The 56,905-nt window shown below is 70.4% G+C and carries 48 protein-coding genes, 1 tRNA gene and 3 pseudogenes (1 of these 52 cut by a window edge); 27 read left to right on the forward strand and 25 right to left on the reverse strand.

Annotated features, from left to right (window positions below; genetic code table 11):
- Nucleotides 1–433: acyl-CoA dehydrogenase family protein (locus tag ACCP09_RS36170; protein ID WP_433753391.1), on the forward strand; the 433-nt coding region annotated here is incomplete at its 5' end.
- Complete coding sequence (locus tag ACCP09_RS36175) at nt 430–1,506, forward strand: acyl-CoA dehydrogenase family protein (protein WP_433753393.1); 1,077 nt, start codon at nt 430–432, stop codon at nt 1,504–1,506. The genes ACCP09_RS36170 and ACCP09_RS36175, both read left to right, overlap by 4 nt.
- A 70-nt stretch (nt 1,507–1,576) precedes the next feature.
- On the opposite strand, the gene ACCP09_RS36180 is transcribed toward ACCP09_RS36175, so the two are convergent.
- The 4 genes and pseudogenes from ACCP09_RS36180 to ACCP09_RS36195 all read right to left on the reverse strand — a co-directional run bounded on the left by ACCP09_RS36180 (nt 1,577) and on the right by ACCP09_RS36195 (nt 5,226).
- A complete protein-coding gene (locus ACCP09_RS36180; RefSeq protein WP_433753395.1) occupies nt 1,577–2,350 on the reverse strand; it encodes an enoyl-CoA hydratase in 774 nt (257 codons plus the stop codon).
- Entirely contained in the window at nt 2,347–3,387 is a 1,041-nt protein-coding gene (locus ACCP09_RS36185) for an enoyl-CoA hydratase/isomerase family protein (protein WP_433753397.1), read from the reverse strand. Before ACCP09_RS36185 ends, ACCP09_RS36180 begins: the two co-directional genes overlap by 4 nt.
- Nucleotides 3,384–4,360, reverse strand: a pseudogene (locus ACCP09_RS36190) (acyl-CoA dehydrogenase family protein). Before ACCP09_RS36190 ends, ACCP09_RS36185 begins: the two are co-directional and overlap by 4 nt.
- Nucleotides 4,360–5,226 carry a 3-hydroxybutyryl-CoA dehydrogenase gene (locus ACCP09_RS36195; RefSeq protein WP_433753399.1) on the reverse strand — a complete coding sequence of 289 codons (867 nt, stop codon included), beginning with the start codon at nt 5,224–5,226 and terminating at the stop codon, nt 4,360–4,362. Before ACCP09_RS36195 ends, ACCP09_RS36190 begins: the two are co-directional and overlap by 1 nt.
- A gap of 292 nt (nt 5,227–5,518) precedes the next feature.
- Here ACCP09_RS36195 and ACCP09_RS36200 point away from each other — a divergent pair, with 292 nt between their 5' ends.
- Nucleotides 5,519–5,962: a hypothetical protein gene (locus ACCP09_RS36200; RefSeq protein WP_433753401.1), complete on the forward strand. Its 444-nt coding sequence runs from the start codon at nt 5,519–5,521 to the stop codon at nt 5,960–5,962.
- Nucleotides 5,963–7,219: 1,257 nt separating this feature from the next.
- Here the strand turns inward: ACCP09_RS36200 and ACCP09_RS36205 are convergent.
- From ACCP09_RS36205 to ACCP09_RS36215, 3 genes are all read right to left on the reverse strand, one after another.
- On the reverse strand, nt 7,220–13,075 hold the full coding sequence (locus ACCP09_RS36205; RefSeq protein ID WP_433753403.1) for an AAA family ATPase: 5,856 nt from the start codon (nt 13,073–13,075) through the stop codon (nt 7,220–7,222).
- 120 nt (nt 13,076–13,195) lie between these two features.
- On the reverse strand, nt 13,196–15,628 hold the full coding sequence (locus tag ACCP09_RS36210; protein WP_433753405.1) for a hypothetical protein: 2,433 nt from the start codon (nt 15,626–15,628) through the stop codon (nt 13,196–13,198).
- Nucleotides 15,625–21,684 (reverse strand): DEAD/DEAH box helicase, encoded by a 6,060-nt coding sequence (locus ACCP09_RS36215; protein WP_433753407.1) that lies wholly within the window; start codon nt 21,682–21,684, stop codon nt 15,625–15,627. The genes ACCP09_RS36210 and ACCP09_RS36215 overlap by 4 nt, the downstream gene beginning before the upstream one ends.
- Before the next feature lie 1,075 nt (nt 21,685–22,759).
- Here ACCP09_RS36215 and ACCP09_RS36220 point away from each other — a divergent pair.
- The 4 genes and pseudogenes from ACCP09_RS36220 to ACCP09_RS36235 all read left to right on the forward strand — a co-directional run.
- Nucleotides 22,760–23,023 (forward strand): annotated as a pseudogene (locus ACCP09_RS36220) (hypothetical protein); the annotation flags it as partial.
- Between the two features lie 92 nt (nt 23,024–23,115).
- Nucleotides 23,116–23,811 (forward strand): DUF2397 family protein, encoded by a 696-nt coding sequence (locus ACCP09_RS36225; protein WP_433753409.1) that lies wholly within the window; start codon nt 23,116–23,118, stop codon nt 23,809–23,811.
- Nucleotides 23,812–23,876: 65 nt separating this feature from the next.
- Nucleotides 23,877–24,347, forward strand: a pseudogene (locus tag ACCP09_RS36230) (DUF2398 family protein); the annotation flags it as partial.
- 109 nt (nt 24,348–24,456) lie between these two features.
- The gene (locus ACCP09_RS36235; protein ID WP_433753411.1) at nt 24,457–24,930 is read left to right on the forward strand and encodes a hypothetical protein; all 474 of its coding nucleotides are present in this window, start codon (nt 24,457–24,459) and stop codon (nt 24,928–24,930) included.
- A gap of 183 nt (nt 24,931–25,113) precedes the next feature.
- On the opposite strand, the gene ACCP09_RS36240 is transcribed toward ACCP09_RS36235, so the two are convergent.
- Nucleotides 25,114–25,197: transfer RNA gene (locus tag ACCP09_RS36240), tRNA-Leu, on the reverse strand.
- Between the two features lie 156 nt (nt 25,198–25,353).
- Between ACCP09_RS36240 and ACCP09_RS36245 the strand changes: the two genes are divergently transcribed.
- From ACCP09_RS36245 to ACCP09_RS36265, 5 genes are all read left to right on the forward strand, one after another.
- Nucleotides 25,354–25,779 carry a YkvA family protein gene (locus ACCP09_RS36245; protein ID WP_433753413.1) on the forward strand — a complete coding sequence of 142 codons (426 nt, stop codon included), beginning with the start codon at nt 25,354–25,356 and terminating at the stop codon, nt 25,777–25,779.
- A gap of 22 nt (nt 25,780–25,801) precedes the next feature.
- Nucleotides 25,802–26,686: a DMT family transporter gene (locus ACCP09_RS36250; RefSeq protein WP_433753460.1), complete on the forward strand. Its 885-nt coding sequence runs from the start codon at nt 25,802–25,804 to the stop codon at nt 26,684–26,686.
- A 28-nt stretch (nt 26,687–26,714) separates the two neighbouring features.
- Nucleotides 26,715–27,158, forward strand: a complete 444-nt coding sequence (locus ACCP09_RS36255; protein ID WP_123687566.1) for a hypothetical protein — start codon at nt 26,715–26,717, stop codon at nt 27,156–27,158.
- Nucleotides 27,159–27,641, forward strand: coding sequence for an MSMEG_6728 family protein (locus tag ACCP09_RS36260; RefSeq protein ID WP_378365672.1), 483 nt, complete (start codon nt 27,159–27,161; stop codon nt 27,639–27,641).
- A gap of 598 nt (nt 27,642–28,239) precedes the next feature.
- Nucleotides 28,240–28,845 (forward strand): class I SAM-dependent methyltransferase, encoded by a 606-nt coding sequence (locus tag ACCP09_RS36265; RefSeq protein WP_027930084.1) that lies wholly within the window; start codon nt 28,240–28,242, stop codon nt 28,843–28,845.
- 6 nt (nt 28,846–28,851) lie between these two features.
- On the opposite strand, the gene ACCP09_RS36270 is transcribed toward ACCP09_RS36265, so the two are convergent.
- From ACCP09_RS36270 to ACCP09_RS36285, 4 genes are all read right to left on the reverse strand, one after another.
- A complete protein-coding gene (locus tag ACCP09_RS36270) occupies nt 28,852–29,490 on the reverse strand; it encodes a hypothetical protein (protein ID WP_433753416.1) in 639 nt (212 codons plus the stop codon).
- A 27-nt stretch (nt 29,491–29,517) separates the two neighbouring features.
- A complete protein-coding gene (locus ACCP09_RS36275) occupies nt 29,518–29,889 on the reverse strand; it encodes a hypothetical protein (RefSeq protein WP_027930082.1) in 372 nt (123 codons plus the stop codon).
- 40 nt (nt 29,890–29,929) lie between these two features.
- Complete coding sequence (locus ACCP09_RS36280; protein WP_123687644.1) at nt 29,930–30,298, reverse strand: roadblock/LC7 domain-containing protein; 369 nt, start codon at nt 30,296–30,298, stop codon at nt 29,930–29,932.
- A 408-nt stretch (nt 30,299–30,706) separates the two neighbouring features.
- Nucleotides 30,707–31,636 (reverse strand): AraC family transcriptional regulator, encoded by a 930-nt coding sequence (locus ACCP09_RS36285; RefSeq protein ID WP_123687570.1) that lies wholly within the window; start codon nt 31,634–31,636, stop codon nt 30,707–30,709.
- 139 nt (nt 31,637–31,775) lie between these two features.
- Between ACCP09_RS36285 and ACCP09_RS36290 the strand changes: the two genes are divergently transcribed.
- Nucleotides 31,776–32,999 carry a cytochrome P450 gene (locus ACCP09_RS36290; RefSeq protein WP_433753418.1) on the forward strand — a complete coding sequence of 408 codons (1,224 nt, stop codon included), beginning with the start codon at nt 31,776–31,778 and terminating at the stop codon, nt 32,997–32,999.
- 1 nt (nt 33,000) lies between these two features.
- Nucleotides 33,001–34,005, forward strand: a complete 1,005-nt coding sequence (locus tag ACCP09_RS36295; protein ID WP_378365675.1) for a 2Fe-2S iron-sulfur cluster-binding protein — start codon at nt 33,001–33,003, stop codon at nt 34,003–34,005.
- Here the strand turns inward: ACCP09_RS36295 and ACCP09_RS36300 are convergent.
- Nucleotides 33,989–34,297 (reverse strand): DUF1905 domain-containing protein, encoded by a 309-nt coding sequence (locus ACCP09_RS36300; protein ID WP_433753420.1) that lies wholly within the window; start codon nt 34,295–34,297, stop codon nt 33,989–33,991. The two genes, ACCP09_RS36295 and ACCP09_RS36300, sit on opposite strands and share 17 nt — an antisense overlap.
- Nucleotides 34,298–34,360: 63 nt before the next feature.
- On the opposite strand from ACCP09_RS36300, the gene ACCP09_RS36305 reads away from it, so the two are divergent.
- On the forward strand, nt 34,361–35,107 hold the full coding sequence (locus ACCP09_RS36305) for an alpha/beta fold hydrolase (protein WP_433753422.1): 747 nt from the start codon (nt 34,361–34,363) through the stop codon (nt 35,105–35,107).
- 1 nt (nt 35,108) lies between these two features.
- Here ACCP09_RS36305 and ACCP09_RS36310 read toward each other — a convergent pair whose 3' ends face one another.
- Together ACCP09_RS36310 and ACCP09_RS36315 are read right to left on the reverse strand one after the other, a co-directional pair.
- On the reverse strand, nt 35,109–35,441 hold the full coding sequence (locus ACCP09_RS36310; RefSeq protein ID WP_123687573.1) for a TfoX/Sxy family protein: 333 nt from the start codon (nt 35,439–35,441) through the stop codon (nt 35,109–35,111).
- A gap of 9 nt (nt 35,442–35,450) precedes the next feature.
- A complete protein-coding gene (locus ACCP09_RS36315; protein WP_123687574.1) occupies nt 35,451–36,158 on the reverse strand; it encodes a LysR substrate-binding domain-containing protein in 708 nt (235 codons plus the stop codon).
- 131 nt (nt 36,159–36,289) lie between these two features.
- On the opposite strand from ACCP09_RS36315, the gene ACCP09_RS36320 reads away from it, so the two are divergent.
- Genes ACCP09_RS36320 through ACCP09_RS36330 form a run of 3 tightly spaced genes read left to right on the forward strand, consistent with a single transcriptional unit; the run spans nt 36,290 to nt 37,755 of the window.
- Nucleotides 36,290–36,721: an SRPBCC domain-containing protein gene (locus ACCP09_RS36320; RefSeq protein ID WP_433753425.1), complete on the forward strand. Its 432-nt coding sequence runs from the start codon at nt 36,290–36,292 to the stop codon at nt 36,719–36,721.
- On the forward strand, nt 36,711–37,046 hold the full coding sequence (locus tag ACCP09_RS36325) for an ArsR/SmtB family transcription factor (RefSeq protein ID WP_123687576.1): 336 nt from the start codon (nt 36,711–36,713) through the stop codon (nt 37,044–37,046). Before ACCP09_RS36320 ends, ACCP09_RS36325 begins: the two co-directional genes overlap by 11 nt.
- A 28-nt stretch (nt 37,047–37,074) precedes the next feature.
- Nucleotides 37,075–37,755: a DUF899 domain-containing protein gene (locus ACCP09_RS36330; RefSeq protein WP_027930072.1), complete on the forward strand. Its 681-nt coding sequence runs from the start codon at nt 37,075–37,077 to the stop codon at nt 37,753–37,755.
- 266 nt (nt 37,756–38,021) lie between these two features.
- On the opposite strand, the gene ACCP09_RS36335 is transcribed toward ACCP09_RS36330, so the two are convergent.
- Genes ACCP09_RS36335 through ACCP09_RS36360 form a run of 6 tightly spaced genes read right to left on the reverse strand, consistent with a single transcriptional unit; the run spans nt 38,022 to nt 43,091 of the window.
- On the reverse strand, nt 38,022–38,621 hold the full coding sequence (locus ACCP09_RS36335) for a TMEM175 family protein (protein WP_027930071.1): 600 nt from the start codon (nt 38,619–38,621) through the stop codon (nt 38,022–38,024).
- Nucleotides 38,618–39,583, reverse strand: a complete 966-nt coding sequence (locus tag ACCP09_RS36340) for a LysR family transcriptional regulator (protein WP_433753428.1) — start codon at nt 39,581–39,583, stop codon at nt 38,618–38,620. The genes ACCP09_RS36335 and ACCP09_RS36340 overlap by 4 nt, the downstream gene beginning before the upstream one ends.
- 31 nt (nt 39,584–39,614) lie before the next feature.
- Complete coding sequence (locus tag ACCP09_RS36345; RefSeq protein WP_433753430.1) at nt 39,615–40,484, reverse strand: alpha/beta fold hydrolase; 870 nt, start codon at nt 40,482–40,484, stop codon at nt 39,615–39,617.
- Between the two features lie 2 nt (nt 40,485–40,486).
- Nucleotides 40,487–41,545: an amidohydrolase family protein gene (locus ACCP09_RS36350; RefSeq protein ID WP_433753432.1), complete on the reverse strand. Its 1,059-nt coding sequence runs from the start codon at nt 41,543–41,545 to the stop codon at nt 40,487–40,489.
- Nucleotides 41,542–42,642, reverse strand: a complete 1,101-nt coding sequence (locus ACCP09_RS36355) for an amidohydrolase family protein (protein ID WP_027930068.1) — start codon at nt 42,640–42,642, stop codon at nt 41,542–41,544. The genes ACCP09_RS36350 and ACCP09_RS36355 overlap by 4 nt, the downstream gene beginning before the upstream one ends.
- The gene (locus ACCP09_RS36360; RefSeq protein WP_017982743.1) at nt 42,639–43,091 is read right to left on the reverse strand and encodes a Rieske (2Fe-2S) protein; all 453 of its coding nucleotides are present in this window, start codon (nt 43,089–43,091) and stop codon (nt 42,639–42,641) included. Before ACCP09_RS36360 ends, ACCP09_RS36355 begins: the two co-directional genes overlap by 4 nt.
- Before the next feature lie 278 nt (nt 43,092–43,369).
- Between ACCP09_RS36360 and ACCP09_RS36365 the strand changes: the two genes are divergently transcribed.
- The 4 genes from ACCP09_RS36365 to ACCP09_RS36380 are packed head-to-tail and all read left to right on the forward strand — an operon-like array spanning nt 43,370 to nt 47,010.
- Nucleotides 43,370–44,440, forward strand: coding sequence for an ABC transporter substrate-binding protein (locus tag ACCP09_RS36365; RefSeq protein WP_231961064.1), 1,071 nt, complete (start codon nt 43,370–43,372; stop codon nt 44,438–44,440).
- A 14-nt stretch (nt 44,441–44,454) separates the two neighbouring features.
- Nucleotides 44,455–45,285, forward strand: a complete 831-nt coding sequence (locus tag ACCP09_RS36370) for an ABC transporter ATP-binding protein (RefSeq protein ID WP_027930067.1) — start codon at nt 44,455–44,457, stop codon at nt 45,283–45,285.
- 5 nt (nt 45,286–45,290) lie between these two features.
- Nucleotides 45,291–46,088, forward strand: a complete 798-nt coding sequence (locus tag ACCP09_RS36375; RefSeq protein ID WP_020419838.1) for an ABC transporter permease — start codon at nt 45,291–45,293, stop codon at nt 46,086–46,088.
- Nucleotides 46,081–47,010 (forward strand): PDR/VanB family oxidoreductase, encoded by a 930-nt coding sequence (locus ACCP09_RS36380; RefSeq protein ID WP_433753435.1) that lies wholly within the window; start codon nt 46,081–46,083, stop codon nt 47,008–47,010. Before ACCP09_RS36375 ends, ACCP09_RS36380 begins: the two co-directional genes overlap by 8 nt.
- On the opposite strand, the gene ACCP09_RS36385 is transcribed toward ACCP09_RS36380, so the two are convergent.
- Together ACCP09_RS36385 and ACCP09_RS36390 are read right to left on the reverse strand one after the other, a co-directional pair.
- Entirely contained in the window at nt 46,972–47,217 is a 246-nt protein-coding gene (locus ACCP09_RS36385) for a helix-turn-helix domain-containing protein (protein ID WP_237334686.1), read from the reverse strand. The genes ACCP09_RS36380 and ACCP09_RS36385 overlap by 39 nt on opposite strands.
- On the reverse strand, nt 47,218–47,697 hold the full coding sequence (locus ACCP09_RS36390) for a DUF2975 domain-containing protein (protein ID WP_123687585.1): 480 nt from the start codon (nt 47,695–47,697) through the stop codon (nt 47,218–47,220).
- A gap of 154 nt (nt 47,698–47,851) precedes the next feature.
- On the opposite strand from ACCP09_RS36390, the gene ACCP09_RS36395 reads away from it, so the two are divergent.
- From ACCP09_RS36395 to ACCP09_RS36410, 4 genes are read left to right on the forward strand one after another with little or no spacing between them, the layout of a single operon-like run.
- On the forward strand, nt 47,852–49,213 hold the full coding sequence (locus ACCP09_RS36395; RefSeq protein ID WP_378365685.1) for a GntP family permease: 1,362 nt from the start codon (nt 47,852–47,854) through the stop codon (nt 49,211–49,213).
- 16 nt (nt 49,214–49,229) lie between these two features.
- Entirely contained in the window at nt 49,230–50,435 is a 1,206-nt protein-coding gene (locus tag ACCP09_RS36400) for a CaiB/BaiF CoA transferase family protein (RefSeq protein WP_378331929.1), read from the forward strand.
- Nucleotides 50,428–51,354, forward strand: a complete 927-nt coding sequence (locus ACCP09_RS36405) for a hydroxymethylglutaryl-CoA lyase (protein WP_433753439.1) — start codon at nt 50,428–50,430, stop codon at nt 51,352–51,354. Before ACCP09_RS36400 ends, ACCP09_RS36405 begins: the two co-directional genes overlap by 8 nt.
- Entirely contained in the window at nt 51,351–52,289 is a 939-nt protein-coding gene (locus tag ACCP09_RS36410) for a 2-hydroxyacid dehydrogenase (protein ID WP_433753441.1), read from the forward strand. Before ACCP09_RS36405 ends, ACCP09_RS36410 begins: the two co-directional genes overlap by 4 nt.
- Before the next feature lie 375 nt (nt 52,290–52,664).
- On the opposite strand, the gene ACCP09_RS36415 is transcribed toward ACCP09_RS36410, so the two are convergent.
- Nucleotides 52,665–53,459, reverse strand: coding sequence for an IclR family transcriptional regulator (locus ACCP09_RS36415; RefSeq protein ID WP_027930058.1), 795 nt, complete (start codon nt 53,457–53,459; stop codon nt 52,665–52,667).
- Between the two features lie 23 nt (nt 53,460–53,482).
- A complete protein-coding gene (locus tag ACCP09_RS36420) occupies nt 53,483–54,604 on the reverse strand; it encodes an extracellular catalytic domain type 1 short-chain-length polyhydroxyalkanoate depolymerase (protein WP_433753443.1) in 1,122 nt (373 codons plus the stop codon).
- A gap of 174 nt (nt 54,605–54,778) precedes the next feature.
- Here ACCP09_RS36420 and ACCP09_RS36425 point away from each other — a divergent pair, with 174 nt between their 5' ends.
- Nucleotides 54,779–56,905: the 5' portion of a serine/threonine-protein kinase gene (locus ACCP09_RS36425; protein WP_433753445.1), read on the forward strand. It continues 96 nt past the right edge of the window; only the first 2,127 of its 2,223 coding nucleotides appear in the window; its start codon is at nt 54,779–54,781; the stop codon falls past the right edge of the window.

The following is a 56,905-nucleotide window of genomic DNA, read 5'->3' on the forward strand; positions in this document are numbered from 1 at the left end:
GACCGGCGGCAGGGCCTTCGACCTCGGCGTTCTCGCCGTGGCCGCGCAGCTGCTCGGCGCCGGGCAATGGCTGCTGGACGCCTCGGTCGCCTACGCCAAGCAACGCAGCCAATACGGCAGGCTGATCGGCGAATACCAGGCGATCAAACACCTGCTCGCCGACGTCGCCACCCACCTCGAACTCACCCGGCCCCTCGTGCACGGCGCCGCCGTCACCGGCAGCCCACAGGACATCTCCGCCGCCAAAGTCAAAGCCGGCGACGCCGCCTACCTCGCCGCCCGCACCGCCCTGCAGGTCCACGGCGCCATCGGCTACACCGCCGAACACGACCTCGGCCTCCGACTGACCAAAGTCCGGGCACTGGCCGGCGCCTGGGGCGCCGGGGCGTTCCACCGCGAGCGCATCCTTCGGACGATGGCGGGGCGGCGATGAACGGAACGGATCCGAGGGAAACCGACGAAGCCCGCGCGTTGCGAGAGGTCGTTCGCGCGTTGCTGGCGAAGAGGTCGGGGCCGGCCGAGGTCCGGTCCGCGATGGAGTCGCCACTCGGCTACGACGACAAGCTGTGGTCCACCCTGTGCGAGGACATCGGAGTGGCCGGCCTCGGCATCCCCGAGGAGCACGGCGGCCTGGGAGCCGGGCTTGCCGAGGTCTGCGTGGTGCTCGAGGAACTGGGCCGGACCCTCACCCCGTCGCCCATGCTGGGCTCGGCCGTGCTGTCCGGTCAAGCCATCCTGGCCACCGGGAACGACGACGAGTGCCGGCGATTGTTGCCCGGCATCGCCGCAGGCAGCACGATCGCCGCCCTGGCGTGGTCCGGGGAGGACGGCTCGTGGGCGCCGGACCACCCGGCGTGCCGTGCCCGAGACGGCCGCGTCGACGGCCGGGCGCATTACGTCCTCGACGCCGCCCATGCGGACGTCCTGCTCGTGGTCGCTCGCACCCACGACGGCGTGGGTTTGTTCGAGGTTGCCGTCGATGGGGCGAGCCGGGCCGACGTCACCACGATGGATCCCACCCGTCGGCTGGGGACTGTGGAGATGAACGCGGCACCGGCCCGGCGTCTCGACCTGGGAGATTACGGGCCGGCGCTGAGCCGGGCGCGGGATCTGGTCACGGTCGCGCTGGCGGCCGAACAGGTGGGGGCCGCCGCGCGGGCGTTGGAGCTGACCGTGGAGTACAGCAAGCAGCGCCGCCAGTTCGGCAGGCCCATCGGCGGCTTCCAGGCGCTCAAACACCGGATGGCCGACGTCCATGTCCACGTGGAAGCCGCCCGGTCGGCGCTGTACGGCGCGCTGACCGGAGACGATCTGCCGGTGGACGCGGCGACCGCGAAGGCCGTCTGCTCGGAGGCGTTCGAACACGCGGCCGCGGAGATGATCCAGCTGCACGGCGGCATCGCGATCACCTGGGAGCACGACGCCCACCTGTACTTCAAACGCGCGCACGGCAGCGCACAGCTCTTCGGCCGGCCCGCTGGATTCCCTGACGCCACCAGCGGATAACCGGCCGGAGCGACCGCCGGGCGGCGGGCCTGGCCCGTGGGGACCAGATCCGCCGCCCCGGCGAGTTGCGTCAGCGGTCCTGGAAGGACGGTGGTCGCTTCTCGATGAAGGCGGCCATGCCTTCCTTCTGGTCCTGGGTGGCGAAGGTGGAGTGGAAGACGCGGCGTTCGAACAGGATTCCCTCGGACAGACTGGTCTCGAAGGACCGGTTGACCGCTTCCTTGGCCATCATGGCGGCGGGTTTGGACATGCCCGCGATGGTGCGGGCGACGGACAGCGCTTCATCGAGGAGGGTGTCCGCGGGGACGATGCGGGAGACGAGGCCGGCGCGTTCGGCTTCCTCGGCGTTCATGGTGCGTCCGGTGAGGCACAGGTCCATCGCCTTGGCCTTGCCGGCGGCACGGGTGAGCCGCTGGGAACCGCCCATGCCGGGGATGATGCCGAGGGTGATCTCGGGCTGGCCGAACTTCGCGGTTTCGGCGGCGAGCAGGATGTCGCAGATCATGGCGAGTTCACAGCCGCCGCCGAGGGCGTAGCCGGCGACGGCCGCGATCAGCGGGGTGCGGACCCGGGTCAGGGCGTCCCAGCCGGCGAACCAGTCGGTGGCGTAGACGTGGCTGAAGCTGTGCGGCTGCATCTCCTTGATGTCGGCGCCGGCGGCGAACGCGCGCTCGGAGCCGGTGAGCACGATCGCCCCGATGGTGGGATCGCGGTCGAGTTCGGCTGCGGCGGTGGTGAGTTCGGTCATCATGGCGAGGTTCAGCGCGTTGAGCGCGTGGGGGCGGTCGAGGGTGATGAGGGCGACGCCGTCGTCGCCGCGGTCGACCCGGATGGTGTCGGTCATCGGTTTCCTTGCGTGAGTAGGGAGAGGTCGCCGTGTGCCGGCGGGGCGAAGAACCTGTCGACCAGGGCCGGGGTGACCTCGCCGAGTGTGGCGGGTGACCAGCGCGGGTCGCGGTCCTTGTCGATGATCTGCGCCCGGATGCCCTCGGCCAGGTCCGGCGCGGTCAGGCTCGCGCAGGCGATGCGGTACTCCTGGGTGAGCGCGGCCTCCAGGCTGGGCAGCGCTCGGGCCGTCCGCAGGGCGCGGAGCGTGACCTTGAGCGCGGTCGGGGATTTGGCGCCGATCTCCTTGGCGACGGCGCTGCACCCTGCCTCGTGCAGCCGGTCGAGGATCTCCTCGACCGTGTCGGCGGAGTAGCAGGCGTCGATCCATGCCGCATCGGCGGCCAGGCCGCTGTCCGGGGGTGCCTGCGCGAACATGCGCACGGCTTCGCGCGGCTCCCGCACGGCGAGGGCGGCACGCAGGTCCGCCAACCGGTCGCTGGGCACGAAGAAGTCGGCGAGTCCGCAGTGGATCGCGTCGGCGCCGGACAGGTGGGCGGCGGTGAGCGCGGCGTGCGTGCCCAGCTCGCCGGGGGCGCGGGAGAGGAGGTAGGTGCCGCCGACGTCAGGGGTGAGCCCGATGCCGGTTTCGGGCATGCCGACCCGGGAGCGCTCGGTGACCACCCGCAGGGATCCGTGGGCGGAGACGCCGACCCCGCCGCCCAGCACCAGCCCGTCCATCAGCGCCACGTAGGTTTTGGGGTAGCGGGCGATGTGCGCGTTGAGCCGGTACTCGTCGGCCCAGAAGCCGGGTGATGCGGTGCCGCCGGTGCGGGCGTCGTCGTGGATCGAGCGGATGTCGCCGCCGGCGCACAACCCGCGCTCGCCGGCGCCGTCGATCACGACGGCCCGCACGGTGTCGTCGTACTCCCACCGGGTGAGGGCGGCGTCGATCGCCCGGACCATGGCGTGGGTGAGGGCGTTGAGCGCGCGAGGCCGGTTGAGCGTGATCCAGCCGACGCCGTCCCGGGTCGTGATGAGGACTTCCGGTGTCATCGTGCCAGCAGGGCCCGCGCCATCACGATGCGCTGGATCTGGTTGGTGCCCTCGTAGATCTGCGTGATCTTCGCGTCGCGCATCATGCGTTCCACCGGGAAGTCGCGGGTGTAGCCGGCGCCGCCGAAGAGCTGGACCGCGTCGGTGGTCACCGACATCGCCACGTCGGATGCGTAGGACTTCGCCGCCGAGGCCATGAACCCGGCACGCGCGTCGCCGCGCTCGGTGGCTGCCGCGGAGGCGTACACGAGGTGCCGGGCGGCCTCGATCTTCGTGCCCATGTCCGCCAGCATGAACTGCACGCCCTGGAACTCACCGATCGCGCGACCGAACTGCTTGCGCTCCTTCACATACGCCACCGCCGCGTCCAGCGCGCCCTGCGCGATGCCCAGCGCCTGCGCCCCGATCGTCGGCCGGGTGTGGTCCAGCGTGCGCAGCGCCGTCTTCAGCCCGGTGCCGGGCTCGCCGATGATCCGGTCCGCCGGGATCGTGCAGTTCTCGAAGTAGATCTCCCGCGTCGGCGAACCCTTGATGCCCAGCTTCTTCTCCTTCGGGCCGACCGAGAAGCCCGGGTCGTCCTTGTGCACCACGAACGCCGAAATCCCGTTCGACTTCTTCGGCGCGTCCGGGTCGGTCACCGCCATCNNAGCACCAGCTTCTTCAGCTCGTCCGACGCCGACAGGATGATCGGCTGCGTGCCCAGCTTGTTGACCGCCGGGATCAGCGACGCCGACGCGTCGACCCGCGCGACCTCCTCGATCACGATGCACGCCGCGATCGCGTCCGCACCCTGCCCCTCGTACTCGTCGGGGATGTGCACCGCGTTGAAGCCGGCAGAGTTGAGCGCCTTCAGGGCTTCGTACGGGAAACGCTCGTTCTCATCCACGTCGGCAGCGTGCGGGGCGATCTCCTTCTCCGCCAGCGCACGCACGGCAGCACGCAGCTCCTCGTGCTCCTCGGCCAGCCGGTACATCAGGCGCCCTTCCCGTAGTCGTAGAAGCCACGGCCGGATTTCTTCCCGTACAGGCCCGCGTCGACCATGCGCAGCAGCAGCGGTGGCGCGGCGTAGAGCGGCTCCTTGAACTCCTCATAGAGGGAGTCGGCCACTGCCTTGAGCGTCTCCAGCCCGATCAGGTCGGCCAGACGCAGCGGGCCCATCGGGTGAGCGCAGCCGTGGACCATGCCGTTGTCGATGTCCTCGGCGGCGGCGAACCCGGACTCCAGCATGCGGATGGCGGACAGCAGGTAGGGGACCAGCAGGGCGTTGACCACGAAGCCGGCCCGGTCCTGTGCGCGCACGACCGTCTTGCCCAACGCGCCGGTGGCGAAGGCCGCGGCGCGTTCCGTTGTCTGGTCCGCGGTGAGCAGGGACGGGATCAGCTCGGCCAGCGGCAGTACCGGCACCGGGTTGAAGAAGTGGATGCCGATGACCTGCTCCGGCCGGCTCGTCGCCATGCCCAGTTTCATGATCGGGATCGACGAAGTGTTGGAGGCGAGAACGGCGTCCGGCCGGGTGACGACCTTGTCCAGCCTGGCGAACAGTCCGGTCTTGATGGTCTCGTCCTCGGCGACCGCCTCGATGACGAGGTCCCGGTCGGCGAACTCGTCCAGGTCGATCGTGTAGGACAGGCGAGCACTCGCCGAAGCGCTGTCGGCCGCCGACAGCTTCCCGGCCCGCACCGCGCGGTCCAGCGACTTGCCGATGCGCTCCCGCGCCGCGGCCAGAGCCGCTTCACCGACCTCCGCGACGACCACGTCGAGTCCAGCCCGCGCACACACCTCGGCGATGCCCGACCCCATCAGGCCACCGCCGACCACACCCACCTTCGAGATGTCCATGACCTGGAGATTAGTAGGGCATCAAACTGTTGGACATAGGAGTATCTGCGATCCGTCTCACAGACGGCGCGCCGTCCTCGAAGCGGCGAATGCGGACCTGCGCTGCGGAGTTCAGCTGCCAGGCGGCGTTGGACATCGAGGTCGACCTGGCCTTGTCGCACCCAAGGCTGCCGCGACCGATGGCTGGGGGTGCCGTGCTCCGAGGGCTGGTTCGGACGTCTACTACCGCTGCCTGGCACGCACGCTGACGCCTGGTTCCGAGGCGCTGGCTGAGCACCCCCGGACCGTCAACTTGCCGGAAGGCGACGTGGTTGCTGCGCTCAACACCTGGATCGGCGAGCTGTTCCGGCGGGAGAACGTCGACCGAACCGAAGCGGCGCTCCTGGCCTCGCAGGCGGGGGAGCGGGGGTCGGCGGACCACGAGGTGCTGAAGAAACGAGCGGCGGATGCGGAGACGGTGTTGAAGCGTAACCAGGCCGCGGTGGCCGTGACCGATGCTGAGATACACGCCATGATCGACTCGCTCGGTGACGTGGGAGCGAAGCTGACGGAAGCCGACCTGGGAGCGCTCAATCAGTTGTACGGCGAACTCGGCGTAGGGCTCCTCGACGAACCAAAGGGGCGCACCGTGATTGCTACGGTGTCGCCCCGTGTGGTTAGCGCGTGTCCGAGGGGAACTCGAGCACGGGTTCGTGGCATCCGTGCGTGGGATGCGTGTTCATGCTACGGACCGTAGCCGTATTCGGCGGTGTGGCGCCAGCGGGTTTGGTCCATTTCCTGAACGTATTATCAGGCGCGCGGAAGTTTTGACTTCTTTGCTGCGGGGAATCTGGATCTTTCGGCCTGTCGGGGCATAGCAGAATCGACAAGGCGGATACTAGCAGTCGCTCATAAATATCGCCGAAGAGAGGAACTTGTGTGCCTTAACGGCCGTAGCAATGCTTGAATCTCAGTCCGGTGGAGGGCGTGCAGATGTAGGCATGGTTACGAGCAGGTGGCGCGACTTTCAGTTCCGCTCCGACGCCGAGGAGGTGTCCAGTTTCGAGGCCAGATGCGCGGCATGCTCGTAGTCGCCGGTGGTATCCGCCCACGTCGAAATCCGGGCGTACACATTGCCTCTGGTGTGGAGACAATGCACCTGTTCACTGCGTGAGCCTGAATTTTCAGCGAGAGTTACCGCCTGGTGGGCCGCGTGCGTTGCTTCCGGCCATAGTGCACGATGTGAATACAAGGTCGCGAGGAAGTGGAAAGCTGAAGCACGGACTTGTGCAGTCGCGGCGCCCGCAGGAGCCTCGGGGACTGAATAGAGAATCTGCACGGCCTCCTGCGCTCGCCTTGTTGGATCAGTGCCTCTCCAAGACGTGTGCGCGCGTCCGACAGTAACGGGGAGCCTCCGGTTCTCTCGAGCAGCGCGACGAACGACGCACAGGGAGATGGCCTCGTCCACTTTGCCGACACGGCGGAGGATCTTCACCAGCTGTTGCTGAAGCTCCAGATCGGCTATTGCGTTCCTGCTCTCCCCGGTGACCTCGACAGCCACCCGATCACCACAGCGCCACGCCGAAGAGCCGCTTGGCCAATCGACCGGTCCTTGTGAAGGGCGGCGTTCCGCACATCACGGGGAACCGGTCGACTCACCACGGCCGACTCGCTCGGACCGGACCTGACTCGTGCCAGCTCCAGCCGTGACGTGGACGTGGCCTTGGACGACCGTTCTGAGACATCGGCCAATTCCACAATGGTACGCGACAGAGGCGCTCGCTATTAGTCAGGCCGGCGGCGATGAGCGGAGTTTCGGCCCGCAAACGGTCACCCAAGTGCAAGGTACCTGCTCGTCGGCCTCCGGCGTGTGGGCTGACTCACCCGCTCCTTTGACCAGTTGTCACAGCGTCACCTCGGCGGAAACCGTCTTAACGCAGCAGCTTCAGCTGGCTCCGGTGCCACCGCATGAGTTCGTGCAGTGACACCGGGGGCGCTCCGACACCACACTCTGTTAAATTCGTTGGCTCCAGCATCGCCGGAGAACCGGCTCCGGCAGGTGCAGGCCATCATCACCGACTGCGAAGACCTGCAGCAGCACGAGGCAGTCGACCAACGCAGCCGTGTCTTCCGGCACAACCATCTCGGCCGCCGCAACAACCTCCGGCAGCAGTAGCCCGCGGGGGCCTGCCAGGTCTGAGATAGCGTCGTACGCCTGCCCCAGTGCTGGATCGGCCAGAAGGCCCGATTTCTCGACGAAGTCCGCCGCACCCGCCGGTGCCGCGAGTCTGCTCTCGATCGCCTTGATGGCCCGGCTCTCGCTGTTGCCCTTTCGGACTAGGGCGGCGGCCTCCTCGACCAGTACCGGCCAGCCACCGGTGACCGTGAGTAGGAGCTCTTGGCGCTCGTCTCTCGTGAACATCTCGCCGTCAAGCGCCCACACGCGCAGAGATGCTCTGCTGAAGCGGCGCAGCGACACCATCCCCACGGAGGTGTCATGCTCCGACGTTGCCTGGGCCTCCAGCCATAGAGGCAGCTGCGCCGGCCCAGCGACGATCACCGCCGAACGGGTGACCCCGCCCTTTTCCGGCCACCGGTTCCTCGCGTCGGTCAATGCCTCAGAACAAGCGTCCGCCCGTGGCTCAAGGGTGAAGAGATCCGTCATGACCACTCGTCGGGTTCCTGGTACCCCCTCGACGAGCTGGTCGTGGAACTGCGAACGACGTGTGATGACGGGAACTGTGAACTGTCCGGTGGCGCCGGTCGCCGCCCGGATCGCTTTGGCGACGGCGTCGATACCGGTTGCCATCGAGCCGAGCACGACCCTGACCTGGTTCGTGCGATCGCCGACGATGTCGTCCACCTGGCCGGCCGTCAACGGCGAACGCCGCCCGTCCGGCAGGGCGAGACGGGTCTCGAGAGCGATGAACTCTTCGGGGATCGACAGGGTGTCCGCCCCGGCCAGCTGCGTTTCGACGTCATCTTGGGTGCCGATCATCCTGAGCACGTTCGGGCTGCGGAGGTGCCAGCCCCGAGCGTCGTTGTTCGGCGCCAGCACTCCCAGGCCGACCATTTCGTGCAGGTAAGCGCGGAAACCTTCCACGTCGAGCTTGCGGAAGCCGGCAGCCCACCAATCGAGGCACTCGTCGCGCAGCTGCCGATCCGAGAGACGTGAATCAAGACCGTGCTCGTGAGCGTGCTGAGCGAGGACGTTGGCGATCACGTTGTAGCGCGGGTCGAGGTGCAATGTGTCGTGGAACGCGTCGCGGATGTCCGCTTTGAGATCGGCGTGCTGCTCCACCACCTCGACGTCGTTCTGCGTGATGACGTACGGCAGGCCGCCCTCGCCACGCCGCTGCTGCATGGTCTCCACCAGCCTGTTGCCGAACATCTGGAGCAGGAATGGCTGGTAGGAGCAGAATCCGAGGACACGGTTGACGAGGTCCACGTCGGCGAATGCGAACCCGAGCGCGCCGAGGGGCCGCGTCAGCAGGTCCGAAGCGAACTGAGGACGCAGCGGCCCGATGACCGTGGGCCGCTGGGCGAGGTGGCTGAACGGCCCGTTTCGGGCGCTCTTCGCCCAGCGCTGCACCGAATGCAGGCCGGCGAACACCACCTTCACCGCGCTTTCGCTTGCTTGGCCGAGGTCCTTCAGCCTGGTGGTCTGGATGAACGTCGGCGCGTCGGCCTCGAAGAAGCGATCGGCTTCATCGAGCAGGATCAAGACCCTTCTCTGCGGGTTCTCCTGGACCCAGCGCAGTAAGTTGGCGCGGACCACCTCGTGGGTGTCCGTACGCTGCGACCCCCGGCTGGAGATTACGCCGCGGTCGACGAGCTCACGCTTAAGGTGTCCCCATACGAGGTCGGCGCCGATCCCGGCGTTCCCGGTGATGCCGAGCGTGTCGAGGCTCAGGTAGATCGAAACGTGCTCCCCGGACGTCCGCTGGCGTTCGAACTTCGCTCCCGCGGCGCGGAGCAACGCGCTCTTGCCCAGCCCCCGGCCACCGTAGACGAGCTGGGTCCCGTCCGGGTCGAGCAAGCTGTCGAGCTCGGTGTTGCGCCCGTAGAACATCTCCTGCGCGACCAATCCTCGCTTGTGACGGAGGTACGGGTTCACCGAGGAGAACGGCAGCAGGACGCTCATGGTGGCATCCATCTGTCGGTTGCCGTGCGCGGCGAGATAAGTGAGCGCGGCGTCGTCGAGCACCACGATCGCTGCCTTCCGGCCGACTGTTCGCACGGCTAGTTCTCGACGGGTTTTCGCGCTCATCGTGCCGAAGTGCGCGATGAGCAGACTGCCCTGTGCGGGATCCTGGTCGGCGTGGCTCAGCAGGAGCTCCGCTCCCGGTTGGCCCCAAGCGAGCAGCACGCGCAAGCGACGGTTGAGCTTGGTGCCGAAAGCGGGCACCAGTGCCTTGCCCACCACGTCGACTTCGGTGATGTCGATGAACCGGCGATCGCGCCACGGCTTGAGGTCGGGTAGTTTGTCGATGCGCCGCGCCTCGATACCCGCCAAGCGCAGCGCCGGGAGGAGCTGCTCGCGTTCGCTGATGTTCCCGCGTTCGCGGGAGCGTGTGATGTCCCGCCACCCGGCGAGCGCCTGGGCGACGACCTCCGGCTCGACGATCCTGGAGAAGTCGAGCACCGGCGTCGAGCTCAAGCTGCCGCGATTGCGCACCACCCCCAGCAGCTTCTCCGTGATGCCGTCGGGAAGAGCTTCGGGGACGGCGGGGAAGAACTGGGTCAAGTCATCGCGCTGCTCGACGTGCGGCGGGGGTTCCCCGATCTCCAGGAAGTAGATGAGTTCTTCGGCGGTGGAGAGCTGCCCGTCCCGGATGAGGCGGGTGACGCGATCCACGGTCTCGCCGTCCGCGGTACCGATCCTGGCGAGGCGGTCCTCGAGCCGCCGTCCCGATTCCGACCGGTAGCGCGGCAGCAGCTCCGCCACCTCCTCGAGGGTGCGGCGCACGGCCAGCAGGTCCCGACCGCCGAGCCGGTTGGACGCGTCTGCGAGGCGGCTGGTCAGCTCGCCGTCCTGCTCGTCGGTGACTTCCCCGTTGAGCCGCGCACGACGCAGCTCCGTGGTCAGCTGACCGTGGAGTTCACCGAACGATTCCCGGCTGACGTGCTCCGCGTTGTGCACGGCAACCGCGTCGCCGGACAGGTCCACTCGCGATCCGTCGAACTCCACGAGGAACCCGTCCTCGGCAGCCTCGATGGCGAAGCGCGCAGCGTCGAAGTTCTGGGCTTTGGTGAGGTCCGTTATCGCCGCACTCCAGCTTCGTCGCGACGCGACGACCAGGTCCTCGATCCCAACGGTGTCCGGGACACTGACCTTCCCCAGAATGTGGTTGACCGACGCCTCGGGCACCTTCAGCAGGTCGACGGACAACGCCAGCGCAGGAGAGGGTTCCCGCGCCGACAACGGGAGTCCTCGCTCCAAGAGGTCGAACGTGGCAGCCATCACCCGGGCGCCACCTCGTGCCGCGGCCGCGACCATCGGGTCGTCGTGCTCGCCGCGTTCGGCGAATGCGGCGAGCACGGCGTCCCGGCGGGCCAGCATCACGGCGCGCATGTCGGAGACCTCGCCGGCACTCCACTCGTCCGGCCGGCTGGTTCGCCCCACGGACACAACGGACTCCGCCCAGCCCGTCAGCGCCTGGAGCGCCTCGCTGGCCAGGTTCTCCAAGTCGCGGAGACCTGCTCCCTCGATCGATCTCCCGCTGTTCCCCTTGAGCTTGCGGTCGAGGACAGCGATCTGTTCCTTGACGAACGTCGGGTCTCCGAGCTTCCGCGCCAAGTCCAGGACCGTGTCGACGGCTTCACGGTCGTCCTTCGCCGCAGTGGTCAGCGGCTTGCCGATCAGGCCGTCCGGCGCCAGCCAACGCTTCGCGATGTCCGTGGCACGCTTGAACCGGAGGGTCCGCGGCCGCAGCACTCCCTTGGCGGTTTCCGCCCGGGCGGAAAGCAGGCGTTCGACCTCGGTGACGTCGTTGAACACCTCCAGCGCTGCCGAACCGGCGAGCACTCCGCGCAGGGCACGCTTGCCGACCTCGGCCGCGACCTCCGAGAGGTTCGGCTCCACTCGAGCGGCCACCTCGGCCAGCAACGCACCCGCCAACGGTGCCCCGGTCACCAACGCGGTGCGAACGAGTGCCGGTACCGCGACGAGGAGGGACGCGGTCTCGGTGAGCGCGACGCCGGCGTCTAGTGCGTCGAGCTCCGAGCGCAACGCGACCGCGCATGCACCGTTCTCACTGCGCACCACGTAAGCCAGGGCAGCGACGCGGAGCACCGGCAACGGGGTGACCGCCGGCTGTGCGGAGCGCTCGATCAGTTCCGCGGCCATTCCGAACCGGGACGCGGAAATGAGGTCGGCGATCGCCTGAGCGGTCCGGAAGTCTTCCGTGTCCGGCGAGCCGGTCCGGCCGTCCAGCACCACGTCGGCCTCCGCCGACGTGGTCACTTCCACGGGCGCCACGAGCGGGGCCGGTTCTACTGGATCGGCCCCGGTGAAGGATTCGGAAGCAGGAACGGCGGGTGCCGCGTCGAATGGGTTGTCCTTTTCCTGCTCGGCCGACGGACGCTCGTCGCCGACCGGCTCCGCCTGCGCCTTGGGTTCCTCCTGGGTTCCGGCTGCCTCGGGGCCCGGTGGCTCCGCGACCACGAGCGCTTGTGCCTGGAGAGCAAGCAGCGCCAGCTCCGGACGGGCCGACGTCAGTTCGTGCACCAGCGCGAGACGCCGCGTGTCGTCGACATCGGAACCCGCCAGCTCGTTCAAGTGGACGAGTACACCGGCGCTGGCTCGGCTCCCGTCGCTCCAGGGCTTCTCCGCCAGCAGATCGGAGATGCTCGTCCGAGCCTGGCGCAGCAGGCTCGCGAGAGCGGGTGACTGCTCCGGGGCCCGCAGCCGCAAAACGGCCAGCAAATCGTCTCGGAGAGACTGATCGCCTGCGTCGGAAGTAGACCGCTTGATGGCTTCGTCGACGGACACAAGGCTTGCGTCGTCCGCGTGTACACCTGCCGTGGCCAGCGCCGCGAGCACGGCTTCGAATGACTGAGCGGCGTGGGTGACGGTGGCGATGTCCTCGGGATTGGGCAGGCGGTGTTCGTGCAACGCGGAGACGAGCCGTTGCGCAGCGGCTAGGGCGTTTCGCAGGTCGACTTCGAGGTCGTCGCGCATGTTGCTTAGCTCTTCGAGCGAGAGCGGTGTGCCGTCTCCAGTGCCTTCGGCGGTGTCACCGGCTTCGTGGCCTGGGGGCTCGGCGGAATCCCCGTGGTCGGCCACGATCACTTTCCTCCCGCCGATCTGGTAGTCGGGTGACATGTCCACTACGTCCTGCGCGGCATGTGCGATGGCGGCGACTTGTTCGTCAGTGACTCCCTCAGGGGAGAACCAGGGTTGCCGAGCACTCCAGAGCCAGCTTCGGGCATCCCGGACGGAGGCGACTCCGTCGGCCCACACAGCGGCTCGGGCGAGCCCTGGCCTCGCTTTCGCGATGGCTTCGCCCGCGGCTTCGGGCTCAGTTCCGAAAGCAGCGCCCAGCAGGTGTTTCCGGATCCCCGCAGTCAGTTGGACGATCGCGTGGCGCTGCGTGTGGCCTTGGTGCCGCCGGAGCAAGGTGGCCACGTCCTGGGACAGCGCGGGCGTGATCTTCCTCGGACGCAACTTGAGGCCGAGCAGGTGCAGCACTTGCTCGCGGTCGTCGAGCGAGATGTCGTTGAGTGCCCAGCCGACCTCGTCGCCGGTCAGCTGCGACACCACGGCCGCCAGTGGATCACCGCAAGCGCTCAGTGCGTCGGAGAGCCGCTGCAGCGCGACGTCCAGAGCTTCATCCTGCCCGGACCGGTAGCCAGGGGGATACCGCACGGGATATGGATCTCGATCATCACCGTGGTGGCAGGAATGCCGATGACGTCGGGTGACCATGGTACCTCCGAATGCGAGAAGAACGGCGGGGTGCAAGCGCGCGGTGCTTCGTCGGGCACCTCAGTGCTTCTTGGGCCGTGCGTAGGTGAAGTGCTCCGGGAGTTCCGCGGGACCGTCGTACCCTCCCGCCGCCCAGTCCTCCCGGTAGGCCTGTCGTGCCTGTTCCGAGGCACGCCTGCCGCTCTTGCGCAGGTCACGCAAGTGCGGTGTGATCGGGCTTCTCCGCACCCACTTCTGATCCAGCCCGGCACGCGTGGAAGGCTTCGACCGCCGCGGCTGGCCTTCCCGCACCGCCGGCTCGTAGCGGACCACCGGGATCACGTAGTCGCCCGGCACCGGTGGGTAAGCCAGATTCCCAGCGGCGTCGACACTACCGTCGGCGGCGCACAGCCGACCCGATGCGACCAGGTCGTCGACGACATCGGCGAGTTCCTGCGGCATCTCCAGGCCTGCTTCGCCCTCGCCGTGCACGAGGGTAGGCAACGCACTGCAGGCGACCACGGCGCATCCGCGCTCATCCAGCAGACCGCGAGTCCGGATGGCGAAAACCACTCGCTGCGCCAAGGTGAGCCGGGCGGATCGGCGTGCTTCCTCGGACCACTGCTCCGGCCCGATAAGCCGGGCCTCCTGCGGCGCGGCGGAAGCTCGGACCGGCTTGGGCTCGATGGGGATGATGTCCCTTGTGAGAGCCCGCAGGTCATAACGGTGATCGATGGTGAAGCCGTCCACCTCAACCGGTTTTTCGAGCAGGGTCGTGTTCACCTGCACCTTGCTGCTGCCGTGAGCCCACCGGCAGGAGAGCAGAAGCCCGGGGAAGAACTCCCAGACTGGCCAGGTCACCTCGCGCAGCCGGGGTGTCGCGAGCAGCTCGACTTCCACGTGCTGCCGCTCGTGGGTGGCGTCGAGGTCCCGGCCGTCGTGATCGAGGATGAGCCGTACCCGGACCCCGGTGTCGATACCAGCCGATCGCATCCGAACGGCCACGCGCTCGGGCACCGGCAACCAGCCTTGTTCCAGGTGCTTGGCCCGCAGCGCGAGCTCCCAGCTGCTCTGGCTGTCGGTGACCACGGGGTCAGCATTGAAATCATCGAAGCTTTCGGGGATCTTCGGCGCCGCATCCGGTGCCGGCTCCTCCTCCGCGCTCGCGTCCGGCCCTTCGGCCGGCCCGAGAACCTGCACGCTACCTCGCCAACCGAGCCCAAGCGCGTCGTCGGGATCGATCCGCGCGAAATCACTGCCCGGGTGCTCGGCGCGCCAGACCCCGCCCCCTTGCCAACGGTCGTCGAGTCGGAGGTGGACCCCGTCTCGCAGCAGTCCGGTTGCCTCGTCGCCGTCCCTCGCCACGTACTGCGTGACAATGGTGTTGAAGTGGCACACCGCGGCCGGGTACTTCAGTTCGTTGAGCCGGTCGCCCGCGTCTTCGATCTCCTCCAACAGCCGGCCGACCGTGGTGTAGCTGACAGTGCGTCCCGAAGCCCAGCGCCCCCGCCGGGACGGCAGCGGGCTGCGGTGCAGCTGGGCTAGCAGCGCATGCATGTCCTCCCCGCCCAGTGGTCCGCGATCGTCGAACCGTGCGGAGTAGGCGCGACGGCTGAAGGCGTAGTCGCCCCACATGTGGAGCAAGGGTTCTCGGGCCGGGTCACTGAGGCCCACCAAAGCGGCGCGAATCGTCCGCATGATCCCGAACAGTGCTGCTTGGCGTTCCTTTGAGCCCGCGCCGTCGCCCAGGAGATTGCCGAACTGCATCGGCAGCGCGGCGCTCATCAGCTGGCTACGACCGCAGGTGAGCAGGTACCGCACGTACAGCGCGCAGTCGTCGAGGTCTGCTTGCGCTCGTGATTCGTACTGGGCTTCGACGATCAGGTGACCTTGGTGGTTCAGGACACGCTGTTGCCGACGCAGCCGCGCGAGTTGCTCCCTGGTACGCGACAATCCGCTGCCGAACGCGTTGAAGTCGACCACCAGACGCTCTCGTAGCACGGGCGGTGACAGTTCGTCGATCTCGCCAGGCCCCACCGCGCCCGCCGGAGCGCCGGACAGCCAATCGGGGAGGGCGCCACCGGGCCCCAGCTCCGGGTGAGCACCTTCCTTGTAGACCACTTCGGCGAACAGCGGGTCCGCACCGGCCACGATGTTCACCATCGCGCCGACGGGAAGTGCGTCGGTTGTGGATCCGACCTTGATCCTCGGGAACCCGAACAGTTCGACCTGGCCGCCGACGTACCCGCCAGCACCCAGGTCGAACCCGAAGTAGGCGGCGTTGAAGGCTACGTTCACGTGCACCGGCGTCGCGCGTGCCTCGACCAACGCCGCCAAGTATCGCTGGAGACGCCCGAAATCGGCGGCGGGTGTCCTTTCGGGACCCAAGATCATCTGCGGCGTGATCAGCGGCTCGTGGACGTACGGTTCCCACGGACCGGTTTCGTCGTCCCGGTCGAGCAGCGGAGCATCGTGCTGATCTGCCGGGCCGGGGGGCGTGTTCGCAATCGTCATACCGGTATGCCTTCGTCCCTCACTGGGTTCACCGGCCGCCATCGACCCTGGTCTTGAACAACACGTCCGATTTCCGCCAGGCGAGCAAGCGCGGCCTCCACTTGCGTCAAGGTGACCAGCGGGTCGACACCGAAGTGGCGCGACGAGGTCAGTGCCGCCGGTAGCCGGACCTGTGTTCGCGTTCGTGGGTTGAAGAACGTGTTCTCACCACGCAACGCGCGGTGGATGTTCCGAGGGTGCACACCCTGTGGTGCCGCGGTCAGCATCCGGAACACTTGCTCCTCGAGGCGACGGCGTCGGTACGCTACGTCCGCGGCACCGTCGCGTCGCTTCCAGGGATCCGAGTTGAGCGCTTCTCCTGTGCGGGGCTCGGTCTCGGTCAAGGGTATTTCCGCGAGTTTCCAGCATGCGGAGCAGCGGTTGCCCGCGTGCGTACAGCAGTCGGCGGGAACTTCGGCGCCGAAGTAGTCGGCCAGCAGCTCGTTGGCGCAGACGGTGTCCTGTTCGAAGAAGCTGTGCAGCAGTTGTACCTCTTCGAGTGCGCGCTCACGGCCTCCGGAGACGACCGCCTCAAACCCGCCTGGGACCGACGACAAGCCGATCACCCGGATTCCTGTGACCAGCCTCCGGCTCGGCGCCGCCGAGACGTCTAGCAGGCCACGGTCGTGGAAGTCGGAAAGCAGCTGCCAGGTCGCTGCAGCGTCCTCGGCCAGCTGCCGGTACCCCGCCACGTGACTGGCTAGCATCGCGTCGAGCCCGATGACGGACAGCTTGCCGCGCCAAAGTGAGTCGACTCCGCTTCTCCGAGCCGGAAGAGCGAGGACAGCCTTGACGACCGCCACCTCCAACGCGTCAGTGTCGGCTGGGACCGTCGGAGTGAAGACCAGCTCGCCGACCTTCACTGCGCAATAGGGCGGGAAATCCCCGAGGTCCTCAACCGCGCCGAGCGTGACGAGAGCGTTCAATGCCCGCAGGACGCCGGCGCGGTAAGACTCACCGGTGTGGCGTCGGCGAGCGTCCGCTTCGCTCAACCTCCCTGCGGCGACGTCCTCTGCGAGAAAACTGTCGGCGAGGAGTGCCGCGTCCACTACTCCACTACTTCTGAGCACAGCCGCCGCCATTCGGCGTAGCAGGGGTGGGGGAAGGTCGGCGCCAGCCATGAACCGGGCTGTCCGAAGCCCACGACTGGTCAAGAGCGCGAGACCGACGTTGGCAGCCACGGGCTCTTCCCCGCTGACGGCGGGCTTGCTCGGACGTCCGGCGGCGTCGCGCCCGGCTCGCCCGATCTGCTGGTATAACGCAGCGATGTCAGTGGGCGCCGAAGTGCAGAAGACGGTTCGCACGTCGTCACGGTCGACACCGAGGCCGAACGCCGACGTCGCAACGATCACCAGCGGCGCGAATCCCTCTTGTCCCTTGCGAGGCGCCTCACTGAACTGCGTCATCACCGAAGCCTTCTCCGCCTCCGTGAGACGACCGTGGAAGCGCAGCACGCGGCCTCCGGCCTCGCCGAGGTAGTCGCGGAGGTGGGCGTGCATTCCCGTAACTTCGCGCACGGTCAAGCAGTAGAAGATGGCATGGCCGTCCAACCGGTCGACCACTTCTTCGGCGAGCAGCGCGGGCCAGGCGGGCTGGGCCCGGTCGATACGGCGCCGGAAAATGGCTAGTTCGGGCCGTATGGGGTTGTCACGAACCGTGACCAGCGCACCGGTCGCTGCCTCAGCGCTCTCATCCGCCGCGTCCGACCCCAACCCGAACACGCTCGTGCGAAGTTCCGCGTGAACGGCTCGGTTGGCCGTCGCCGTGAGCGCTGTGATGGGTAGGCCGTATTCGGTCCGCAGCTCGGCCAAGAGCCCAAGTGCCCGGGTCATCGCCGGGCGGAAGTCGTCCCATTGCACCACAGTGTGTGCTTCGTCGATCGCGACCCGCCTCACGATCCCGTTTTCGACCGCGCTCCGGACCAGCTCGCGGAACCGACGCTGGCACAGCCGTTCCGGAGATACGTAGACCATGCGGATACCGTGGTCGGCCCGGCCTTCGAGCTGTTCGGCCACCTCGGTCTTTCCCGTTCTCGAGCTGGACTCGCGCAAGGGTGCGACCAACGCGCGGACCGCTCCGCCAATGGTCCGGTTCAACGCGAGGGCCTGGTCGTGCATCAAGGCCACCAAAGGTGACACGACGATCGTGACGCCGGGAAGCACCAATGCGGGCAGCTGGAAGCAGAAGCTTTTGCCAGCCCCCGTGGGCAACAAGGCCAGGACGTTTCGCTCGGCCGCCACCGCGCCGATCACCTGTCGTTGGGCTCGGCGGAGCTCGGCCGGCTCTTCGGACAACTTCAGCAGGCCACCGATCATTTCCGCGCGGCTGAGCACCTCGGCCTCCAAGGTGCCCGCGTTCCGGTGCTGCGTGACTTCCTCCGGTTTCATGGCCAGGTCACGAATACGCAGGGTGTACGGCAGGACGGTGTGCAGGGACAGTTCCGCCTCGGTACACAATTCATCGGCACGCTCGGCCGTCAGGAGCCCGTGGTCGGCGAAGAAGCGCCAGATCCGGGACCAGCCGTTGGCCATCGTGGTGACGTTGCCACCGCCGCGTTCCCCGGTCCTGGGATCGTCGCGGAGCAGCTCGTCCCCCAGCGAGCCGAGGAAGGTCCGCCGGTACGCGCGGCGGATCGCTGTAGCACCGGCCAGTTTGCGGTCGCTGATGACGACCACTCCGCGATGTCGCTCGGAGCGGATCAGCCGCCCGACCGCCTGTCTGACCTGCAACGCGGCGAGGGGCAGGTAGTACCGCTCGGTCGCGACCGCTTCCGGGTCCTCGAGACGCCGGCTCTCGGCCCGCGCCGCGACTGCGGCGTGGCGCGCTTCGACCAGCGGTGCTCCGAACGGTGCGAACGGCAGCTTGTTGATCCACACCAATCGCAGGCGCTCTTCGTCGGCAATGTCCACGCCTTGCCAGAGGCCCTTCGTTCCCACCAGGAATCCGCCACCGGCCGCCGGGTCGGTGAACTTTTCGACACTGCGGGCGTTGCCGAGCACCAGTGATGAATGCACCGGCGTCTCGAGTGCGCTCCGGCGCAGGTTGGATGCGAGGTGTTCGGCGATGCCGCCCGCCGTCGACCGGGCAGTGGTCAGCACCAGACCTCCGCCGTCGAAGCCACCTCGGTGCGGATCCCCCGCCGCCGGGCGGATCATCTCACGCGAATACCCCGCAAGCTGATGGGCGACCGTGCGCATCGCCGCGTCCCCCTGTTCCGACCACGAGGGGAAATCCGAGAAGCAGACCAGCTCCACCTGCCGGCGGAGATCGAACGGCGTGCTCAGCTCTAGGGTCGGGAGTGTGGCGGGAAGACCGAGACGCGAACGCAGAAACGACCAATCACCGGCGACGGTCAGAGTGGCGCTGAGGTAGAAGGTACGCGCACACGCGCTGGTAAACTGCCGCCACGCCGGTTCCGCCGGAAGCTCGATCGGGCTCGTCGCAATCTTGAACCGGTAGTGCCGGAGTTCCCCCTGCAATTGGGCCAGTTCCTCGGCGTACACCAGCCGGTTCGACGTTCCCGGTGGCAGGGGCCCCAGCTCGCCCGCACCGGCCCGCAACGTCTCGTCGTCGAAGTCGTCGTCGACGACGTCGTCGGCCTCGAGCACATCGTCCACCGGCAGGTGCTCATCTGCGGCCTTGCCCGCCTCGGTTGCAGCCGTGACCTCGACGAACAGGAGATCGTCCAAGTCAGCGCAGACCTCGTTAAGTTTCTCCGTCAGGTCGGTGGCCCGGGTGAGCAACGCCTTGATCCGCTCGGCCTCGAAGAAGGCCAAACCCGGCTCGTCGACGTCCAGATACGACCGCACCGTCGAAACCACGTTCCCCAGGAGCTTGCGGAGTCTTCGCAGGAGGCTGGACACCTGACGGGCGGCCGCGACTCCGGCCTGTCCGGCGTATGCGCTGGCCAAAGTCACCGCCCGGGAACCGAGGAGGACACCGGCGCCGGTCCCACGGCTGTCGAACGCGCGCGAGACGACTCGCGGAAGTTGTTCGTGGTCCAGGAAAACCGATAGTGCATCGACGGCGGCCCGGACGCGACCGCCGTCGGCGCCGGCGACCGAGCGGCTCCAGACCACCAGCTCGCTGTGGACGTCTTCGACGGCCGCGTACTCGACGTCGCTGGCGAGGGCCGACGTCGCGGCGTCTTCGAGCTGATGGGCTTCGTCAAGGATCAGCATCAGATCGGCACCCGCAGTGCGGACGTGCGCGAGGTGAGCGAGCAGGAGGGCGTGATTGGCGATCACCAACCGATGCGACGACAGCGCTTCGGCAACCGTGTCGGTGTGCACGGCGAGCGTCGTGTTCGCGCCTGCCGCGTAGTCGCCGTTCGCCGCCTGGGATAGGGACCGCAGCCATCCAGGCACTGCCCCGTCGCCATAGGCTACGAAGAAAGTGGGAAGATCGACCGGGTCCACTGATCGTGCTGTCCACGAAGCTGGGGCCTGCGGTGACGAGACCAGCCTGAGCAGCAGGAAGACGAGCAGCTCCCGGTAGCGTTTCTTGGCTAGGAAACGGCTTCGAACCTGGTGGCCTTGCCCGCCGCCGGGACGGCCGACCGCGGTCGCCTCGGCGAGGGCCGAGACCAAGCCACGGAGCGACAGCCGGTTGGCCTGCCCTTTGACCACGTCCGTGCTTGCGACCAGGCCGGGCACCGTGTCTTCGAACCGCACGACGTCGTCGGCCAGCTGCCCCTGCAGCTGCTTGGTGTACGTCGCGATGATCGACGTCCGCTTCGAGCTGCCCGACAGCCAGTCGAGGGACGCTGACAGAACGGCGTAGCTCTTCCCGGTTCCTGTCGGGGCCTCGATGAGGGCACTCGTTCCGCAATCCGCCCAGCCGTGCAGAGCAATTGTCATCTCGTCCTGCGCCGGCCGACGGGCCGCGCCTCGGCCGTGGGACAGGGTCGCGAGGGCGTGCGCGTCGACCCGCCCCGAAGCATCGCGCAACTCGGGTCCCACTTCGAAGGCGGCACCGGTCCGTACCCCTGCGCGGCGCGGCCGGTGGTCGGCGAGCAGCCGGGACAAGGTCGCCGCTACTTCAGCGTGCCCGTGGCCTCGCGGGGCGGCCGTGCCTCCGCCTCGGCTTCGCGCAGCTAGCCGCCCCACGAGCGACCACGCGGGCGAGTCCGCGCACGCGGAAGCCACGAGACCCCGGAGATCATCGGGCCACCCCGCCACCGTGTCCGCGGCGTGCATGAGGACGCGAGCCAGGAGCGCGCAGTCATCACTCGCGTCATGCCAGCGCAGATCGCTGTGCGAGACACCGAGGTCGGTTGCCAGCGGGCCCAGGCGGTGCGTGCGGGCGTTCGGCCACAGCGCGAGGGCCAAGTAGTAGGCGTCCACCAAGGTGTATTCCGGTGGCTTGACATCGGCGCGCCGGAAGGCGTTCTCAAGGAGGACGAAATCCGACTCGGTGCCGTTATAGGCGACGAGCGAATCAGCTCCTTCGCAGAAGCCGGCGAACTCCTCAAGCACATCACCCTCGGGGAGCCTGTTCTCGGCGTGTCGCTTTGCGACCTCCGCTGACGTGAACTTCCAGGTGGCGTTCGGCAGTTCAACGTACCGGGAGAAAGAATCCCCTTGGGCCGCCCAGGCATCATCTGTGCCGATGCGGCGTGCCCCGATTTGGTAGATGCACGTCTCGGTGTACGGCTCGGCGGCGATCGGCCGAACCATCGACTCCACATCGACGACCACAGCCCGCAAGAGGCCGGCACCCGGGGCGGCCGGCTCCGCTGGTTCTTGCGGTTCCGCGGAATGACCGACGAGAATCCGGCCACCCGACTCCACGAGGGCGCCGGCCGCGAAGGCCCTCTGCAGGAGTTCGGAAAGGACGCGGGGCCGCATCCGGAACCGCCGCTGGACCAACATCTTGATACCGGCCCGGTCTAGCGGACCGTCTTGTCGAGCAAGCAGATCGACGAGCCTGCGGACATCAGGCGGGAGTGCGGTGCCGGTTGCTCCGGGCGCCTCCCGGTCGGCCCCCGCCGCCATCCGTTCCTCCTGCTGAACCACGCGATTCGACCCTGCTCCCTCGCTGGGGGCATTTCCGCCACCGTCCCGACGACATGTAGATCGCCACAACCGGTAGATCGTTTCAATCCGTCAATCACAGTTCAGTCACGCCCGAACCTGCGCCGCACCGTGTACCAGTGCCCCATGAACACGCGATGTTCTCGGCACCTCGGCACCTCGGCACCTCGGCGCGACGCGGTGAGAACTGCGACGTAGCGGTCCCGAGCAACGCTTGCCGTGGCGAACAGCTGAGCCGCCCCTTTCAGAAGCACTCGCGCCGACATAGTGGCCCAGAGCCGGTCAAGCTGGGGACTCGCTCGTACATGACATCTTTTTGTCTACTTCCGCGGAACTGGACGCATCGCTCATCCCGCATTCGCCGCAAGATCACCCCTTCGGCCGATCGCAACATCCCTACCAGCGGCAATACTGCGAACGCAGGACACGTACGCGCGGCGCACCGAGACTCGCGGGCGGCCCGCCCGGCGTGGGCTCGCAGTTCTTGTCGGTGGGCAGCCCCATACTGGCGCGCCGGTAGTTGCGGGAGTTGCCGCGACAGCTGTCCACGCAGGGAGGTCCTGTGACCAAATCGAGGGCCCCACCAGACCCGTCACAGCACTGGTGGCGGCAGGTCATCGCGAGCGATTGGGCAGCTTTTTCGCAGCACAACGACCTGGTTCGTGAGAGGTATTCCGCGTTGCTCGCCGCGCTCGAGGAGCTGAGCGCTCGCGGCCCCCACTCGACGCTCGGGACATCGGGGAACGGCTGCGCGCGGTTGGGTTTCAAGATCCGCTGACCGAGTCGAACTGCGCGATCTGCTGGACCAGCTCGCCCGGTGGGAGTTCGCGAAGCCGTTCCGTGACTTTGCTGCTCCGCTGCGGAACTATCACGGTGTCATCAGCCGGCAGGCGGCCTGGGCGCTGACCCGCCGCGGCCGTGCGATCGTCGCGGCCGTGCGCGCTGCGGTGCTATCCGCCGATCGCGCGCTCTAGCTGCCGAGCCGGCTGGTCGACAGCGTCGAAGACACGATACGCACGGGCTGCTCGACGCTGACCTTGCCAACGTCGAAACGCGCATCGCGGAACTTCAGCGCGTCACAGCCGACTTCTATGACGCCCTCGGCCAGCTCGGCCAGTCGGACGTGACGAAGGACGACGTCTTCGACGGCAACCGCGATCGGGTCGTAGAAGCGCTGCGGCAATTCGCCCGCGAGTACGGTCGAGCGTTCGTGCGCGTCGGTTCCGCCCTCGAGGCGCTGCGGCAAGTCGGCCACCAGCGCGTCGTGCAATGCGCGGTCAAGCACGCCGGACTGCTCGATCCGGCCGCGCAGCAGCACTGGGTGACCGACCGCGTCGCTCTGCTCTCCGCGCTGGAGGCGTGGTTCGTGCCCGGCGCCAGTCTGCGCCGGCTGGTCGAATCGGCCTATAAGCGGTGAACACGCTGCTCAATGCGGTCGATAGGCGGTACAACGCGTGGTTGCGCGGCTCGGATCTCGCGGTGGACTTCCGACTGCTCGCCCAGTCCCTGCACCGGCAGCCGGACGATGATGCAGCCCGGCAGGTGTATGCGGCGGCTTTCGGGGATTGGCCCGCGTGGCACGTCGTATCCGGTCCGGCCGAGGAGGACGTCGAGCACGCCACCAGCGCTGCGGCCGGCCAGGCCTCGTTCGGCGTGGATCTGACCCTGCGCGAACATGAGCGGCACGGCCCGGCGGGTGGACGCCCGCGCAAGGTCGTGGATGCCAGCGCGCAGCGTGAAGCGGCCTTGGCGGAGGCCGCCGCCCGGGCCGAACATCGGCGGCGCTGTGCCGCGGCCCTGCTGACTCCGGGAGAGGTCGGGCTCGAGCACTTCGCGGGCCTCGACTGCGAGACGGCTGCCGCGCTCTTCGACGCGATCCAGCTCGCCTTGGACACGGTGGAGTCGGCGACAGGAGTCGGGCAGGCCGAAGCGGACGAGGCCGGGGTGCTGGTGAGCGTACGGCTGGCCGGCCGCGGCGAACAGGTCACCGTGCCGCTGGCCGAAGGCGACCTGACCGCGCCGCGGCTGCTCGTCACGGTGGTCCCGGCCGGGGCCACGATGTCGAGCCCGGAACCGCCGGCCACCGGCCGGCCCAGGAGGGGCGCATGAAGCAAGACACCCTACTCCACCCGGATCTCGCCGAGGGCGCACGGGTCCTGATCGCGTAGGGCAGGCTGCTTGCCGAGCGGGAGCCGGAACTGTACCGGAGCGCGAGCCGTGGCCGCGCCGAACTCGCCAGGTTCTTACACACCGAACTCGGCTGGACGTTGGAAGTGCTTGATGCCGCGGACCAGATCCGGCTGCACAAGCGCCGTGAGGACGTCCCAGGCGCGCGCGGCTTGCGGATCCGTCGCGAGGGACAGGACCCGCTGCCGGCGTCACAGCTGGTGCCGGTGCTGTCCGCCCTCGCCTGCGAACAGCTGTGGCGACGCCCCCGGATGACCTTGAACGACCTGCTGCAGTCGGTGGCGCAGGTCTGCGCGACCGACAGCGAGAGCAACCTGCTCCCGCGATTTCCCGTTGTGCCCGGCGATGGGGTGAGCAAGCAGGAGGCACAACGCAACCGACACAGTCTCGTCGATGCGCTGCGCCTGCTGCAGGCCGACGGGACCATCACCGTCGACCGGTCGCTCGACCAGGCGGCCGGTGACGATGGTGACGCCGTGGTGTCCGCCTTCCGGGATCGCTTAACCGCGAAATTCTCCTCGCTTTCGCCGTCGCCTGGCGTCACGTGGCCCGCGGTCGACGGGCCGGGTGACCGAGCGGAAGAAGCACCCCTATGCGCTCAAGGGCCTGCTGTTCCACGAGAGCTGTGGTCGCCGCATGCAGGGCAACTGGATCCGCGAGCGGGCCCACTACCGCTGCCGCTACCCGAACGAGTACGCCCTGGCCAACCGGCTCGACCATCCCCTGACGGTGCACCTGCGCGAGGATGTGCTGCTGGAGCCGCTCGACACCTGGCTGGCCCAGGTGTTCGCGCCCGGCAAAATCGAACAGTCGCTGACCGCGATTGAGGAGTCGCAGCCGGATCACGCTCCCGCTGCGCCGAGACGCGCCGGGCGCTGGCGGAGTGCGACCGGAAACTCGCCCGGCACCAGGCCGCGCTCGAAGCCGGCACAGATCCGGCGCTGGTGGCGAAGTGGACCAGGCAGGTGCAGCAGGAGAAGGCGGTGCTGGAGGCGCAGCTGGCCGCCTCGGACGCCCGGACGGGGGCGGACCGGAGAATGACCGCCGCGGAGATTCGTCAGCTGGTCGACGCGATGGGCGGGCTGCTCCAGGTGCTGCGCGACGCGGACCCGGGCGACCAGCTGGAGGTCTACCGACAGCTCGGCCTGAAACTGACCTACAACGAAACAACACGGATGGTGGTGGCTGAAACCCAGCCCCAACCATCCGTGTGCGCAGTGGTTGTGTCCGAGGGGGGACTTGAACCCCCACGCCCTTTACGGGCACTAGCACCTCAAGCTAGCGCGTCTGCCATTCCGCCACTCGGACCTGCTCTTCTCTTGTGCGCACAAGAGTAGCCCATCCGCGGACGCCGGTTCACGGGGGGTGGGTGACTGCGCGTGATCAACAGTGCGCTATAAGAGCGGCCGGTCACACAGGGTGAGGCGGGTAGGCTCCTTTGGGTTCTACTCGGAGGAGCGCAAAGTGCCTGGCTGGCTCACGGGCGTCCTGATCGCGGCTGGGGTCATGCTTGCGTCGTGGGTGCTGCTGATCTTCCTCGCGAAACTACTCCCACCGGGGCTGGCCAGGGATCTCGCGCGCTTCCTGCCGGACTGTGTGATCACCGTCAAGCGGCTCCGCAAGGATCCGCGCGTGCCGCTGCGGGCGAAGGTCGCGGTGGTGTTCGCGGGGCTTTGGGTGCTGTCGCCGGTCGACCTGATCCCCGAGTTCCTGCCGGTCATCGGGCCGCTCGACGACGTCGTCGTCGTGGCGCTGGCCTTGCGCTACGCGGCGCGGCGCGTGCCACGGGAGGTGCTCGACGAGGCGTGGCCCGGCAACCGTGACCTGCTGGACCGGCTCGTCGGGCGCCGTGGCGGAAAATCGCCGGACACCGAAACGTCCGGGGAATAGCGTCCGGGGCGTGGATCTCAGCATGGACCGCCGCGCGATGGTCGCGGCCCTCACCACCGTCGTGCTCTGGGCGTCGGCCTTCGTGGCCATCCGGGCGGCCGGTGAGCACTTCACCCCGGGCGCGCTGGCCCTCGGCAGGCTCGTCGCCGGCACGCTCACGCTCCTCGTCTTCCTGGTCATCCGGCGCGAAGGGCTGCCGAAACGCGAGGCGTGGCCGGGGATCGCGGCCGCGGGGGTGCTCTGGTTCGGCGCCTACATGGTCGTCCTGAACTGGGGCGAACAACTCGTCGACGCCGGCACGGCGGCCATGCTGGTCAACGTCGGCCCCATCCTGATCGCCCTGCTCGGCGGCTGGCTGCTGCGCGAGGGCTTCCCCGGACGGTTGCTCGCCGGGCTCGCCGTCTCCTTCGCCGGCGCCGTCGTCGTGGGACTGTCGATGTCCGGCCGCGGCCAGGCGCCCGTCCTCGGCGTGGTGCTCTGCCTGCTCGCGGCCATCACCTACGCGGGTGGCGTGGTCAGCCAGAAACCCGCCCTCAAGCACGCCTCGGCCCTCCAGGTCACCACCTTCGGCTGCCTGATCGGCGCCGTCGCGTGCCTGCCGTTCGCCGGGCCGCTCGTCGACGACCTCGCCACCGCGCCCGCCGAAGCCACCCTGAGCATGCTCTACCTCGGCGTGTTCCCGACCGCCCTCGCCTTCACGACCTGGGCGTACGCGCTCGCCCGCACGACCGCGGGGAAGATGGGCTCGACCACCTACGCCGTGCCGGCCGTGGTGGTGCTGATGTCGTGGGCCGTGCTCGGCGAGGTCCCGGGCTGGCTCTCGCTGGCCGGCGGCGTTCTCTGTCTGGCCGGGGTGGCGGTCTCGCGCACGAAACGTGCACCCGTGCTCACCCGGCAACGGTTGTGAAACGGTTCGGGGTGGGTATCCCGCCCGCATGACTGACGCGCGTCTCGACGACGAGAACCCCGAGGCCGACCGCTACGACCGTGCGACGGTCGAGGCGGTCGGCAAGCTCACCGAGGCCCTCGAGACCCTCGAGGTCGCGCGCGGGCACCTCTACCAGTTCCACCGCATGACCGGAACCACCGACTTCGCCGTCGGCGAGGCTGTCGAGCTGCTGCGCAAGGCCGGCCACGACGAGCTGGCCGACCGCATCGCCCGCGAGCTGGTCGGCCGCAACGTGCTGCCGGGGCGGTGGACGTTCCAGGTGGTCGAGGACTTCGACGACACCTACTACCAGCCGTTCCGCGCGTTCGAACGGCAGGCGCGCGAGCTGACCGGCGGGCGGCGGCACCTGTTCGAGGCGGAACTGAAACGGGAGCGCCGCTCGCCGGGCGTGGCCGGGCACGAGGCGACGCCGGACGAGCGGGTGGGCTGAATGCAGACGTTCCTGCCCTACCCGGGGTTCGCCGAAACCGCGCAGGTGCTGGACACGCGGCGCCTCGGCAAGCAGCGTGTCGAGACGCTGCAGGTGCTGCGGGCGCTGACGGTGCCGAACTACGGGTGGCGGCACCACCCGGCGGCGAAGATGTGGACCGGCTACGAGGAGGCGCTGACCCGCTACGGGCTGGAGGTGTGCCGGGTGTGGTGCGCGGCGGGGCACACCGACACGTGCGCGGTGAAGCTGACCGACGACCTGGCGCGCGCGGTCGGGCTGCCCCAGCCGCGGGACGAGCAGGCGCTGCGGGAGGCGGGGGAGATGCCGCCGTGGCTCGGCGACCCGGAGTTCCACCGCAGCCACCAGTCGGCGCTGCTGCACAAGGATCCCGGGCACTACAAGCGATTCTTCGACGGCGTGCCGGACGACCTGCCCTACGTCTGGCCGGCCTCGGACCGGCCGTCGCGGTTGGTCCACTCGTGAGGGTGCCGCTGGGGTGGGTGCTTCAACGGGTCGAAGGGGCGCTGCCGCGGGCTTGGGGGGCTCCGGGGGTCGCGGCTGGTCCATTGGTGGGGTGATGGCGACGGTGGGGTGGCTGTGCCGGGGACGCGGGAGGTTGGGGAGGTGCCGCTGGTGAGCGGGGCCGCTGGTTGGCCGTGGCGGCTGGTGTGGGGGCCGGCCGTGGGTGGTTCAACGGTTCAAGGGGGACGCGGGTTCGGGCGACTCCGGGCGTCGCGGCTGGTCCATTGGTGAGGGTGACGGCGGCGGTGGTGGTGGATTGGCCGGTGGGGTGCTTCAACGGTTCCAAGGAGGCGCCCACGGGCTTGGGCGGCTCCGGGCGTCGCGGCGGTCCGTTGGTGACGGTGGCGGTGGGCTGGCTGTGCCGGGGCGCGGGGGTCCGGGGGCTGCTGGTGAGCGGCGCCGCTGGTTGGCCGCGGCGGCTGGGTGCGGCGCCGGCCGGTGGGGCGTCGTGGAGGTGAGTCGTGGGCTGGCCTGTCGAGGGGAGCGGCGGCGGTGGACCTGTCCCTGGGCGGCCGCGTGGTGGCGACCTCGCTGCTGCCGCGGCGCCTAAGCTTTCCCCATGAGCGTGCCACCGACCGGCCTCGCCGCGACGCGGGCCTTCTTCGGGCCCCGCGCGGCGACCTGGGAGCTGAAGTTCCCCGACGACGGGCCCCGCTACCGGCGTGCCGTCGCGGATCTGGCTCCGCCGGCAGGCGGGGTCGTCGCCGACATCGCGTGCGGCACCGGGCGCGCCCTGCCGGAGCTGCGGGACGCCGTCGGCCCCGGGGGGACGGTCCTCGGCGTCGACGTGACCCCCGAGATGCTCGCCGAGGCGGCCGCCCGCGGTCGTCACCGCGTGGCGGCGCTCCTCCTCGGCGACGCCCTGCACCTGCCGCTGAAGACCGGCGCCCTGGACGCCGTCTTCGCCGCCGGGCTGGTTTCGCACCTGCCCGACCCGGTCGCCGGGCTGCGGGAACTCGCCCGCGTGTGCCGGCCCGGCGGGCGCCTCGCCTTGTTCCACCCCGTCGGGCGGGCGGCGCTGGCGCGGCGGCAGGGCCGGGAGCTGACCCCGGACGACCTCCGCGCCGAGCAGAACATCCGCGCCGCCCTCACCGCGGCCGGCTGGCGCCTGGACGACATCGACGACGGCGAGGACCGCTACCTCGTCCTCGCCACCGTCCACTGACGACAGTCAGCGGACGACCTCCAGGTCCAGCCCCATCACCGGCACCGTCTGCCGTCGGCGCAGCCAGCCGCGTCCGGACCCGCCCGGCAGCTCATCCAGGAAAGCCTTGCGCTGCCCCGGAGTCGCTGAGCGCCAGCGCAGCGACAGCACCGGGCGGACCGGCGCGATGAACGGGCGCACGCTTTCGTGGGCCTGGCTGAGCCGTTCGTGGTAGCCGGGATCGGGGCGGTAGGTGAGGTCGAGGTCGATCAGCGGCGCCGCGCCACCCGCGGCGTGGTGGCACCGCGCGAGCATCCGGGCCAGCTCCTCCAGCGCGAGCCGCACCGTCATGGGCATCCGGTCGCGCCAGCGGCCGGGCAGCGGCGCGGTCACGTCGTCGGCGAGCACGATCAGCGCGCGGATCCGCGTCCCGGCGAGTTCGACGAGGACCCGTTCTTCCTGTGTGTCAACGGAAAAACGGGCCTCCCGTCCGGCCAGGACCGTCGCCGTCCGCTCCGCGGCCCACTGCTCGACCTCACCGGGCGACACGAACGTGAACACCAGCTCGTCGCCGGTGAGGGTCATCGCCACCGGGAACAGGGAACCGAGGTCGTGCAGGAACGCCGAGCCGACGACGAGCGCGGCCTTCGAGCCGCCTGCGGTCATCGCCCCCTCCTCTGGTGCGAGTGCGGGCTAGACCTGCAGGTCGGACTCGATCTGCTTGAGGTAGTGCCGGGCCAGCGCCAGGTTCGCGCGCTCCCGGTCCAGCACCAGGTAGAGGAACATGGAGTTGCGCGATCCGGGCGAGTTCAGCAGCCGGATCAGGTGGTACTGGCGGTGCAGCGTGATCAGGATGTCCTCGATCGAGTCGTTGAGCCCCAGCGACGACATGACCCGCAGCTTCGCCCGCACTACCTCGGTGTTGCCCGCCGCAGCGATGTCCAGGTCGAGCCAGTCGTCGCCACCGCTGGTGCCGAGCGACATCCCGCTCTCGTAGTCGACCAGCGCGACGCCGAGGGCCCCGGTGATGCTCATGGCTTCCTTGAGCGCGGTGTCGATGTTCATCATGTCGGTTTCCTCCTGTGAACTGGGTTTTCCTGCCGGGCTAGGCGGTCAGGATCTTCGCGATCCGGTCGATGACGGGCCGGGTTTCGAACAGCAGGCGCCCGACGTTGAGCCCCTTGTCCCCGAGCACCACCAGCAACGCGATCCGGCCGATGGCGTAGACGGCCAGGTAGCCGTCACTGCTGAACACCACGGTCTGGTTGAGCGAGCCCTGGCCGGCCAGCTCGGAGGCCTGGCGCGCGATGCCCAGGTCGGCGGCGGCGAGCGCGGAGATCTTGGCGGGGTCGATGGATTCGTCCGCGTCGGCGAAGATGCAGATCCCGTCGACCGCCGCGACCACCGTGTCCGTCACCCCGGCGACACTGTCGCGGAGGCCGCGCAGTTCGGCGGCCAGTGCGTCGAAGTCCACCACTTGTCCGTCTTTCTCCGTCAGCAGGCACGAGGTCTCGGTGAACGCGTCTTCGCGTCCACGAAGTGTCAGAACATGGCGTGAAAAACGGGCGACCATGGAGCGTCATCCATTCGAGTGATCACCCGGCGCAGAACACTACATCACCACTACTCGTGGTCGGTGCAGGCGGGTTGATCTAACCGCGTACAAGACCTTCGAGTGAGATTGCTCTTGCGCTGTAACGCAAAACGTGACGACACCGTGCAGGACTCACGGTCCACGCGGCGCGGTGGTGTCTGATTTTCCTCAGTGGACATGACAGGCCACGACGGCGAAATCAGTCCGGAAAGGACAGTCGGCCGGCGAGGGATGCGCCGTCGGGTGACAGCGTTTTCGCTATCAACACCAGGAGCGCGGAAAGCGCATTCAGCGGTGCGCCTGCGCGGGCGGCACGCCGTAGCGGCGCCGGTAGGCGGCCGCGAACCGGCTGGCGCTGGAGAAGCCCCAGCGCGCCGCCACCTCGCTGACCGTGCTCCCGGAGGCGGCCAGGTCCGCGTCGGCCCGCTGCAGCCGGATCCCCAGCAGGTACTCGGTCGGGCTGCAGCCCACCCACTGCCGGAACCCCTCCTGCAGGCGCCGGACGCTGGTGCCCGCGACCTCGGCCATGTCGCCGGCCGTCCACGGGCGGCCCGGGTCGTCGTGCAGCTGGTCCAGCACCCGGTTGATCGCCCGCGGGCGCGGCGCCGGGCCCGCGCCGGCCTCCGGGCACCCGGCCAGCAGGAAACTCGCCGCGAGCGCGCCGGCCAGCTGGTCGCGCACGACGTCGCCAAGGAGGCCGGGCTCGTGCAGGTTCGCCGCCAGGCTGGCGACCAGCTGACGCCACGCGCGCCCCTGCCCGGCGGCCAGGTCGAGCTGGTCCGGCAGCTCGCCGCGCAGCGTGACCCGGTCGCCGCCGAGCACCCGCTCGGCCTCGCGGTCCAGCCACGCGCTGTCGAACTTCACGCCCAGCACCGTGCAGGTGGCGTCCCAGTGGCTGATCAGCGAGGGCGTGTCGGCCCGGAACACCGTCGCCTGCCCGGCCACCGACACCACCGGCCCGTGCCTGCCCCGGCTCTCCAGGTGCCCGGTCAGCGGCATGTTGATCTCGTAGGCGCCGGGGTAGTCGCACGCGACCCGCACGTCGGCGCCCCACCCGACGTGCCCCACCAGCACCGGCCCGAGGTCGAGCGTGCGCAGCGTCAGGCGCGGATCGCGGCCGCCGCCGAGCGGCTGCAGCTCGTGCGGGAAATACGCCTCCGCCACCTTCCGGGACGCCTGGTGCCAGTCCCGGGGCGGCGCACTACGCCGTGCGGGCATGCGCAGGAGGTTACCAGAGACACCCGTCGCGAACTGGCCGCGCGATCCGTGCCGGGACCGCGCGAAGCGTGTCGCGCCGCAGGTCAGGGCTGCCTAGCCTCCCGTGTCATCCCGGACAACGACGTGGGAGGACACCGCGATGACGACGACCGAACGGCCCGATCTCGCCTGGCTCGACGAGGTCACCATGACCCAGCTCGAGCGCAACCCGTACGAGGTGTACGAGCGGCTGCGCGCGGAGGCGCCGCTGGCCTTCGTGCCGGTTCTGGGGTCCTACGTCGCCTCGACCGCCGAGGTCTGCCGCGAGGTCGCGACCAGCCCGGACTTCGAGGCCGTCATCACCCCGGCCGGCGGCCGCACCTTCGGGCACCCGGCGATCATCGGCGTCAACGGCGACATCCACGCCGACCTGCGCTCCATGGTCGAGCCCGCCCTGCAGCCCGCCGAGGTGGACCGCTGGATCGACGACCTGGTGCGGCCCATCGCGCGCCGCTACCTGGAGCGGTTCGAGAACGACGGGCACGCCGAACTGGTGGCGCAGTACTGCGAGCCGGTCAGCGTCCGCTCGCTCGGCGACCTGCTCGGCCTGCAGGAGGTCGACTCGGACAAGCTGCGCGAGTGGTTCGCCAAGCTGAACCGCTCCTTCACCAACGCCGCCGTCGACGAGAACGGCGAGTTCGCCAACCCCGAGGGCTTCGCCGAGGGCGACCAGGCCAAGGCCGAGATCCGCGCCGTCGTCGACCCGCTGATCGACATGTGGATCGACCACCCCGACGACAGCGCCATCTCGCACTGGCTGCACGACGGCATGCCGCCCGGCCAGACCCGCGACCGCGAGTACATCTACCCGACGATCTACGTGTACCTGCTCGGCGCGATGCAGGAGCCCGGCCACGGCATGGCGTCCACCCTGGTCGGCCTGTTCAGCAGGCCCGAGCAGCTGGAAGAGGTCGTCGACGACCCCACGCTGATCCCGCGGGCGATCGCGGAGGGCCTGCGGTGGACCTCGCCGATCTGGTCGGCCACCGCCCGCATCTCCACCAAACCGGTGACCATCGCCGGTGTCGACCTCCCCGCCGGCACCCCGGTGATGCTGTCCTACGGCTCGGCCAACCACGACACCGGCAAGTACGAGGCGCCCTCGCAGTACGACCTGCACCGCCCGCCGCTGCCGCACCTCGCCTTCGGCGCGGGCAACCACGCGTGCGCGGGCATCTACTTCGCCAACCACGTCATGCGCATCGCGCTGGAGGAGCTGTTCGAGGCCATCCCGAACCTGGAGCGCGACACCCGCGAGGGCGTCGAGTTCTGGGGCTGGGGCTTCCGCGGCCCCACCTCGCTGCACGTCACCTGGGAGGTGTGAGGTGACGTTCGCGGTCAGCGTCGGGGGCAGGCGGGTCGACTGCGAGCCCGGCCAGACCCTGCTCGAGGCGTTCCTGCGCGGCGGGGTGTGGATGCCCAACTCGTGCAACCAGGGCACCTGCGGCACCTGCAAGCTCCAGGTGCTCTCCGGCGAGGTCGACCACGGCGCCGCGCCGGAGGACACCCTCAGCGCCGAGGAGCGCGCGGCCGGACTGGCGCTCGCCTGCCAGGCCCGGCCGCTCGCCGACACGGAGGTGCGCAGCACCGCCGACGCCGGGCGCGTCACGCACCCGCTGCGCGACCTGACGGCCACGGTGCTGGAGGTCGCCGACATCGCGCGGGACACCCGCCGGGTGCTGCTGGGCCTGGCCGAGCCGCTGGCGTTCGAGGCCGGGCAGTACGTGGAGCTGGTCGTGCCCGGCTCCGGCGCGCGCCGGCAGTACTCGCTGGCCAACACGGCCGACGAGGACAAGGTGCTGGAGCTGCACGTCCGGCGCGTGCCCGGCGGGATCGCCACCGACGGCTGGCTCTTCGACGGGCTCGCCGCCGGCGACCGGGTCGAGGCGTCCGGCCCGCTGGGCGACTTCCGCCTGCCGCCGCCGGAGGAGGACGACGGCGGCCCGATGGTGCTCATCGGCGGCGGCACCGGGCTGGCGCCGCTGGTCGGCATCGCCCGCACCGCGCTGGCCCGGCACCCCTCGCGCGAGGTGCTGCTGTACCACGGGGTGCGCGGCGCGGCGGACCTGTACGACCTCGGCCGGTTCGCCGAGATCGCGGAGCAGCACCCGGGCTTCCGGTTCGTGCCCGTGCTGTCGGACGAGCCGGATCCGGCGTACCGCAGCGGTTTCCCGACCGACGCGTTCGTCGAGGACGTTCCCAGTGGACGCGGCTGGTCCGGGTGGCTGTGCGGCCCGCCGGCGATGGTGGAGGCCGGGGTCAAGGCGTTCAAACGGCGCCGCATGTCGCCGCGGCGGATCCACCGGGAGAAGTTCACGCCGGCCTCGTGAGGACTTCGAGGGTGACGGCCGTGGTGTCGCCCGGGTGCAGGCCCTCGGCTTCCCGGACGGCGCGTTTGACCGGCAGCACGTAGCAGCCGCGCGCCTTGTCCGGGAAGGCCGAGGTCGTCCACGTGGTCGCGCCGACCCGGGCGCGCACCCGCACGGACCCGAAGCCCGGGGGGCTGCCCTCGGTGAGGTCGCTGATCTCGTCCGAGGCGTCGGCGGGCAGGCTCACGAACGTCCAGGTGTCGGCGCGCCGCGCGTCCCACACCCAGAGCTCCGCGTCGAAGACGATGTCCACCCGCGGAGCGTCTCACGTGGCACCGACAGTTTCGGGGCGTGCGGGTGGCGGTACCCGTCCCCGGTGATCACGCACCAGTTCACCGGGGCGGCCGGCACCCGGATCCACGCAGAGGTGACCGGGCCGGCGGGCGCGCCGGAGGTGGTGTGTGTGCACGGCCTGGGCTGCTCGCACCGGTACTTCCGGCCGCTGGCGCGCACGCTGGGGGAGCGCCTGCGGGTGAGCGCGCCGGACCTGCCGGGTTTCGGCCGCACGCCGGGGCGGCGCCAGGCCCTGGACGTGCGCGGGTTGTCGACGGCGCTGGCGGAGTGGTTGCGCGAGACCGGCCGGGGCGGCTCGGTGCTGGTGGCGAACTCGGCGGGGTGCCAGATCGTGGTGGACCTGGCCGTGCACGCGCCGGAGCTGCTCGGCCCGGTGGTGCTGATCGGCCCGAGCACCGACCGGACGGCGCCGTCGCTGGTGCGCCAGCTCGGCAGGCTCGTCGCCGACGCGCCGCGGGAACGGCCGTCGCTGCTGGTCGTGCTCGCGTGGGACTACCTGGTGTGCGGACCGCGGCGGCTGGTCGCCACCGCCCGGCATCTGCGTGACGACCCCGTCGAGGCGAAGCTGCCGCACGTGACCACCCCGGCGGTGGTCGTGCGCGGCAGCCGGGACCCGATCGCGTCCCGGGCGTGGGCGCGGAAGATGGCGGCGCGACTGCCCGCCGGCCGGTACGTGGAGGTCCCCGGCCACGCGCACGCGCTGAACCATTCGGCGCCGGTGGAGGTGGCGGCGCTGGTCGAGTCTCTGGTGGGAAGTGCGCCGGGGTGATTCAGTCCTTGGCGGGCAGCGCGGCCGCGTAGGACACGCCCCGCGTCACCCACTCGCGCAGCCGCGGCCCGGTGCCGACGACGGCGGCGTCCACCCGGAGCCATCCGCGCATCTCGCGGCCGCGCATCACCATCGGCTGGACGCCCTCGCCGAGGAGGCGCTCACCCTCGTCCGGCTCGACGCGCACCAGCAGGCCGCCTTCCGAACTGGCCGCGACGGCCATGTTGCCGTGGACGAGGAACGCCAGCCCGCCGAACATCCGCTTCTCCCGCACACCGTCCACACCGGACAGCAGCTCCCGGACGCGGTCGGCGAGTTCGTGGTCGTAGGCCATGTGCCAGTATCACCGCCGTTTGGGTCTGCCGCGCCTGGTGGGGCGGCGCGGCTGGTTCCGGCGCGGCGCCGGCTTGCGCTCCTCCGCCGGGCGCTTCGCCTTGGACTGCTTCGGCGCGGGCGGCCGTCCGCGGGTGCTGTTGACCGTGCGGCCGCGGACGATGCCGATGAACAGCTCCATCTCCTCAGTCGTCTCGTCCTCCGGCCAGGACAGCGCGACCCGCGACTGGGGGACGCCGGTGACCGGCCGGTACGTCAGGTCCCGCCGGTGGTGCAGCCGCGCGAGCGACTGGGGCACCACCAGCACCCCGACGCCGGCCGCGACGAGTTCGATCGCGTCGCCGGTGGTGGCGGGGCGCTCGAGGGCCGGCTTGCCGGGCGGGTGCGCCCAGTCCAGGGTGTCGTCGAGCGGGTGCAGCACCAGCTCGTCGGCGAGGTCGTCGGCGGTGATCTCGTCCGCGGCGGCCACCAGATGGTCCTTCGGCACGACCACGACCGTCGTCTCGGTGTAGAGGGGGATGGCGTGCAGGCCGTCGCGGTCGGTGGGCAGGCGCAGCAGCACCGCGTCGAGCTCGCGGTCGCGGACCCGTCCGGCCGCCTCCGCGGCGGTGACCTGCACCAGCTCCAGCGGGACGCCGGGGCTGCGCTCCGCCCAGATCCGCACCCACTTGCCGGGCGTCACCCCGGGCACGTACCCGAGCGTGAAGGACTCTGCCACCCGGCCAGGCTACCGGGCGTGACCGGCGTCGTTACGCGGGACGGCCGAACCGGGGGATCCGGCGGAACGGTTGACGCAACTGCTTGGTTGCCATAGTGTGGCAACCAAGCAGTTGCGACACAGGAGGCGTCATGGCGTTCCCGGACCGGATCGAGCGCGTCGTCGAGCTCGGCCACCCGCCGTCGAAGGTGTGGGCCGCGCTCACCACCGCCGAGGGGCTCGGCAACTGGTTCGGCCAGGAGGCGTCGATCGACCTGCGGCCCGGTGGCGCGGGGGAGCTGAAGTGGGACAACGGTTTCCGCCAGTACCTGCGCGTCGAGCGGGTCGAGGAGCCGCGTGTCTTCGGCTTCACCTGGCGGATCTACGGCCTGCCCGACGACGACCCGCGCCGGACCTACGTGGAGTTCACCCTCGAACCGGACGGCGAAGGCACGCGGCTCACCGTCGTGGAGACCGGGTTCGCCCAGCTGCCGGACGACACGCACCGTGAGGCGTTCGGCGGCAACACCGGGGGCTGGGCGCGGGAACTGGACGAACTGGCCGGCTACCTCGATGCAGCGTGATGCCGAGGCCGTCGCCGAGCAGGTCTTCGCCGCGCTGGCCGATCCGACGCGGCGGGCGATCCTGGCCGAGCTGGCCGCGCAGGGCCCGGCCACGGCCACCGACCTCGCCGGCCGCCTGCCGATCACCCGGCAGGGTGTCGCCAAGCACCTCGCCCTGCTCGCCGAGGCCGGGCTCGTCACGGCCGAGCCGGGCGAGCGGCGGCGGGTCCGCTACCGCCTCCGGACGGCTCCGATGCAGGTGGCGCAACAGTTCCTGGCCGCGCTCGCCCGAGACTGGGACAACCCGCTCGCGAAACTGCGCGACCACCTCGGCGGCACAGCGTGATCATCCGAAGTGGAAGGTGGAGAACCCGATGAGGACACCCCCGATCGTCTCGCGACAGGAGTGGCAGGCCGCGTGGGAGGAGCTCCTGGTCAAGGAGAAGGAGCTGACCCGCGCCAAGGACGCGATGGCCGCCGCGCGCCGTCGCATGCCGTGGACCGAAGTGGACCGGGACTACCGGTTCGACGGCCCGGACGGGCCGGTGGACCTGCTCGGCCTGTTCGACGGGCGCCGCCAGCTGATCGTCTACCGGGCGTTCCTCGAACCCGGCGTGCACGGCTGGCCCGACCACGCCTGCGTCGGCTGCTCGATGGTGGCCGACCAGGTCGCGCACCTCGCCCACCTGAACGCCCGCGACACCACGCTGGTGTTCGCCTCGCGCGCGCCGCAGCCGGACATCGCGCGGGTCAAGGCGCGGATGGGCTGGACGATGCCCTGGTACACGATCCTGGACGACTTCGACGCCGACTTCGGGGTGGCCGAATACCACGGCACCAACGCCTTCATCCGCGACGGCGACCGCGTGTTCCGCACCTACTTCGTCAACAACCGCGGCGACGAGGCGATGGGCGGCACCTGGAGCTACCTCGACATCACGGCGCTGGGCAGGCAGGAGACGTGGGAGGACTCGCCGGAGGACTATCCGCAGACGCCGCCCTACGAGTGGTGGCACTGGCACGACGACTACCCGGCCCGCCAGCCGTCCGCGTGAGGCGTTTGTCGCGCCGGACCGGGGATCGCGCGCCGCACGCGGCCGGGTGCGGGAAACGGGTCGCCGTGCCTCGCGCACCTACGTGCGGATGAGGGCGAACCGCTGCGCGAAACCCGGCATGCGGTCCCGGCGCGTCGAACTGCACGCCGACATCCCCGCCGCGCGATCCGGAAGCCGGCCAGAGGATCCCGGCGTGGACGGGATCCGGATGCGGCCGAGGTCGCGCGGGCCGATGTGGTGGTCGCCGCGGCGCGCCGGCACGAGGCTCAGCGGTAGCGGAACCGGGCCAGCTGCGGCGGGACGAACAACAGCAGCAGCGAGTAGTAGCCGGCGGCGGGCACCAGCGCGGACAGCGCGAACGCCAGGACCAGGGCGACGGAGGCGCCCACCGAGCCGAACACCCAGCGCCCGTCGATCACCGAGGCGTCGTGGGCCAGGCCGCGGGTGCGCCGGACGTACAGCGTCATCGCCGTGAGGCACAGCGTGTTGGCCAGCACCGTGCCGATGTAGAACAACACCGCGAACCGGTCCGCGCCGTAGGCGCCGGTCAGTTCGGTCGGGAACGGCAGCACCGCGACGGTCAGCAGCCACGCGATGTTCAGCCACATCAGAACCACGTCGACGTACCGGATCTGCTCGAACAGGTGGTGGTGGCTCAGCCACTGGCGGGCGATCACCACGAAGGTGAGCAGGAAGCTGGTGATCTCCCAGCCGTTCTCGCTGATCGCCGCGGCCGCGGGCCGTCCGTCGTCCAGCAATCCGGGCACCGAGTCGACGAGGGGAAGCACCAGGAGCGTCATCGCGATCGCGACCACGGCGTCGGAGAAGAAGACGAGCCGCTCGGCTGGTCGCGGCCGGCCGCTCACAGCCCCGCCGACCGCAGCGCCGCCTGCCGGGCCACCTGCCGCAGCCAGCGGTGCGCCTCGTCGTGTTCCTTGCGCTCGTCCCACCACATGATCTCCACGATGGGCGGCGGGTCGCCGGGGCACTCCAGGATCCGCAGGTCCGACCGGCCTGCCAGGTAGCGCGTCAGCCGCCGCTGCATGACCGCGATGCGGTCGGTCCCGGCGATGAAGTACGGCGTCGCCTGGTAGCTGTCCACCCGCACCGCCACCCGCGGGCGCGTGGACAGCCTCGCCATCAGCGGCCCCAACGGCGACGTCGCCGGATAACCGCCGTCCGGGTGGTGCGGCACCACCCACGGCAGCCGCTCCAGGTCGGACAGCTCCAGCCGGTCGCCGACCGGGTTGTCGGCCGACACCACGCACACCCAGCGGTCCCGGAACAGCTCCAGCGAGTTGATCCCGGGCGCGTGCAGCTCGGGCTTGGCGGCGCAGATCATCGCGTCGATGACCCGAAGCGCCTCCGGGATGTCGGCGGGCAGCCGCTCCCGCACCACCCGCACGTGCATCCGGATGTGAGGCCCCGCGGCGTACATCGCCGCCGACAGCTGCTCCCCGTAGGCGGCGAGCACGTAGTCCGGCATCAGCAGGGTGAACTCGCGCTCCGAGGACTCCGGGTCGAACCCCGGCGTGGTGGCGAACAACCGCTCCAGGCTGGCGCACAACGGCTCAACCTGGCCGGCCAGCTGCGCCGCAAGCGGGGACAGCACGTACGAGCCGCGGGACCGGATCAGCAGCTGGTCGTCGAAGTGGCGGCGCAGCCGGGACAGCGCCGCACTGGCCGTCGGCTGGCTCACGCCCACCCGCTCGGCCGCGCGGGTCACGTTGCGCTCGCGCAGCAGTTCACGCAGGAACACCAGGAGGTTCAGGTCCAGATTCGCCAACGACAACGGGCGTCGTGTCACCTTGCGGACGGCCGAACCCATGGATCCATTAGCAGCCGGGCGAGATCGGGTGTCAAGGATCTTGTCGTGTGGCGGAAAGGAACTCCCGCAACGCCCCGGCGGTCTCGGCGGGACGCTCCTCGGCGAGGTAGTGGCCGCAGTCCAGCGCCAGCCCGGTGAGCCGCGGGGCCCACGGCCGCCACACGGCGAGCACGTCATCGGTCCTCCCGAGTGGTCCGGCCCCGCCCCACAGCACCAGCGTGGGGCAGGCGATCCGCCGACGGCCCCGGTCGGCTTCGTCGTCGGCCCGGTCCACCGTGGCGCCCGCGCGGTAGTCCTGGCACATCGCGTGCACGACCGACGGCCGCCGGTAGGCCGCCCGGTAGGCGCGCAGCGCGGCCTCGCCGAAGATCCCGTCCGCGCCGCGCAGGAAGAACGCGTCCGGGTCCGCGGTGATCAGCCGCTCCGGCAGGTCACCCGGCTGGGCGAGGAAGAACCAGTGCCACGCCGACCTGGCGAACTCGGCGTCCACCGTGGCCAGCACGTCGGCCGTGGGCAGGATGTCCAGCACGGCCAGCGCGGTCACCGCGTCCGGGTGGTCGAGCGCGAGCCGGTAGGCGCAGCGCCCTCCCCGGTCGTGCCCGGCGACGGCGAAGCGGCGGAACCCGAGCCGGCCCATCACCGAGACCAGCTCGCGCGCCATCGCCCGCTTGCCGAACGCCGCCACCTCGTCGCCCGGCGCCACGCTGTCCCCGTAACCGGGCAGGTCCGCGGCGATCACCGTGTGGTCCCGGGCCAGCTCGGGCGCGACCAGGTGCCACATGGCCGACGTCTGCGGGTAGCCGTGCAGCAACAGCACCGGCGGGCCGCTGCCGCCGACGCGCACCCGGACGCGCCCGCCCGCGGGCGTCGCCACGTCCTGGCAGGTGAACCCGTCGAACACGGTCAGATCCCGTACCAGGCCGCGGCGTTGCCGGCGAGCACCGACTCCGCCTCGGCCGGGGTCAGCACGTCGAGCAGCCGCTGCCCGCTGCCGCCGTGGTCGTGCGGGTGGTCGCTGGCGTGCATCAGCATCGAGCCGGCGCCGACCATGTCCAGCACCTCCCGCACCTGCGCGGGGTCCCGCGGCAGCTGCGCGGGCGCGGTGGTCAGCCGGACGTGCCGCGCCACTACCTCAGACGGTTTCGCGCCCAGCCACGGCACCTCGCGCCACACGCCCTTCCAGTCCTTGTCGAACCGCCACAGCAGCGCGGGCAGCCAGGAGAACCCGCACTCCAGCAGGGCGACCCGCAGTTCCGGCAGTTCCGCGAAGACACCTTCGGCGACCAGGCTGGTGAGCTGGGCCTGCACGAGCATCTGCGAGTTGCCCACGTAGTCCTCGAGGTAGGTGTGGGTCAGGCCGGTGCTGGTGGGCGCGTTTCCGATCCGGCCCCACGCGTGCAGGCCGACCACCAGGCCGCGTGCGGCGGCGGCCCGCAGGATCGGCCGGTGCCGCTTGTTGCCCCACGGCGCGTCCGTGCGCACCGGCAGCAGCACCTGCACGATCCCGGGGTGGTCGCCGATCCGTTCGATCTCGGCGACGGCGGCTTCGGCGTCCAGCGTCGGCACCACCATGCTGGCGCGCAGGCGGTCGTCGGTGCTCAGCCACTCCTCGATCAGCCAGTCGTTGACAGCGCGGGTGAGCGCCGCCTCGTAGTAGGGGTTGCGGTTGCAGTGGAACGACGTCGTGCACACCAGGATCGCCGCCCGCAGCCCGTCGAGCAGGCCGGCCCGCGCCGCCGCCGCGTCGTGGGCGGGGGTCAGGCCCGCGGCCCGCGCGGCCGGGGTGGCGCTGGTGGGCGCCGCCGGGGGATAGGCGCCGCCCTGGTGCGGGGACAGCATCAGCCCGCCCTCCAGCACGTAGCCGCGCCAGTAGGGTTCCAGGTAGGGCACCAGGTCGTTCAGCGACGACGGTCCACAGTGGATCTCGGCGTCGATGCGGGTGGTGCCGACCGCGGCGGTCATGAGGCCTCCGGCAGACCGTAGAGCCGGCACGCGTTTACGCCCATGACGCCTTCGCGCAGCGCGGCGGGGAACAGGCGCGGCGCGTGCCGCGGGGAGTCGAAGTCCCAGTGCGGGTAGTCGGAGGCGAACATGATCCGCTCGTCCATCGAAAGGTGGGCCAGCGCCTTGTCGAGGTCGCGCGGGTCGTCGGGCTCCTCGATCGGCTGCGTGGTGAACCAGAACCGCTCGCGGATGTACTCCGACGGCGGCTTGACCAGGTGCGGCACGTCGCCGCGCAGCTGCTCCCACGCGTCGTCCAGCGCCCACATCAGCGGCGCGGCCCAGGCGATGCCGCCCTCCACACAGATCACCTTCAGGTCCGGCAGCCGGTCCAGGACGCCTTCGCAGAGCATCCCGGTAACGAACGCGGCCATCAGGTTGCCGTTCCAAACGTGCTCTTCGAGGTAGAACGACGGCCAGCCGGCGCCGCGGTGCATCTCCAGCCCGCCGGTGTGCGCGGCGACCGGCAGCCCGGCCTCGGCCGCGGCCTCGTAGATCGGCCAGTACCGGCGCCGCCCGAACCCGAGCTCCCCGCCGGTGGACAGCAGCACCTGCACGAACCGCGGGTCGCCGGCGTGCCGCCGGATCTCCTCGGCCGCGAGGTCCGGCGCCTCGATCGGGATGGCGATCGACCCGCGCAGCCGCGGTTCCGGGTCGAGCAGCGTGTCGATCTGCCACTCGTTGAGCGCCCGGCACAGCGCGGCCGCGTACTCCGGTTCCTCGGCGCCCCAGCTGTGGCTCTGCAGCGGGATCAGGATGCCGTGGGTGACGCCGAACTCGTCGAGCAGCTGGTCCCGGATCATCCCCAGATCGCTGCCCGGCGGCCCGTCCGCGGGCCAGGAGTCCAGCCGGAAACCCGCGTTGCGGACCCGCGGGTAGATCTCCGGCGGACCCGGCACGCGGCTGCCGAACAGGTCCCACCGCGCGCGGTGCTTCTCCGGCAGCCGCTCCCGGATGGCGGCGGCCGGGGCCGCCGGATGGATGTCGGTGTCGACGATGGTGTAGCCGGTGCGGCCCGGCGCGCTGCCGGGCCGCCCGGCGACGGCTGTGCTGGTCACCGGTCACCTCCCTTGTCGCCAGGGCGTGCTCCGCCGCTGGTGTCCACGACCACGTAGGCGTCCTCCACGTGCACCGGGTACGTCTCGGCGACGTACGGGCCGGGGATGCGCCCGTTCTTGCCGCGCTCGACCGAGACGTCGTAGGTGCGGGCGGGCGGTTCGTCCGGCCCGAGGAACGACTGCCCGGTTTCGAGGTCGTACTCCCAGCCGTGCCACGGGCAGGCGACGAGCGAGTCGCCGTCGTCCTGCCGGACCTCACCGGGCGCGGCGGAGGTCAGCCACGGCTGGGTGGCCCCGAGGCAGAGCGGGCCGCCCTGGTGCGGGCAGTGGTTGTTCAGTGCGTAGAAACGGTCTCCGACCCGGAAAACCCCGATCGACCGCCGGCCGGCCTGCACGATCCGGCGCTCTCCCGGCGGGAAGTCGTCGAGCCGGGACACCACGATCCTCATGGTGTGCCACGGTAGAGATCGCCGCGGGCCGCGCGGAAAGTGAAAGTTTCGATGAAGAGCATCGGCGAGCCCGATAGTGGCGCATGTGGACCCGCGTCGACCTGCCGTGATTTCCCTTGTCCAGCAGGGGAAACTCTGCTCCGCCGGTGAACCGGGGCCGGACCCTCGCCTGCGGCGGCGGGAAACCGGGGACCTTGACGGGGGCGATCGGCTCGGGTCAACCTCTTCCCCAGCCGGTCACAGGGTGGTGGCCGGCAGGAGGAACGAGGAGAACCATCGTGTCCACTCCATCGCCGAGTCCATCGTTGCCCCGGCGGGCATTCCTGAGGCGTTCCGCGCTGACCGCGGCGGCCGTGGCCGCCGGGCCTGCCGTGTTGTCCGCGTGCGGCGCCGGCCCGGCGGCAGGCGGGGGCGGCAGCGGAACGGCGACCTTCCTGAGCATCCTGCCGCTGGAAACCCTGTCCATGTCGCCGGAGCTGCTCGCCGTCGCAGGCGGCCACTTCGCGCGGCACGGGCTGGACGTCACGCTGCAGGAGGTCAAGGGGTCGCCGCAGGCCACGCAGACCCTGATCGCCGGTGTCGGCGTGGTCGCGCGGCTCGGGCAGATCGACCTGATGACCGCGGTCGCCGAGTCGAACCAGCCGCTGGTGAACATCGGCACGCTGTGCCGCGGTTCCGCGGTGCGCGTCGTCTACAGCAAGCAGGCGCCGCTGGAGAAGCCGCAGGACTTCGTCGGCAAGACCATCGGGGTCAGCTCCGAGGGCGGCACCAGCAGCAAGATCGTGTCACTGGTGCTGGCCAACTCCGGGCTGGACCCCAAGAGCACGCCGCGCCAGGTCACCGGGCTCACCCCGGGCACGTTCAACCTGGTGCAGCAGGGCCGGATCGCCGGGTACGTGGTCAGCATCGACACCGCGAACATCGTGCAGTCGCAGCACGCGGACGCGGGCGTGTTCGACCCGGGCACCGTGGTGAAGTCCGACTCGCAGATCTACGTCACCACGGCCGACGTGATCGCCAAGCACCCCGACACGTTGCGCGCGTTCATGGCCGGGATCCGCGACGCGGTCGCGGAGTACGTGGCCGACCAGGACTTCGGCAAGACGATCGGGACGCTGCGCGGCAAGTACTCCTTCGCCACGCTCGACGACGACGCGATCGCGCGCAAGAGCCTCGGCATGATGCGCGACCTGTGGACGGGCAAGGACCCGTCGCGGCCCCTGCTGGTCACCGACCCGGCCGCGTGGACCGCCGGCTACGACGAGCTGACCAGGGCGGGCCAGGCCAAGCCGGGCGGCGACGCCGCCAAGTGGTTCGACAACAGCTTCCTGCCTGCCACCACCACCTGATCGCGAGGAGACGCATGTCCGCGCACCACGCCGAGACGCTCACCGCGGCCCCGCGGCAGGCCGCACCGCCGAAGCTGGAGCTCGCCGGTGTCGGCAAGGAGTTCCGGTCCAAACGCGCCACCACCCGCGCACTGCACGACATCACGCTGACGATCAGCGACGGCGAGTTCGTGTCCGTGATCGGCCGCTCCGGCTGCGGCAAGACGACCCTGCTGCGCACGCTCGCCGGGCTGCAGAGCCCGTCCGAAGGGCAGATCCTCGTGGAGGGCCGGTCGCTGTGGAACGGGTCCAGAGTGGACTCCTCCGTGGTGTCCGAACTCGGCGTGGTCTTCCAGGACGCCAACCTGTTCCCGTGGTACTCGGTCGCCGACAACATCGCGCTGCCCCTGAAGCTGCGTGGCGCGGGCAAGCGTGAACGCCGGGAACGGGCCCACGAGCTGGCGAAGCTGGTGGGGCTGGCCGGATTCGAGAAGTCCTACCCGCGCGAGCTGTCCGGCGGGATGCGGCAGCGCGTGGCGATCGCGCGGGCGCTGTCCACGCGGCCGAAGCTGCTGCTGATGGACGAGCCGTTCGGCGCGCTGGACGCGCTGACCCGGGAGCGGATGAACGCCGAGCTGCAACGGATCGCGCTCGCCACCAAGGCGACCGTCGTGTTCGTCACCCACGACATCACCGAGGCGGTGTTCCTCGGCGACCGGGTGGTGCAGCTGAGCCCGCGACCGGGCCGCATCAGCGAGATCCGCACGGTGGACTTCCCCAAGCCGCGTGATTTCGACGTCCAGACCGAGCCGGAGTTCGGCCGGATCGTGCGCGAGCTGCGGCACGCCCTCGACAGGCAGGAGTGACCCCGGTGAACAGGGAACGTTTCGGCAGGTGGCTGCCGTGGGTGAGCACGCCGCTCATCCTGGTCGTGTTCTTCCTGCTGTGGGACGTGTTCGTGCGCGTCAACGGCATGTCGGAGCTGGTGCTGCCGCGGCCGGGCACCGTGTTCGCGAGCCTCGGCGAGCTGGTCACCACCGGCGACACCTGGTACCACGCTCGGGTCACCGCGATCGAGACGATCAGCGGGTTCGCGATCGCGCTGGTCGCCGGGGTCGCGGCCGGTGTGGTGCTGGGCAAGGTCCGGTGGATGGAGCGCAGCCTGCGGCCGCTGATCGTGGCCTCGCAGGTGGTGCCGAAGGTGGCGCTGATCCCGCTGTTCGTGATCTGGTTCGGCTTCGGCATCACCTCGAAGGTGATCATGGCCGCGATGCTGGCGTTCTTCCCGATCATGCTCAACGTGCAGCTGGGCGTCCGCTCGGTCGAGGCGGGGCAGCGGGACGTGATGCGCAGCCTCAACGCGAACCGGTGGCAGACGTTCAACCACCTGGAGTTCAAGAGCACGCTGCCGTACGTGTTCGCCGGCATGGAGGTCGGGATCGTGCTGGCCATCATCGGCACGATCGTGGGGGAGTACCTGGGCGGCAGCGAGGGGCTGGGCTACCTGGTGGTGCGCACGCTCAACGCGCTCGACGCGCCCGCGTTGTTCGCGGTGATCATCCTGTTGTCGGTGCTGGGGTTGCTGCTGTACTTCGTGGTCAACGGCCTGAAACGGTTCTTCATCCCGTGGCACGAGTCCGTCTACAGCATGCAGGAGACCAATGCCTGAGCCGGTGTTCGAGGCGGACGTGGCGGTCGTGGCTCGCCGGGTGGAGTCCGACGGGGTGGTGTCGCTGGAGCTGGGCGGCGCGGACCTGCCCGCGTGGGATCCGGGCGCGCACGTCGACGTCGTGCTGCCCGGTGGCCTGGTGCGGCAGTACTCGCTGTGCGGTGAGGACGGCCGCTGGCGCATCGCGGTGCTGCGCGAACCGGACAGCCGCGGCGGGTCGGCGTGGATCCACGACCACGCGCACCCGGGCACGACCCTGCGGATCCGGGGGCCGCGCAACAACTTCCCGCTGCTGAGCGCGCCCCGGTACCTGTTCGTCGCGGGCGGGGTCGGCATCACGCCGATCCTGCCGATGGTGGCCGCGGCGGAGGCCGCCGGGGCGGACTGGACCTTGCACTACGGGGGCCGCAGCCGGACCTCGATGGCGTTCGTCAAGGACCTGGAGTCCTACGGCGAGCGGGTCGCGGTGACACCCGAGGACGAGGCGGGGATGCTCGACCTGGACGTGATCCTCGCCCCGCCACGGGAGTCCACAGTGGTCTATTGCTGTGGCCCGGCCGGGCTGATCGACGCGGTCGAGACCCGCTGCCAGGCCTGGCCGCCCGGCTCGCTGCACGTCGAACGGTTCACCGCGGCCGAGCACGGCGGTGAGGCGCACGAGTTCGAGGTCGAACTGCGGGCCAGCGGGATGACGGTCGCCGTGCCCGCGGAGCTGTCGATCCTGGAAGCGGTGGAGAACGCCGGGGTGCGGGTGATCTCCTCGTGCACCGAGGGGATCTGCGGGTCGTGCGAGACGACCGTGCTGGACGGCGAGATCGACCACCGCGACTCGGTCCTCGACGACGACGAACGCGACGCCGGTGACGTGATGATGATCTGCGTGTCACGGGCGAAGGGCGCCCGCCTGGTCCTCGACCTCTGACTCGTCGGGCACCCACTCCAGCAGGTCGCCGGGCTGGCAGCCCAGCACCCGGCACATCGCCTCCAGAGTGGAGAAGCGCACCGCCTTCGCGCGGCCGTTCTTCAGCACCGCCACATTGGCCGGGGTGATCCCGACGCGCTCGGCGAACTCGCCGACGCTCATCTTGCGCTTGGCGAGCTGGACGTCGATGCGCACGACGATCGGCACTCAGATCACCGCTTCCATGTCGGTGCGCAGCGTGGTGGCCTGCCGCAGCAGCGCGCGCATCACGACCATCAGCAGGCCGACCACGGCGACCCCGACCACCAGCAGGAACAGCACCAGCGGGAGGCCGGGGTCGTCGGCGTTGACGCCGACGTAGAGGAAGACCGCGACGAGCACGGCCCATCCGGCGGCGATCGCGCCGACGATCACGTTCACCCAGCGCATCGAGGCTTCGCTGAAGATGCGGTCCTTGCGCACCATGGTGAGCAGCCGCCACATCGCGACGATCACCACCTGGACGCACAGCACCCAGAACACGGTGACGGCGGTGGCCGGCCACCGGAGGTAGGCCATCTCGGGGTCCTCCCGTGCCATGTGGGCGAACTGCCCCGGCAGGGACATCACCTGGAACAGCACCAGGATCCCGAACAACGCGACGAGGAAGATCCGGAGGAGGGGGACGACCCAGCGTTCGGCGAGCATGCGCCGAGTATCGCGCGGTATCTATCGAAAATCAATGGTTTCCTGTCGTTTCTCGGCTGCTTGGGATCGCCGATGATCAGTATTGACTCACATTGTGGGTCTGTGCTCATAATGTGGCGACAGTGCAACGAGGCACGAGCGACAGGACAACCGCATGTCAGACACCGCAATACTGATCAACACCGGGGTCACGGTCGCGGCCATCGTGGTGTTGATCGTCCGCTTCCGGCTCAACCCGGTGATCGCACTGGTGCTCGGCTCCTGCTATCTGGGGCTGTCCACCGGGCTCGGCGTGAGCAAGACGGTGGAGGAGATCACCGCGGGCTTCGGCGACGTGATGGCCGAGATCGGCCTGCTCATCGCGTTCGGCGTGCTCATCGGCGCGATCCTGCGTGATCTGCGGGCCATCGAACGCCTGGTGGACAAGCTGCTCAAGGTGTTCGGCGAACGCCGGATCCCCTACGCGATGGCGCTCACCATCGCCACCGTGCTGCAGTCGATCTTCCTCGACGTGCTGCTGGTGATCTCCGGGCCGCTGGCCAGGGGAATCGGCAAACGGCTCGGGCCACGCGGCGTCGCGCGCATGGCGACGGCGCTGGCGATCGCGCTGGAGTGCGGCATCGTGTTCACCGTGCCGGGCGTCGGCGCGCTGGCACTGGCCGGGCTGCTGCACGTACCGCTGGGCAAGTACCTGCTGTTCGGGCTCGTCGTGGTCATCCCGACGGTGACCGTCGCGATCGCGATCATGTCGGTGCTCTTCGCCCGCGGCTGGTGGAACCCGGCCAAGGACGAGATGGCCGACGAGATCGTCACCCCGGAAGCGCGGCCGCAGGGCGGCCCGGGCACCGTGGCCGCGGTCGACCTGCGCAAGCCACCCGCCCTGCCGGTGGTGTTCAGCCCACTGCTGGGCGCTCTGGTGCTGATCGCGACGGGCGCGGTGGCCGAGATGCTGGAGTGGTCCAACCCGGTGGTGGCGTTCCTGTCCAGCCCGGTGGTCGCGCTGCTGCTCGGCCTGGTCGGCACCTGTCTGATCGGACGGCGGTACATGGGGCAGCCCGCGGTCGAGTCGGCGCTCGGCTCGGGCCTGCGGGACAGCGGGCAGATTCTGCTGCTCAACGGCGTCGGCGGCTGTCTCGCCGCGGTGCTGGCCGCGGCCGGGCTCGGCGACATCCTCGGCAAGTACTTCTCCGCCAACACCTGGGCGCCGCTGCTGCTGGTGTGGCTGATGGCCGCGGTGCTGCACATCGCGGTCGGGTCGGTGACGATCTCCGCGATCACCTCGGCGGGCCTGCTCGCCCCGATCGCGCCGTCGCTGGGCCTGGACCCGGTGCTGATCGCGCTGTCCGCGGGCGCCGGATCGCTGTTCATGGTCCACCTGACCAGCAACACCTTCTGGCTGCTGCAGTCGCTGCTCGGCCAGACCACGCGTGGCGCGCTGAAGACCGTCTCGGTCGGCGTCTCGGTCGCCTCCGTGGTGGCGCTCGGCCCGATCCTCGCGCTCAACCTCGTCCTCTGAGAACGGGAAGGAACAGATGGACACCGAACACGCACACCTGCCGCTGCGCGGCGTCCGCGTGCTGGAACTCGGCAACTACATCGCCGGGCCCACCGCCGCGCGGCTGCTCGCCGACCTGGGCGCCGAGGTGATCAAGGTCGAGCGCCCCGGCCGCGGGGACGAGCTGCGCAACTGGCGGCTCTACGCGGGCACGGTGTCCATGCTGTTCCACACCGTCAACCGCAACAAGAAGTCCATCGCGGTCGACCTGCGCACCGGCGAGGGGCGGGACATCGTGCTCGACCTCGTCCGGCGCTGCGACGTGGTGATCGAGAACTTCCGGCCCGGCACGCTGGAGAAGTGGGGCCTGGGACCGGCGGAGCTGGAACGCGTCAACCCGGACGTGGTGCTCGCGCGGATCTCGGCGTTCGGGCAGACCGGGCCGCTGGCCGACCGGCCCGGCTTCGCCGCCGTGGCCGAGGCGATGGGCGGTATGCGCAACCTGGTGGGTGAGGCCGACCGGCCGCCGTCCCGGGTCGGGGTGTCCATCGGCGACTCGATCGCCGGGCTGTACGCCGCGTTCGGCGTGATGGTCGAGCTGTACGAGCGGGCCGTGGTGCCCAGCAGGCGGCCGCTGCGGGAACGGGTGGTCGACGTCGCGCTGCACGAGGCCGTGTTCTCCATGATGGAGTCGCTCGTGCCGGACCACCTCGCCTACGGCGTCGAGCGGCGGCGCGTCGGCGGGCGGATGGAGGGCATCGCGCCCAGCAACGCCTACGAGTGCGGCGACGGCGCGAGCGTGGTGATCGCGGGCAACGGCGACTCGATCTTCCGCCGGTACATGCTCGCGATCGGCCGCCCCGACCTGGCCGACGACCCCGGGCTGGCGGACAACGCGGGCCGCTGGGCGCGACGTGACGAACTGGACGAGGCGATCGGGGAGTGGACGCGTGGCCTGGACCGCGACGAGGTGTTGAAGATTCTCGACGAGGCCGGGGTGCCTGCCGGCCCGATCTACACGGCGGCCGACATCTGCGCCGACGAGCAGTACCGGGCGCGGGCGATGATCCAGCCGCTGCCGGTCGACCCGGGCACCGGCGAGGAGGTGCCGATCGGGTTCCCCGGGGTGGTGCCGGTGATCGGCACCGAGTCGCTGCCGCTGCGGACGCCCGCGCCGAAGCTCGGCGAGCACACCGACGAGATCCTGCACCTGCTCGGCCGGAAGGACACCGGAAATGACTGACCTGCGGGACGTGACGTTGCGGGACGGCCTGCAGCTCACCGGGAAACCGCTGCCGACCGCGCGCAAGGTCGCGGTCGTCCGGGAACTCCTGGCCGCCGGGGTGCCGAGCGTCGAGATCGGCTCGATGGCGCGGCCGGACCTGGTGCCGCCGCTGGCCGACACCCTCGACGTGATCCGCGCGCTGGACCCGGACGAGCTGGCGCGCTGCTGGGTCTGGGTGGCCACGCCCCGGCACGTCGAGCGCGCGGCGGAGGCCGGGGCGGTCAACTTCCAGTACTGCCTGTCCGCCTCGGATGCGCACAACAAGGCCAACATCGGCCGCTCCACAGAGGACAGCCTGGCGGCGATGCCCCGGGCGGTGGCGGCCGCTTCGGCTGCGGGTGGCCGGATCCAGCTGTGCATCGCGACGTCGTTCACCTGCCCGTTCGAGGGGGCGGTGCCCGAGGAGCGGGTGCTGGCGATCGCGCGGGACCCGCGCGCCGAGGGTGCCGGGGACATCGTGCTGTGCGACACGCTCGGGCAGGCCGTGCCCGCGCAGGTGACCAGCCTGGTCGCCCGGGTGGCCGCCGAGACGCCGCCCCGCCGCATCGTCTACCACGGACACGACACGTGGGGCCTGGGGGTGGCGAACACCCTCGCCGCCATCGCCGCCGGAGCGTCCGAAGTGGATGGTGCGCTCGGGGGGCTCGGCGGGTGCCCGTTCGCCCCCGGCGCCAGCGGCAACGCGTCCACCGAGGACCTGTTGTTCGCGCTGCGGCCGTCGTGGCTCACGCCGTCGTCGTTCGCGCGGATCGTGCGGTTGTCCGGTGCGCTGCTGGACGAGCTGGGCGAACCGAACCGGTCGCGGGCGGCGCAGGGGGCGCGCACCAGCGCGACGGCTTTCCCATGGGCGCTCGGCGAAGAGGTGAGCTGCCGGTGAGGTTCTTCGTCACCACGCCGCTGCCGGAACCGGGGATGACGCTGCTGCGCGAGGCCGGCACGGTGGTGGTGCCGGAGCGCTCGCCGGATCTGGCCGCGGTGTGCGCGTCGGGGGAGTACGACGTGGTCGTGGCGCAGCTGACGGACGTGTTCGACGCGGCCGTGCTGGCGGGGGCGCGGCTGCGCGGCATCTCCAACTACGCGGTCGGCTACGACAACATCGACGTGGCCGCCGCGACCCGGCGCGGGATCCGGGTGTGCAACACGCCGAGCGTGCTCACCGACGCGACCGCCGACGTGGCGATGCTGCTGATCCTGGCGACCGCGCGGCGGTGTGTGGAGGCCGACGCGTTCGTGCGCGCCGGGCGGTTCACCGGGTGGGAGCCGTCGCTGCTGCTGGGCGGCGACGTCAGCGGCGCGGCGCTGGGGCTGGCCGGGTTCGGCCGCATCGCGCGGGCGGTGGCGCGGCGGGCGCTCGCGTTCGGGATGACGGTGCGGTGCACCAGCCGTCGGCCGGTCGACGAGCCGGGTGTCGAGCGGGTGGACTGGGACGAACTGGTGGCGCGGTCGGATTTCCTGTCGCTGCACGTGCCGCTGACCGCGGAGACCCGGCACCTGGTCGACGCTTCCGTGCTGCGGCGGATGAAGCGCTCGGCGATCCTGATCAACACCGCGCGCGGCCCGATCGTGGACGAGCGTGCCCTGGTGGAGGCGTTGCGGAGCGGGGAGATCGCGGGCGCCGGGCTGGACGTCTACGAGGACGAGCCCCGGCCGGCTCCCGGCCTGGCGGACCTGCCGAACACGACGTTGCTGCCGCACGTGGGCAGCGCGACGCGGTCGGTGCGGGCGAAGATGGCGGAGTCATGCGCACGCAACGCGATCGCGCTTGCCTCGGGTGAGGCGGTGCGGGTGGTGAACCCGGAGGCCGCGGCGTGAGGGTGTGGTCGTGACGGCGCGTTGATGCGCGGGCGGTCGCCGCGTGGCGGGCGGGGCGGCCACCAGTGACGGCGCGCGGGCGGGGCGGCCGCCAGTGACGGCGAAGTCGGCGCGGTGCGGGCGAGGATGGTGGAGTCGTGCGCACGCAACGCGATCGCGTTCGCTGCGGGTGGGCGGTGCGGGTGGTGAACCCGGAGGCCGCGGCGTGAGGGTGTGGTCGTGACGGCGCGCTGATGCGCGGGAGGTCGCCGCCGCGCGGGCGGGGCGGCCGCCAGTGACGGCGCGCGGGTGGGGCGGCCACCAGTGACGGCGCGCGGGCGGGGCGGCCACCAGCGACGCCGCGCGGGCGCCGCGGGGCGGGTGATGCCGGGCGGCTCAGGCCGGGTAGCGGCCGCCCAGTGCGCGTGTGATCCGTTCGGCGTGCTCGACCAGTACGTCGACCCACTCGAGGCACTTCTCGTACGGCATGCGCATCGTCGGGCCGCTCACCATCAGCGCGCCCACCAGGTCCGCCGCCGAGTCGAACACCGGCGCCGCCAGGCCCGACGCGCCGTCGACGCGCTCGCCGACCGTGATCGCGTACCCGTCGGCCGCGGTCTGCTTGATCAGGCGCCGCAGCTCGTCCCGGTCGGTCACCGTGCTCTCGGTGAGCTGCGGCAGGTCCTCCCGCAGCACCTCGTCGGCCAGACCGGGCGACCAGGCGAGCAGCACGCGCCCGGACGAGCCGACCGTGATCGGCGCGATCTTGCCGACCGACATCTCCCGCCGCAGCGCGTGCCGCGTCTCCGCGACCGCGATGCACACCCGGTGGCGCCCCTCGGCGCGGAAGAAGCACGCCGTCTCGCCCGTGGCGTCCCGCAGGTCCTTCAGCACCGGGTTCACCACCGACAGCACGTCGAGGTCCTTGCCCGCCGCCGCGCCCCAGTACGCCATCCGCACCCCGAGCCGGAACCCGTCCCCGGCGCGGTCGAGGAAACCGTGCGCCACCAGGTTCGTCACCAGCCGCTGGACCGTCGACTGCGGCAGCCCCGTCTTGTGCTGCAGCTCCCGCAGCGTCAGCGACGGCTGGTGCAGCGTGAACGCGTCCAGGATGTCGACGATCTTGCCCAGCACGAGCAGCGGACGCTGACCGCCCTCACCGTCCGCCCTGCGCTCGTCCGCGGTGCTCATACCGAAAAGGTACGGCAACGGCCTCAGATCGGCGCGCAATCGGGCTTGTCGGTCCAGTTCGCGCCGCACAGGTACAGCGTGATGGGCGCGGTGTAGCCGTAGCGGGCGCCGAGCGCGTTGTACTCGGTGACGTCCACCCGCCCGGCCACGTAGTGGTCGGTGGCGGTGCCGACGGCGGTGTCGCTGTAGGTCGGCGTGCCGGGGCCGGAGCTGTCGTCGGCGATGCCCCAGAAGCGGCCCATGTAGTAGGCCGCGCAGATGTTCACGTCGAGCAGGTACGCGCCGGCCGTGCCGCACTGCGTGGTCCCGGTGCCCGGGTCGACCGGCTGGCCGTGCCCCATCCCGCTGATCTCGTAGTACTCGACCTTCCCGCCGTAGACCCGGTGCCGCTGCCCGGCGACGGTGTCGCTCACGTCCGGGGTCTGGTCGGTGCCCGCCACGTCGATCCACTGCTCGACCAGTTCGGTGGCGTTGCGCGGGGCGACGGTGGTGTCCGCGGTGCCGTGCCAGATCGACACCAGCGGGTGCGCGCCGGAATGGTCGGCGGCGGCGCGCACCTTGTCGCCCCACTGGGCGGGGGTCAGGTCGGTGCCCGGGTTCATGCAGCTGAAGGCAGTGACGGTGGAGGTCGCGCAGCCGTACGGCAGCCCGGCGACGATCCCGCCGCCCGCGAACACGTCCGGGTAGGCGGCGAGCATGACCGCGGTCATCGCACCACCGGCGGACAACCCGGTGACGTACGCCGACGACGAGCCCAGGTCGGCCTTGGTGCGGTCGACCATCTGCTTGACCGACAACGCCTCGCCCGAGCCGCGGCGGGTGTCGGCGGGTTCGAACCAGTTGAAGCAGCTGTTGGCGTTGTTGGCGGAGCTCTGCTGCGGGAACACCACCGCGACGCGCCACTGGTCGGCCAGCTTCATCCACCCGGTCCCGGTGGCGTAGCCCGTGGCGTTCTGGGTGCAGCCGTGCAGCGCCACCACGACCGGGCGCCCGGCGGGCAGGCCGTCCGGGGCGTAGCGGAACATGCGCAGGTTGCCCGGGTTGGAGCCGAAACCGGTCACCTCCTGCAGCCCGGCGGCCTGCGCCGGTGGGGAGAAGCCCATCAGGGCCAGCACGATCGCCAGCAGGACGGCACGTCGGAACATCGCGACACCTCCACGTCGAGGCCGGAACCGGTGCCGCTGATGGTAAGAACCAGTCACCGTGATGACCGCGTTGCCGGGCAACACAATCGCGGCGATGATCATGGTGCCCGTCACCATCGCGAATACCGCGGTTTCGGTGGCGCGACCGGGCCGTTCGTGCTCTGATACCGGATCATGGACCAGCGGTGGCGGGTGCCCGGCTACAGCGAGGTGGAGGTGCTCGGCGCCGGCGGCTTCGGCCAGGTCGTCCTGGCCAAGCACGAGGCCTCCGGTCAGCTCGTCGCGATCAAGTACCTGCACTCCGAGTTCCTGAGCGACCCGGGGATCCTCGACGGGTTCCGCCGCGAAGCCCACCTGTTGCACGGCGTGCGCAGCCCGCACGTCGCGCGGCTGCACGAGTTCGTCGAACGCCCCGAGGGCGCCGCGCTGGTCATGGAGGCCGTCCCCGGGGTCTCGTTGCGCGTGCTGCTGGCCGCCGAGAAGACCCTGGCGCCCGAATCGGCCCTGGCCATCCTCAAAGGCTCGCTGCTGGGGCTGGCGGCCGCGCACGCCGCCGGCGTGGTGCACCGCGACTACAAGCCGGGCAACGTCCTGGTGTCGCAGGCCGGGGAGTCCAAGCTCGTGGATTTCGGACTGGCCACACTGGACGGGCAGGCCGGCCTCGCCGCCGGGTCGCCCGCCTACATGGCGCCGGAACAGTGGGCGGGCCTGCCCGGGATGCCCGCCACCGACGTCTACGCCGCCACCTGCGTGTTCTTCCAGTGCATCACCGGTCACCGGCCGTTCGAGGCGGACACCACGGAGCGGTTGCGGGCCCTGCACCAGTCCGCGCCGGTGCCGCTCGCCGCCGTGCCCGAGCCGCTGCGGGCGCTCATCGCGCGCGGCATGGCCAAGGACCCCGGACAGCGCCCGGTCACCGCGGACGCGTTCGTGGCCGAACTCGAAGCCACCGCGCGCGCCGCTTACGGGGCGGACTGGGAAAGCCGCGGCTGGAAGCGGCTCGCCGCGCCCGTCGCCGCCCTGACGGCCCTCACCCCGCTCGCGCTGCTCGCGACCGCCGGCACCGCGGCCGCCCCGCTCGCCGCCGCCGCACCGGCCGGCGCGGGGATCGCGGCCACCAGCGTCGGGAAGGTCGTGATCGGGGTCCTGGTGACCGCGGTGCTCGCCGTCGGCGGATTCCTGGTCTACCAGCAGTTCGACGACCCGCCGCCACCGGTGCTGAGCGTCGCCATCGAGACCACCGCCGGCACCGACACCGCGCTGCCGATCACCTACGACCTGCAGTACCCGCGGGTGACCGGGCACGCCGACCCCGCTGTCGAGGAGCGGATCAACGCCGCGCTGCGGGCGCCGGTCGACGAGCGCCTGCGGTCGGTGCGGGAACAGCTGTCCGATCCGGACATCGCCGCCGACGTCCGGGGCCGGGGCGAGACCGTGGGCGTGCGCACCACGGCGGTCATCGCCCTGCGCACCGACCGGCTGATGTCCGTGCGCTTCGACCACGCGCTCGACTCGGACTTCCTGTCCCACGCCAGCTGGCGGTTCCCGGAGAGCGTCACCGTCGACCTCACCACCGGGCGGGTCCTCGGGCCGCGGGACGTCTTCCGCGACGACGTGCTGACCGCGCGGGGCATGGCCACCCTGACCGAACGGCTCACCGCGCACTCGGAGCACGGGTTCTGCCGCCGGGTCGGCGTCAGCGGGGCCGGGGCGCCCGCGTCGATCGACACCGCGGACACGCCTGGCGGCGGCGACCACGTGCCCGCCGCCGACGTCGTGTTCACGAACGCCGGTGTGGACTTCCTGGTGCTGTACTACGACCTCGGCTGCGACACCGCCTCCGGGCAGGAGACGATCACGATCCCGTACGCGGAGATCACCGATCTGCTCCGGCCGGAGCTGCCGGCGATGCTCGGCCGGGGCGCCGGTGTCCCGCCGTCGTCCGCGCCGTCCACCCCGCCTGCCGACGACGGCGCCTACACCAACGCGCGGTTCGGTTTCACGGCACTGGTGCCCGAGGGCTACCAGCGGCAGCCCTACAGCCCGCCGGGTGGCGACGGCATGGAGTTCACCGACCCGGCCCTCGGAGCGACGATGACGGTGTGGGGAGCCAACAACCCCGGTGGTCGCTCCACGGCGGACGTCCTGGCCGAAACTGCGGGCGGCATCCGCGCCGAGGGCGGGCAGGTGACGGTCCAGCGCGTCGAAGGCGAGCTGTACACGATCTCCGGCTACCGCGGCGACGGCCGCATCTTCTACGAGCGCGGTTTCGTCGGCCCCGGCTCGACGGCCACCCTGCGG

It is taken from the genome of Amycolatopsis sp. 3B14 (assembly GCF_050958625.1).
GTDB lineage: Bacteria > Actinomycetota > Actinomycetes > Mycobacteriales > Pseudonocardiaceae > Amycolatopsis_E > Amycolatopsis_E thermoflava.

Coding starts and splice junctions, on each gene's coding strand:
- ACCP09_RS36175 (WP_433753393.1), top strand. CDS start 430: ATGAACGGAACGGATCCGAGGGAAACCGACGAAGCCCGCGCGTTGCGA.
- ACCP09_RS36180 (WP_433753395.1), bottom strand. CDS start 2,350: ATGACCGACACCATCCGGGTCGACCGCGGCGACGACGGCGTCGCCCTC.
- ACCP09_RS36185 (WP_433753397.1), bottom strand. CDS start 3,387: ATGACACCGGAAGTCCTCATCACGACCCGGGACGGCGTCGGCTGGATC.
- ACCP09_RS36195 (WP_433753399.1), bottom strand. CDS start 5,226: ATGGACATCTCGAAGGTGGGTGTGGTCGGCGGTGGCCTGATGGGGTCG.
- ACCP09_RS36210 (WP_433753405.1), bottom strand. CDS start 15,628: ATGACGATTGCGAACACGCCCCCCGGCCCGGCAGATCAGCACGATGCT.
- ACCP09_RS36250 (WP_433753460.1), top strand. CDS start 25,802: ATGGACCGCCGCGCGATGGTCGCGGCCCTCACCACCGTCGTGCTCTGG.
- ACCP09_RS36255 (WP_123687566.1), top strand. CDS start 26,715: ATGACTGACGCGCGTCTCGACGACGAGAACCCCGAGGCCGACCGCTAC.
- ACCP09_RS36260 (WP_378365672.1), top strand. CDS start 27,159: ATGCAGACGTTCCTGCCCTACCCGGGGTTCGCCGAAACCGCGCAGGTG.
- ACCP09_RS36265 (WP_027930084.1), top strand. CDS start 28,240: ATGAGCGTGCCACCGACCGGCCTCGCCGCGACGCGGGCCTTCTTCGGG.
- ACCP09_RS36270 (WP_433753416.1), bottom strand. CDS start 29,490: ATGACCGCAGGCGGCTCGAAGGCCGCGCTCGTCGTCGGCTCGGCGTTC.
- ACCP09_RS36275 (WP_027930082.1), bottom strand. CDS start 29,889: ATGAACATCGACACCGCGCTCAAGGAAGCCATGAGCATCACCGGGGCC.
- ACCP09_RS36285 (WP_123687570.1), bottom strand. CDS start 31,636: ATGCCCGCACGGCGTAGTGCGCCGCCCCGGGACTGGCACCAGGCGTCC.
- ACCP09_RS36290 (WP_433753418.1), top strand. CDS start 31,776: ATGACGACGACCGAACGGCCCGATCTCGCCTGGCTCGACGAGGTCACC.
- ACCP09_RS36310 (WP_123687573.1), bottom strand. CDS start 35,441: ATGGCCTACGACCACGAACTCGCCGACCGCGTCCGGGAGCTGCTGTCC.
- ACCP09_RS36320 (WP_433753425.1), top strand. CDS start 36,290: ATGGCGTTCCCGGACCGGATCGAGCGCGTCGTCGAGCTCGGCCACCCG.
- ACCP09_RS36325 (WP_123687576.1), top strand. CDS start 36,711: ATGCAGCGTGATGCCGAGGCCGTCGCCGAGCAGGTCTTCGCCGCGCTG.
- ACCP09_RS36330 (WP_027930072.1), top strand. CDS start 37,075: ATGAGGACACCCCCGATCGTCTCGCGACAGGAGTGGCAGGCCGCGTGG.
- ACCP09_RS36340 (WP_433753428.1), bottom strand. CDS start 39,583: ATGGGTTCGGCCGTCCGCAAGGTGACACGACGCCCGTTGTCGTTGGCG.
- ACCP09_RS36350 (WP_433753432.1), bottom strand. CDS start 41,545: ATGACCGCCGCGGTCGGCACCACCCGCATCGACGCCGAGATCCACTGT.
- ACCP09_RS36360 (WP_017982743.1), bottom strand. CDS start 43,091: ATGAGGATCGTGGTGTCCCGGCTCGACGACTTCCCGCCGGGAGAGCGC.
- ACCP09_RS36370 (WP_027930067.1), top strand. CDS start 44,455: ATGTCCGCGCACCACGCCGAGACGCTCACCGCGGCCCCGCGGCAGGCC.
- ACCP09_RS36380 (WP_433753435.1), top strand. CDS start 46,081: ATGCCTGAGCCGGTGTTCGAGGCGGACGTGGCGGTCGTGGCTCGCCGG.
- ACCP09_RS36390 (WP_123687585.1), bottom strand. CDS start 47,697: ATGCTCGCCGAACGCTGGGTCGTCCCCCTCCTCCGGATCTTCCTCGTC.
- ACCP09_RS36395 (WP_378365685.1), top strand. CDS start 47,852: ATGTCAGACACCGCAATACTGATCAACACCGGGGTCACGGTCGCGGCC.
- ACCP09_RS36400 (WP_378331929.1), top strand. CDS start 49,230: ATGGACACCGAACACGCACACCTGCCGCTGCGCGGCGTCCGCGTGCTG.
- ACCP09_RS36405 (WP_433753439.1), top strand. CDS start 50,428: ATGACTGACCTGCGGGACGTGACGTTGCGGGACGGCCTGCAGCTCACC.
- ACCP09_RS36415 (WP_027930058.1), bottom strand. CDS start 53,459: ATGAGCACCGCGGACGAGCGCAGGGCGGACGGTGAGGGCGGTCAGCGT.
- ACCP09_RS36420 (WP_433753443.1), bottom strand. CDS start 54,604: ATGTTCCGACGTGCCGTCCTGCTGGCGATCGTGCTGGCCCTGATGGGC.